Origin of the sequence: Micromonospora psammae (assembly GCF_036902725.1) — a bacterium.
Lineage (GTDB): Bacteria > Actinomycetota > Actinomycetes > Mycobacteriales > Micromonosporaceae > Micromonospora.
In genome coordinates, this window is record NZ_JBAKHM010000022.1 from 1 (window position 1) to 57,045 (window position 57,045).

The 57,045-nt window shown below is 74.1% G+C and carries 50 protein-coding genes, 1 tRNA gene and 1 pseudogene (1 of these 52 only partly in view); 24 read left to right on the top strand and 28 right to left on the bottom strand.

Features of this window, described 5'->3' with window-relative positions:
* Nucleotides 1-192: 192 nt before the first annotated feature.
* From V6U79_RS22955 to V6U79_RS22965, 3 genes are read right to left on the bottom strand one after another with little or no spacing between them, the layout of a single operon-like run.
* Nucleotides 193-1,626 carry a ferredoxin reductase family protein gene (locus tag V6U79_RS22955; RefSeq protein ID WP_334615783.1) on the bottom strand — a complete coding sequence of 478 codons (1,434 nt, stop codon included), beginning with the start codon at nt 1,624-1,626 and terminating at the stop codon, nt 193-195.
* Nucleotides 1,623-2,990 (bottom strand): DUF1501 domain-containing protein, encoded by a 1,368-nt coding sequence (locus V6U79_RS22960; protein WP_334615784.1) that lies wholly within the window; start codon nt 2,988-2,990, stop codon nt 1,623-1,625. Before V6U79_RS22960 ends, V6U79_RS22955 begins: the two co-directional genes overlap by 4 nt.
* Before the next feature lie 20 nt (nt 2,991-3,010).
* Nucleotides 3,011-5,095, bottom strand: coding sequence for a DUF1800 family protein (locus V6U79_RS22965; protein ID WP_334532996.1), 2,085 nt, complete (start codon nt 5,093-5,095; stop codon nt 3,011-3,013).
* A 450-nt stretch (nt 5,096-5,545) separates the two neighbouring features.
* On the opposite strand from V6U79_RS22965, the gene V6U79_RS22970 reads away from it, so the two are divergent.
* The gene (locus V6U79_RS22970) at nt 5,546-5,803 is read left to right on the top strand and encodes a DUF3040 domain-containing protein (RefSeq protein WP_334532999.1); all 258 of its coding nucleotides are present in this window, start codon (nt 5,546-5,548) and stop codon (nt 5,801-5,803) included.
* A 655-nt stretch (nt 5,804-6,458) separates the two neighbouring features.
* Here the strand turns inward: V6U79_RS22970 and V6U79_RS22975 are convergent.
* Both V6U79_RS22975 and V6U79_RS22980 read right to left on the bottom strand, forming a co-directional pair.
* A complete protein-coding gene (locus V6U79_RS22975; protein WP_334615836.1) occupies nt 6,459-7,319 on the bottom strand; it encodes an SWIM zinc finger family protein in 861 nt (286 codons plus the stop codon).
* Nucleotides 7,320-7,444: 125 nt separating this feature from the next.
* On the bottom strand, nt 7,445-10,663 hold the full coding sequence (locus V6U79_RS22980; RefSeq protein WP_334615785.1) for a DEAD/DEAH box helicase: 3,219 nt from the start codon (nt 10,661-10,663) through the stop codon (nt 7,445-7,447).
* A 60-nt stretch (nt 10,664-10,723) separates the two neighbouring features.
* On the opposite strand from V6U79_RS22980, the gene V6U79_RS22985 reads away from it, so the two are divergent.
* Entirely contained in the window at nt 10,724-11,590 is an 867-nt protein-coding gene (locus V6U79_RS22985; protein ID WP_334615786.1) for a carbohydrate kinase family protein, read from the top strand.
* 67 nt (nt 11,591-11,657) lie between these two features.
* Nucleotides 11,658-11,861: a DUF8847 domain-containing protein gene (locus tag V6U79_RS22990; protein WP_334533008.1), complete on the top strand. Its 204-nt coding sequence runs from the start codon at nt 11,658-11,660 to the stop codon at nt 11,859-11,861.
* 29 nt (nt 11,862-11,890) lie between these two features.
* Here V6U79_RS22990 and V6U79_RS22995 read toward each other — a convergent pair whose 3' ends face one another.
* Both V6U79_RS22995 and V6U79_RS23000 read right to left on the bottom strand, forming a co-directional pair.
* Nucleotides 11,891-13,039 carry a polysaccharide pyruvyl transferase family protein gene (locus tag V6U79_RS22995; protein ID WP_334533011.1) on the bottom strand — a complete coding sequence of 383 codons (1,149 nt, stop codon included), beginning with the start codon at nt 13,037-13,039 and terminating at the stop codon, nt 11,891-11,893.
* A gap of 58 nt (nt 13,040-13,097) precedes the next feature.
* Nucleotides 13,098-13,670: a TetR/AcrR family transcriptional regulator gene (locus V6U79_RS23000; protein ID WP_334615787.1), complete on the bottom strand. Its 573-nt coding sequence runs from the start codon at nt 13,668-13,670 to the stop codon at nt 13,098-13,100.
* A gap of 77 nt (nt 13,671-13,747) precedes the next feature.
* On the opposite strand from V6U79_RS23000, the gene V6U79_RS23005 reads away from it, so the two are divergent.
* The 3 genes from V6U79_RS23005 (at nt 13,748) to V6U79_RS23015 (ending at nt 17,423) form a co-directional block, all read left to right on the top strand.
* A complete protein-coding gene (locus tag V6U79_RS23005) occupies nt 13,748-14,317 on the top strand; it encodes a dihydrofolate reductase family protein (RefSeq protein WP_334615788.1) in 570 nt (189 codons plus the stop codon).
* 41 nt (nt 14,318-14,358) lie between these two features.
* Nucleotides 14,359-15,309: an aminoglycoside phosphotransferase family protein gene (locus V6U79_RS23010; protein WP_334615789.1), complete on the top strand. Its 951-nt coding sequence runs from the start codon at nt 14,359-14,361 to the stop codon at nt 15,307-15,309.
* Nucleotides 15,310-15,407: 98 nt separating this feature from the next.
* Entirely contained in the window at nt 15,408-17,423 is a 2,016-nt protein-coding gene (locus V6U79_RS23015; protein WP_334615790.1) for a DUF6541 family protein, read from the top strand.
* A gap of 133 nt (nt 17,424-17,556) precedes the next feature.
* Here V6U79_RS23015 and V6U79_RS23020 read toward each other — a convergent pair whose 3' ends face one another.
* Together V6U79_RS23020 and V6U79_RS23025 are read right to left on the bottom strand one after the other, a co-directional pair.
* Nucleotides 17,557-18,102, bottom strand: coding sequence for a PASTA domain-containing protein (locus V6U79_RS23020; protein WP_334533025.1), 546 nt, complete (start codon nt 18,100-18,102; stop codon nt 17,557-17,559).
* Between the two features lie 186 nt (nt 18,103-18,288).
* The gene (locus tag V6U79_RS23025; RefSeq protein ID WP_334533028.1) at nt 18,289-19,422 is read right to left on the bottom strand and encodes a DUF4236 domain-containing protein; all 1,134 of its coding nucleotides are present in this window, start codon (nt 19,420-19,422) and stop codon (nt 18,289-18,291) included.
* Between the two features lie 216 nt (nt 19,423-19,638).
* On the opposite strand from V6U79_RS23025, the gene V6U79_RS23030 reads away from it, so the two are divergent.
* Nucleotides 19,639-20,307: an excalibur calcium-binding domain-containing protein gene (locus tag V6U79_RS23030; protein ID WP_334533031.1), complete on the top strand. Its 669-nt coding sequence runs from the start codon at nt 19,639-19,641 to the stop codon at nt 20,305-20,307.
* 195 nt (nt 20,308-20,502) lie between these two features.
* Here V6U79_RS23030 and V6U79_RS23035 read toward each other — a convergent pair whose 3' ends face one another.
* The 9 genes and pseudogenes from V6U79_RS23035 to V6U79_RS23075 form a co-directional block, all read right to left on the bottom strand.
* On the bottom strand, nt 20,503-21,195 hold the full coding sequence (locus tag V6U79_RS23035) for a hypothetical protein (protein ID WP_334533076.1): 693 nt from the start codon (nt 21,193-21,195) through the stop codon (nt 20,503-20,505).
* A gap of 55 nt (nt 21,196-21,250) precedes the next feature.
* Nucleotides 21,251-21,406: pseudogene (locus V6U79_RS23040) on the bottom strand (SigE family RNA polymerase sigma factor); the annotation flags it as partial.
* 465 nt (nt 21,407-21,871) lie between these two features.
* A tRNA-Val gene (locus tag V6U79_RS23045) sits at nt 21,872-21,946 on the bottom strand.
* 83 nt (nt 21,947-22,029) lie between these two features.
* Nucleotides 22,030-22,497, bottom strand: a complete 468-nt coding sequence (locus V6U79_RS23050; RefSeq protein ID WP_334533034.1) for a peroxiredoxin — start codon at nt 22,495-22,497, stop codon at nt 22,030-22,032.
* Between the two features lie 77 nt (nt 22,498-22,574).
* A complete protein-coding gene (locus tag V6U79_RS23055; protein WP_334533037.1) occupies nt 22,575-23,012 on the bottom strand; it encodes a DUF3052 domain-containing protein in 438 nt (145 codons plus the stop codon).
* A 109-nt stretch (nt 23,013-23,121) separates the two neighbouring features.
* Nucleotides 23,122-25,998: a thiamine pyrophosphate-dependent enzyme gene (locus V6U79_RS23060; RefSeq protein ID WP_334533040.1), complete on the bottom strand. Its 2,877-nt coding sequence runs from the start codon at nt 25,996-25,998 to the stop codon at nt 23,122-23,124.
* 63 nt (nt 25,999-26,061) lie between these two features.
* Nucleotides 26,062-26,541, bottom strand: coding sequence for a MarR family winged helix-turn-helix transcriptional regulator (locus V6U79_RS23065; protein ID WP_334533042.1), 480 nt, complete (start codon nt 26,539-26,541; stop codon nt 26,062-26,064).
* Nucleotides 26,542-26,673: 132 nt separating this feature from the next.
* Entirely contained in the window at nt 26,674-27,078 is a 405-nt protein-coding gene (locus tag V6U79_RS23070) for a YjbQ family protein (RefSeq protein WP_334533044.1), read from the bottom strand.
* Between the two features lie 23 nt (nt 27,079-27,101).
* A complete protein-coding gene (locus V6U79_RS23075; protein WP_334533047.1) occupies nt 27,102-27,524 on the bottom strand; it encodes a hypothetical protein in 423 nt (140 codons plus the stop codon).
* A gap of 183 nt (nt 27,525-27,707) precedes the next feature.
* Here V6U79_RS23075 and aceE point away from each other — a divergent pair, with 183 nt between their 5' ends.
* Nucleotides 27,708-30,446 (top strand): pyruvate dehydrogenase (acetyl-transferring), homodimeric type, encoded by a 2,739-nt coding sequence (gene aceE / locus V6U79_RS23080; protein WP_334615791.1) that lies wholly within the window; start codon nt 27,708-27,710, stop codon nt 30,444-30,446.
* Nucleotides 30,447-30,637: 191 nt separating this feature from the next.
* On the opposite strand, the gene V6U79_RS23085 is transcribed toward aceE, so the two are convergent.
* Nucleotides 30,638-31,084 (bottom strand): SRPBCC family protein, encoded by a 447-nt coding sequence (locus tag V6U79_RS23085; RefSeq protein ID WP_334533053.1) that lies wholly within the window; start codon nt 31,082-31,084, stop codon nt 30,638-30,640.
* Nucleotides 31,085-31,268: 184 nt separating this feature from the next.
* On the opposite strand from V6U79_RS23085, the gene V6U79_RS23090 reads away from it, so the two are divergent.
* The 3 genes from V6U79_RS23090 to gltX are packed head-to-tail and all read left to right on the top strand — an operon-like array spanning nt 31,269 to nt 35,328.
* Nucleotides 31,269-32,594: a GH1 family beta-glucosidase gene (locus V6U79_RS23090; RefSeq protein ID WP_334615792.1), complete on the top strand. Its 1,326-nt coding sequence runs from the start codon at nt 31,269-31,271 to the stop codon at nt 32,592-32,594.
* The gene (locus tag V6U79_RS23095; RefSeq protein WP_334533059.1) at nt 32,591-33,868 is read left to right on the top strand and encodes an MFS transporter; all 1,278 of its coding nucleotides are present in this window, start codon (nt 32,591-32,593) and stop codon (nt 33,866-33,868) included. Before V6U79_RS23090 ends, V6U79_RS23095 begins: the two co-directional genes overlap by 4 nt.
* Nucleotides 33,869-33,918: 50 nt before the next feature.
* Nucleotides 33,919-35,328 (top strand): glutamate--tRNA ligase, encoded by a 1,410-nt coding sequence (gene gltX / locus V6U79_RS23100; RefSeq protein ID WP_334533061.1) that lies wholly within the window; start codon nt 33,919-33,921, stop codon nt 35,326-35,328.
* 137 nt (nt 35,329-35,465) lie between these two features.
* Here gltX and V6U79_RS23105 read toward each other — a convergent pair whose 3' ends face one another.
* Entirely contained in the window at nt 35,466-36,083 is a 618-nt protein-coding gene (locus V6U79_RS23105) for a copper resistance CopC family protein (RefSeq protein ID WP_334615794.1), read from the bottom strand.
* Nucleotides 36,084-36,357: 274 nt separating this feature from the next.
* Between V6U79_RS23105 and V6U79_RS23110 the strand changes: the two genes are divergently transcribed.
* Nucleotides 36,358-37,023 carry a hypothetical protein gene (locus V6U79_RS23110; RefSeq protein WP_334533067.1) on the top strand — a complete coding sequence of 222 codons (666 nt, stop codon included), beginning with the start codon at nt 36,358-36,360 and terminating at the stop codon, nt 37,021-37,023.
* Nucleotides 37,024-37,041: 18 nt separating this feature from the next.
* On the opposite strand, the gene V6U79_RS23115 is transcribed toward V6U79_RS23110, so the two are convergent.
* The 3 genes from V6U79_RS23115 to V6U79_RS23125 all read right to left on the bottom strand — a co-directional run bounded on the left by V6U79_RS23115 (nt 37,042) and on the right by V6U79_RS23125 (nt 39,017).
* The gene (locus V6U79_RS23115; protein ID WP_334533070.1) at nt 37,042-37,968 is read right to left on the bottom strand and encodes an NADP-dependent oxidoreductase; all 927 of its coding nucleotides are present in this window, start codon (nt 37,966-37,968) and stop codon (nt 37,042-37,044) included.
* 36 nt (nt 37,969-38,004) lie between these two features.
* Entirely contained in the window at nt 38,005-38,376 is a 372-nt protein-coding gene (locus tag V6U79_RS23120) for a hypothetical protein (protein ID WP_334615795.1), read from the bottom strand.
* 101 nt (nt 38,377-38,477) lie between these two features.
* Nucleotides 38,478-39,017: a hypothetical protein gene (locus V6U79_RS23125; protein ID WP_334615796.1), complete on the bottom strand. Its 540-nt coding sequence runs from the start codon at nt 39,015-39,017 to the stop codon at nt 38,478-38,480.
* Between the two features lie 199 nt (nt 39,018-39,216).
* Between V6U79_RS23125 and V6U79_RS23130 the strand changes: the two genes are divergently transcribed.
* The 11 genes from V6U79_RS23130 (at nt 39,217) to V6U79_RS23180 (ending at nt 50,048) form a co-directional block, all read left to right on the top strand.
* On the top strand, nt 39,217-40,392 hold the full coding sequence (locus tag V6U79_RS23130) for a sensor histidine kinase (RefSeq protein ID WP_334528638.1): 1,176 nt from the start codon (nt 39,217-39,219) through the stop codon (nt 40,390-40,392).
* Nucleotides 40,389-41,048, top strand: coding sequence for a response regulator (locus V6U79_RS23135; RefSeq protein WP_334615797.1), 660 nt, complete (start codon nt 40,389-40,391; stop codon nt 41,046-41,048). Before V6U79_RS23130 ends, V6U79_RS23135 begins: the two co-directional genes overlap by 4 nt.
* 91 nt (nt 41,049-41,139) lie before the next feature.
* Nucleotides 41,140-41,988, top strand: a complete 849-nt coding sequence (locus V6U79_RS23140) for a septum formation family protein (RefSeq protein WP_334615798.1) — start codon at nt 41,140-41,142, stop codon at nt 41,986-41,988.
* Nucleotides 41,985-43,298: a PucR family transcriptional regulator gene (locus V6U79_RS23145; RefSeq protein ID WP_334528824.1), complete on the top strand. Its 1,314-nt coding sequence runs from the start codon at nt 41,985-41,987 to the stop codon at nt 43,296-43,298. The genes V6U79_RS23140 and V6U79_RS23145 overlap by 4 nt, the downstream gene beginning before the upstream one ends.
* Nucleotides 43,299-43,376: 78 nt before the next feature.
* Nucleotides 43,377-44,546 carry an acyltransferase domain-containing protein gene (locus tag V6U79_RS23150; protein WP_334615799.1) on the top strand — a complete coding sequence of 390 codons (1,170 nt, stop codon included), beginning with the start codon at nt 43,377-43,379 and terminating at the stop codon, nt 44,544-44,546.
* The gene (locus V6U79_RS23155) at nt 44,543-45,490 is read left to right on the top strand and encodes a beta-ketoacyl-ACP synthase III (protein WP_334528650.1); all 948 of its coding nucleotides are present in this window, start codon (nt 44,543-44,545) and stop codon (nt 45,488-45,490) included. Before V6U79_RS23150 ends, V6U79_RS23155 begins: the two co-directional genes overlap by 4 nt.
* An 85-nt stretch (nt 45,491-45,575) precedes the next feature.
* Nucleotides 45,576-45,815 (top strand): acyl carrier protein, encoded by a 240-nt coding sequence (locus V6U79_RS23160; protein WP_007463517.1) that lies wholly within the window; start codon nt 45,576-45,578, stop codon nt 45,813-45,815.
* Between the two features lies 1 nt (nt 45,816).
* Nucleotides 45,817-47,043, top strand: coding sequence for a beta-ketoacyl-ACP synthase II (fabF, locus tag V6U79_RS23165; RefSeq protein WP_334615800.1), 1,227 nt, complete (start codon nt 45,817-45,819; stop codon nt 47,041-47,043).
* A gap of 22 nt (nt 47,044-47,065) precedes the next feature.
* Complete coding sequence (locus V6U79_RS23170; RefSeq protein ID WP_334528664.1) at nt 47,066-48,490, top strand: acyl-CoA carboxylase subunit beta; 1,425 nt, start codon at nt 47,066-47,068, stop codon at nt 48,488-48,490.
* Nucleotides 48,491-48,582: 92 nt separating this feature from the next.
* A complete protein-coding gene (locus V6U79_RS23175) occupies nt 48,583-49,293 on the top strand; it encodes a class I SAM-dependent methyltransferase (protein ID WP_334615801.1) in 711 nt (236 codons plus the stop codon).
* 134 nt (nt 49,294-49,427) lie between these two features.
* The gene (locus V6U79_RS23180) at nt 49,428-50,048 is read left to right on the top strand and encodes a lipoprotein (RefSeq protein WP_334615802.1); all 621 of its coding nucleotides are present in this window, start codon (nt 49,428-49,430) and stop codon (nt 50,046-50,048) included.
* Between the two features lie 12 nt (nt 50,049-50,060).
* Here the strand turns inward: V6U79_RS23180 and V6U79_RS23185 are convergent, their stop codons facing one another.
* The 4 genes from V6U79_RS23185 to V6U79_RS23200 all read right to left on the bottom strand — a co-directional run bounded on the left by V6U79_RS23185 (nt 50,061) and on the right by V6U79_RS23200 (nt 55,759).
* The gene (locus tag V6U79_RS23185) at nt 50,061-52,340 is read right to left on the bottom strand and encodes a hypothetical protein (protein ID WP_334615803.1); all 2,280 of its coding nucleotides are present in this window, start codon (nt 52,338-52,340) and stop codon (nt 50,061-50,063) included.
* Nucleotides 52,337-53,350 (bottom strand): glycosyltransferase family 2 protein, encoded by a 1,014-nt coding sequence (locus V6U79_RS23190; RefSeq protein ID WP_334528676.1) that lies wholly within the window; start codon nt 53,348-53,350, stop codon nt 52,337-52,339. The genes V6U79_RS23185 and V6U79_RS23190 overlap by 4 nt, the downstream gene beginning before the upstream one ends.
* A 92-nt stretch (nt 53,351-53,442) precedes the next feature.
* Nucleotides 53,443-55,182 (bottom strand): glycoside hydrolase family 3 protein, encoded by a 1,740-nt coding sequence (locus V6U79_RS23195; RefSeq protein WP_334615804.1) that lies wholly within the window; start codon nt 55,180-55,182, stop codon nt 53,443-53,445.
* A gap of 85 nt (nt 55,183-55,267) precedes the next feature.
* On the bottom strand, nt 55,268-55,759 hold the full coding sequence (locus V6U79_RS23200) for a DUF3145 domain-containing protein (RefSeq protein WP_334615805.1): 492 nt from the start codon (nt 55,757-55,759) through the stop codon (nt 55,268-55,270).
* A gap of 315 nt (nt 55,760-56,074) precedes the next feature.
* On the opposite strand from V6U79_RS23200, the gene V6U79_RS23205 reads away from it, so the two are divergent.
* On the top strand, nt 56,075-56,404 hold the full coding sequence (locus tag V6U79_RS23205; protein ID WP_334528684.1) for a hypothetical protein: 330 nt from the start codon (nt 56,075-56,077) through the stop codon (nt 56,402-56,404).
* A 192-nt stretch (nt 56,405-56,596) separates the two neighbouring features.
* On the opposite strand, the gene V6U79_RS23210 is transcribed toward V6U79_RS23205, so the two are convergent.
* On the bottom strand, nt 56,597-57,045 hold the 3' portion of the coding sequence (locus V6U79_RS23210; protein ID WP_334615806.1) for a carbonic anhydrase. It continues 178 nt past the right edge of the window; only the last 449 of its 627 coding nucleotides appear in the window; the start codon falls outside the window, past its right edge; it ends in the stop codon at nt 56,597-56,599.

Consider the following 57,045-nt stretch of genomic DNA (forward strand, 5'->3'; position numbering starts at 1 on the left):
TCCGACTTGCGGCGGTCGGGCTGGGCGCCGCGCCCCGGGCCGGCTCGCCCGGGGTGGCCGGCGCCTGGGCGGCGGGGACGTCCGGGGCGGCCTGGCCGGCGCCGGGGGCGCCCTTGAGCACCACCAGCACGGTGGTGCTGGCGGCGAGACCGGTGACCGCGAGGAGCGCGCGACGCATCAGGTGGTGCCTTCCTACAGCTCGAAGGGGGCGAGGTGGATCTGCCGGCGGGGCACGCCGGCGGCGCGCAGCGCCCGCACCGACTCCGCCACCAGCCCGGACGGGCCGCACAGGTAGACGTCGCGGCGAACCAGGTCGGGCACCAGTCCGCGCAGCCCCTCGGGGCTCATCACCTGGCGCGGGCCGGGATCGTCGCGGCGGCCGACGACGTACCAGACGGAGGTGTGCCGGGCCTGCGCCAGCCAGTCCAGTTCGTGGTGCAGCAGCACGTCGGCCGGCGTACGGGCGCGGTAGATCAGCGCGGCGCCGGGCGGCAGCTCCTCCAGCATCGCCCGGAGCGGGGCGATGCCGCTGCCCCCGGCGATCAGCAGGGCCCGCTCCCGGGTGCGGTGCGCGGCGGTGAAGGTGCCCGACGGGCCCTCCGCCCAGACCCGGGTGCCGGCGTCGAGGTCGCGCAGGTCGGCGGTGTGCCCGCCGACCACCTTGACGGTCAGCCGCAGCCAGCGGCCGTTGGCGGCGGCGGAGAGCGAGAACGGGTGCGACTGCCACCAGCAGCCCGGGGTGAGGAAGCGCCAGCGGAAGTACTGCCCGCCGAGCATGTCCAGCTGGTTGAGGCGCCGGCCGGTCAGGTAGATGGAGACGGTGTCGGGGCTCTCCGCCACCACGTCGGCGACCCGCAGCCGGTGCCGCAGGTTGAGCCGCAGCGGAGCGACCACCCGACCCCAGACCAGGGCGGCGACCACCAGCAGGTACGCGGTGATCCAGCCGGTGCGCACCGGTCCCGGGGAGTAGAGCTGGGCGCCGTTGCTGAACTGGTGGGCGTAGCCCAGCAGCAGGGCGAGGTAGCTGGTCAGGTGCAGGTGGTACCAGAGTTCGTAGGGCATCGCCCGACGGATCGCCCGGATGCCGGTGAAGCCGACCGCCACCATGATGCCGGCCGCGACGAACGCGGAGACCATGTCCTCGTAGTCGCGCAGCAGCGCGCCGACCTGGCCGGGGACCGAGTTGCCCTCCACCTTCGCGTAGCCGACGGTGAGCAGCGACAGGTGCGCCAGCACCGCGACCAGCAGGGTCGCGCCGACGTCCCGGTGCAGTTTGGAGATCCGCTCGCCGCCGAGCGTGCGTTCCAGCACGCCGAGGCGGCTCATCATCAGCACCTGGACCAGCAGCAGGTAGCCGGCGACCAGGCCGGTGATCCGGCCGCCCGCGGTGAGCACGTCGGCGGTGCCGGCCAGCGAGCCGGCCGGGGTGTCCAGCCACCAGGGCAGCACGGCGGCCACCAGGCCGAGCCAGAAGAGCGCCGCCAGGGCCCGCCGCCCGCCCGGCCCACGGCGTGGCAGCGCCGGGGGCAGAGGCGGGGGCGGGGGTACGGGGGCAGCCGAACGGCCGCCGTGCGGGAGCTGGCTCCCGCCACGACGGCCGGCGGCGTGGAGGTCCTGGTACGTCACGCGTAGAGCTTCATGGGGGTGTACTTCTGCCTCGGGAAGATCTTGTCCACCTCGGCGTTGGTCAGGCCGAACCGGCCCTGCGCCACGGCTCCGTAGACGTTGAACATGTTGTTGTACTCGGGTACGTCGCCGGAGTCCAGATCGTTCAATCCGTTCCAGTTGCCGAGCAGCGATCCGGCGAGCTTGCGGCCGGACAGGATGGTGACCACCCCGCCGTGGCCGTGGTCGGTGCCGCCGCCGTTGGAGGCGACCCGGCGCCCGAACTCGCTGGACACCATGATCGTCACGTCGGCGGACTCGTCGCCCAGGTCGGTGAAGAACGCGGCCATCGCGTTCGCCAGCTCGGTCAGCCGCTGGTGCAGCTGACCGCCCTCCCGGGTGCCCTGGTTCTCGTGGGTGTCGTAACCACCCATGCCCACCGTGGCGACCCGGACGTTCGCCCCGCCCTTGATCAGCTGGGCGAGCTGCTGGAACGCGCCACCGACGCCCTCGTACCGGACGCCCTCGGCCGGCTGGTACGGCTTGGCGGCGAGCCGCTGCGCGGTCGCCAGCGCGCCCATGCCGTCGAGCACCGCCTCCTCCACCGGGTGGTTGATCCCGGTGAAGAGGCCACGGATGGCCTTCTCGGTGGCCGCCCGGTACCTGTCGTCGCCGTTGAGCCGCAGCGAGCCGACGCTGTTGAGCGAGATCGCCCCGTTGTTGCCCACCAGCGACCGGGGCAGGGTGCTGCCGATGCCGACGCTGCGGAACGCGGTGCCCTTGCCGAGCGTGTCGACCAGGCCGTCCAGCCAGCCGCGGCCGCCGGTCTCGCTGGGCAGGCCGCCCAGGTTGCAGGCGTCGGCCGCCTGGAAGTGGCTGCGGGACAGCCGCTCGTCGGAGACCGCCGGGATGAAGCCGAGCTGACCGGCCTTGAGCCACTGCTCCAGCGGCTTGAACGCGCTGGTCAGCTTGAAGCCGCGGCCCACGGCCAGCGAGTCGTCACCGAGCAGCAGGTCGGGCCGGGCCTTGCCGAGCACCGGGTCGTCGGCCGGGGCGACCACGCTCAGACCGTCCAGCCCGCCGTAGAGGAAGACGTGGATGAGCGTGCCGGTCTTGGTGGCGGCGAACGACGCCGAGGTGGTGACGAACTGGGCGGTGGCCAGCGCGGTGGCGGTGGCGGCGGCGCCGGCGACGAAGGTCCGCCGGGTCACGCCGCGACCGTCCTGCTGGGCCTCCTCCAGGTCCTCCAACCGGCGGTAGCGGTCCCGCTCGGCGGCGTTCTCGGCGGCGACGACGTCCGCCTCGGCGCGCAGCAGCGCCTCGGCCGGGTTGTCGGCCAGCCGCCGCAGGTCGGGGCATTCGGGGTGCAGGGGGAACGTGTGCACAGTCTTCTCCATCGGGTGCCTCACCGGAGGTGGTGCTGGGGGGAAGCGAGGATCGCCCGCGCGACGGCGGTGATGGCCCCGTTGAACGTGGCGTCGACCTTCGCGGTCGCCGGCACACCGGCGACGCCGAGGATCAGGTTCTTCTCCTTGGCGCTGAGCTTCTGGTGCACCAACCGCTGGGCCAGCGCGTCCACGTACGCCCCGGCGGTCGCCGGCGGCTTCGCCACCAGCTTCTCCGGCTTGGTGAACGTGAACTGGGTGCGGTAGCCGGCGACCAGCTCACCGGCCTCGTTCCAGCCGTTGACCATCGTGCCGGCGGAGGTCCAGGCGACGTAGACGTCCGGGTAGCCGTCCGGGGTGGGCTGACCCAGCGGGTAGTGGCCCAGCTCGCGCAGCTTGTCCTGGATCTGCCGCAGCCCCTGGGCGAACGCGGTGCGCCCGCTGTCGCCCTGCTTGAACCCCGGCGCGGCCTCCGGCGAGACGCCGAGGGTCCGGTAGGTGGCGACCAGGTACTCCATCGGTCGGCGCACCTTCTGCCCCACCGACGCCCAGAACTCCGAGGAGCTGAAGAGCGTCATCAGCAGCGGCTTCACCATGCCCTTGTTGATCGTGTACGTCTTGGCCAGCCGGTCCACCAGGGACTTCGGCGGGGTGTCGGAGACGAACCGGGTGGCCAGGCTGCGCGCCACGTACTGGGCCGTCGACGGGTGCAGCGCGATGTAGGTGAGGTACGCGTCGATGACCTGGTCGGCGGTCTTCGGGTCGGCGGAGTTGTTCGGGTGGCTGAACCCGAGGATCTTCACCTTGCCCAGGTAGTGCCGGTCCGGGCGGAAGACGTACTCCCCGTCGTTGACGCTGCGGCCGGTCTGCAGCAGGGCCGCCTGCCGGACGTCCTTCTCGGTGTAGCCGCCGTCGACGCCGACCGAGTAGAGCTCCAGGTTCTCCCGGGCGAGGTTCTCGTTGACCGCCTTCGCGCTGGAGTCGACCTGGTTCAGGTAGAGCAGCAGCGCGGGGTGCTTGTTCGCGGCCACCAGCATGTCCGGGTAGCTGCCCAGGGCGTGCTTGCGGATGACGTCGCGGTCGAAGGAGTTGCGGTACACCTCGCCGCCGTCGAAGTCGCCGGCGACGTGCAGGAAGTCGTTCCAGAAGTCGACCATGACCTCGAAGAGCTGCCGCTCCGACCAGATCTGCCGGGCGAGGGTGGCGTCCACCATCTCCCGCTCCGGCTGCGCGCCCCGCTCGTTGAGCTGGTCGCGCTGGTCGCGCAGCTGGCGGGTGCTCAACTTGAGGGTGGGCAGGTCGGCCAGCTTCAGCTCGGCCCGGCTGGGGGCGATCTTCTCCGGGTCCAGCTGCGCGCGGAGCCAGCCGTCGATGCCCATCCGCTTGATGTCGGCGAGCACCTTGGGCGTGGCGCCGAAGGTGGCCCGGCTGGCGAGGTGCCGGATCGGGTCCTTCGCGAGGACCGTCTTCACCGTCACCGGGGTCTCCGCGGCGGCGGCGGCCGGGCCGGAGAAGGTGCGGCCACCGGCGGGGGCGTTCTTCTTCAGCGCCGCGCCGGCCCGGGAGCCCATGTAGCTCTCGTTCTGCTCGGTGTAGGTGCGCACCGTGCTCGGCTGCTGGCCGCTGGGACGCGCGGCGGTGCCGTCGGTGACGGTGGTGCCGGTGGCGTCGCCGGCGATCCGCACCTCGTCGCCGCCGAACAGGCCACGGACCTGGGGGCTCATCCCCAGCGCGACGCCGCCGGCGACCACGGCGGCGGTGCCGCCGATCGCGACGAGGGCCCGCCGCCGGCCCACCTGGTCACCACCACGGTCGCCGTTGTCGTCCAGGTTGGGCAGTCCGGTGCCGGCGGGCTGCTGGAACGACTGCCGGCCGAGCCCCTGCGGACCGACCCACTGCGGCCCGCGGGCGGGCTGCGGGGCGGGGTGTCCGGCGTGGACGTACTCGCCGTGCGGGGCGCTCTGGCCGCCGTACGGGTGGGCGGTCTGGTAGCCGTACGGCGTGGCGCCGGGCACATCGCGGTATCCGTCCGCGGTGGGGTGCTGTCGCCCGTCCCAGCCGCGGTCGTCCCGCGCTCGGCGTGGTGGCACATTCTGGTCGGCCATGTACCAATCCCGTTTTCTTCAAGGCGCCGACACGCTGCGACCGGGGCGGGGCGGAGGGTGCGGCGACTGTTGCCTGAGGAGTTGCTACGGGAAAGTAGCCAAGGGGTTCGACGCCTTCAAGGCGCTCGATCGCTCGCCGGGACCGCACTTAAGCCAGTACTCAGCACGTCGCGCCGCGGGTGGATTTGGGCCGGGCCGGGCACGGACGTCCGGAGCAGGCACGACACGTACGCCGACGGCCCGGACGTAACGTTTGGCCCTAACGCGGCGCTGATGGCGCCGTTCACGGGCACAGGGAAACTTAAGGAACGGATAAGCCTGCGCTGAGGTCGCCGCGAGGTCCGGGGCGGGTCGCGGCAGGCGGCGAAGTAGCAGCGACGCGAGGGCGTGAGCCGCCGCCGCAGCGGGTAAGCCGCCGTACCGCTGAAGCCGTGAGGGGAAGGCACCGCCATGCTCAGCAAAGAGGATCAGCGCAGATTCGACCAGATCACCCGCCAGCTCCGGGAGAGCGATCCGAAGTTCTTCGCGAGACTCGACCATCGGGCGCGAGCCCGACGTGGACGGCTGCTGATGCTGCTGACGATCGTGCTCTGGGCGTCGCTGCCGGCGATGACCGTGCTGGCCGGACGGATGGCCGGCGCGATCTGCGCCGTGGTGTTGGCGGTCAACGCCGGTCTCATGTGGCGCTTCCGCCGCCGCTGGCTGTGACACCGCCGGCTCTGCCACGCCGCAGGTCCTGGACAGCCGGCGCTCGTCTGGACCGCCAGCTGTCCAGGATCCGGCGGGCACGCAACCGCACCGGCTCGCCGCGCTCCACACCGGCCCCGGTGTGACCACCGCGGTCCTCGTGCCCGGTGCGCTCCTCGTGCCCGGTGCGCTCCTCGTGCCCGGTGCGCTCCTCGTGCCCGGCCGCGGCCATCGTCCGGTGCGGACCTCGTATCCGGGCCCTCCTGTCCGCTGCGACCCACGTCCGGCGCGGCCCGCGTGTGCGGCCCTGACGTCCGGTGCGACCGCATCCAGTGTGCCTTTGGACCTGATGACGCGAACGACTCACGCGGCCCTCGCGTCCGCTGCGCCCTTTGGACCTGATGACGCGAACGACTCACGCGGCGCGCGATTGGGTGAGTCGTTTACGTCATCAGCTCCAAAGCGTCCGGAACAGTGATGGCCGACGACCTGAATCCGGCCCCGCCGTCGCGCCACACGGCGGCGGGGCCACGCAGGCCGGGGCCCGCAGCCAGCTTCGCGCCGGCCAGGCTCGCGCAGGCCAGGCCAGCAGGCCGGGTTCGCGCAAACCAAGCCAGCAGGCCAGGCTCGCGCAAGCCGGGTCAGCAGGCCGCACCGCGCAGGCAGGCGGGCGCGGTCAGGATCCGTCGAAGGTCCGGTACGCCCGGCGCAACCGCTCCAGCAGGCCCGGACCACCGATCGCCGGGGCGGGTGCGCCGAGCTGCCGGAGCAGCAGTTCCGCCCCGGTGGCCAGGGTGGGCGGCCGGTCCGGCAGCGGCACGGGCGGCAGCCAGAAGCGGTCGACCGCCTCGTCCAGCGCCGCGGCGGGCAGGTCCGCGAGCACCCGCGCCGCCCCGGCGGCCGGTGGCGGTTGCGCTGGTGGCGCCGCCTTGTCCGCCGGTGCCCGGCCGGACGCCTCCGGTACCGCGTCCGCAGTAGAGGGCGGGGTCACGCCAGCGCCGGCGCGCAGCGCGCGGAGCCGGTCCAGCAGCTCGGCCCGGCTGCGGCCACGCCAGTGCAGCAGCTGGAACGGGTCCGCGTCGAACGCCTCGGCGAGCAGGTAGAAGGTCGCCGCCAGGTGCTTGCACGGCACCGCGAAGTCGGGACAGCTGCACCGCTGGGTCAGCTCTGCCACCCCGGCCGGGAAGAGCGGCGCGCCCGCCTCGGCGAAGACCTCCTCCAGCTCGGCCGGGAGGTCACCGGCGAGCAGCCGGGCGCTGAAGAACGCCTGCCCGGCCAGCTCCCGCTCGACCCGCTCCCACAGCGCCGGGGGGAACGGCGCCAACGCGATGTCGACCCGGTACGGCTCGGCCCGGGAACCCTGCACGGTGGCCTCGACCCGGCCGGGCTTGACGTCGAGCCGGAGCACCTGGCCGCGCCGCGCGTACGACCGGCCCCGGGTCAGCCGGGTGCCGAGGGCGAAGGACTCGAGCACCTCCAGGAAACGCCGCGACCACCAGGAGACGCCGATCGCTCCCCGGGTGCTCCGCGCCTTCAGGCCACCGTCGACCCGGCGTGGCCGGCCGAAGTCGGCGAACCGACCACCGGCCGCGCCGCCGTCGGGGCCCGGGGCGCCGTCGGGGCCCGACCCGTCGTCGTCGGGGCGGGGTACGGCGGGGCGGGTCACTCGACCACCGCCCCGGCCTCCAGCGCGAACAGCTCCCGCAGCTGGGCGGTGGAGAGTTCGGTGACCCACTGCTCGCCACTGCCCACCACGGACGCGGCCAGGCCCCGCTTCTCGGAGATCATCGCGGCCACCTTCTCCTCGACGGTCCCGGCGCAGACGAACTTGCGCACCTGCACCCGCCGGCGCTGACCGATCCGGAACGCCCGGTCGGTCGCCTGGTCCTCCACCGCCGGGTTCCACCACCGGTCGACGTGGACGACGTGGTTGGCCGCGGTCAGGGTGAGCCCGGTGCCGCCGGCCTTGAGCGAGAGGACGAAGAGCGCCGGGCCGTCCGGGGACTGGAAGCGGGTGACCATGGCGTCCCGGTCGGCCTTGCCCACACCGCCGTGCAGGAAGAGCACCTCGCGGCCGAACCGGGCCGACAGGTGACCGCGCAACATCCCGCCGAACTCGGCGTACTGGGTGAAGAGCAGGGCCTTCTCCCCGGCGGCGAGCACCTCGTCGACGATCTCCTCCAGCCGTTCCAGCTTGCCGGAGCGCCCGGGCAGCGCCGACCCGTCGCGCAGCAGCTGCGCGGGGTGGTTGCAGACCTGCTTGAGCCGGGTCATGGTGGCCAGCACCAGGCCGCGCCGCTCCATCCCGTCGCTGGACTCGATCTTCGCCAGCATGTCGTCGACGATCGCCCGGTAGAGCGAGGCCTGCTCGGCGGTCAGGTTGCAGAGCACCTCCATCTCCAGCTTCTCCGGCAGGTCGGAGATGATCGAGGAGTCGGTCTTGAGGCGACGCAGCACGAACGGGCCGGTCATCCGGCGCAGCCGGGCCGCGACCTCGGCGTCGCCGTGCCGCTCGATCGGCACCGCGTACGACTGCCGGAAGCTCGACGCCGGGCCGAGCAGCCCCGGGTTGGCGAACTGCATGATCGACCAGAGGTCGGCCAGCCGGTTCTCCACCGGCGTACCGGTGACCGCGACCCGGTGCCGCGCGGGCAGCGCGCGGACCGCCTCGGCCTGCCGGGTCGAGGCGTTCTTGATCGCTTGCGCCTCGTCCACCACCACCCGGTGCCAGCCCACGGAGGCCAGCTCGACGGCGTCCCGGGCGGCCACCGAGTAGGTGGTCAGCACCAGGTCGGCGGCGTGCACCGCCTCGGTGAACTCCGCCCCCCGGGCCCGCTCCGCGCCGTGGTGCACGTGGACGCGCAGCCCCGGCGTGAACTTCGCCGCCTCCCGCTGCCAGTTGCCGACCAGCGACATCGGGCAGACCAGCAGGGTCGGTCCGGCCTCCGGCGGGTCCCCGGCCAGCAGGGCGAGCAGCTGCACCGTCTTGCCCAGCCCCATGTCGTCGGCGAGCACCCCGCCGAGCCCGAGCGACTGGAGGAAGGCCAGCCAGGCCAACCCCCGCCGCTGGTACGGCCGCAGGGTGCCGGTGAAGCCCGGCGGCGGGTCCAGCGGGGTGAGTCGCCGCTCGGCCTGACCGGCGAGCAGATCACCCAGCGGGCCGTCGGCGGTCACCTCCAGCACCGGTAGCGCGTCGGGTTGCTCCGCCCCGGCCAGGCCCATCCGGAGCAGGTCGGCGACGGTCAGCTCGCCGGAGGAGCGGAGCAGCCGCAGACCGGCGGCGAGCCGCTGCGGGTCCAGCTCCACCCACCGGCCGCGCAGCCGTACCAGTGGGGTCTTCAGCTCGGCCAGCGCGGCCAGCTCGTCCTCACCGATGGTCTCGTCGCCGAGCGCCACCTCCCAGCGGTAGTCGACCAGCGCGTTCAGCCCCAGCCCGCCGGAGCTGGTGGTCACCGTGCCCGGCGCGGTGCGGCTACGGGCCTGCAACCGGGCGCCGAGCCGCGCCGACGGCCGCCGCCACCAGGACGGCAGCAGCACGCCGAAACCGGCGGCGTGCAGCACCGGTGCGCCGTCGCGGAGAAACCGGTGCGCGCCCTCGACGTCCAGCTCCAACCCTTCGGGGGCGGGGGTACGCAGCGCGTCGTCCAGCTCCGGCCAGAGCCGCCCGGCCCGGCCCAGCTCGGCCAGCAGGGTCTCCTGCGGGCTGTCCAGCCGGCCGACCAGCCCCGGCACGGTCTCCGGCGCCCGCCACACCTGTCCGGCGTCGACGTGCAGGCCCGGCTCGTCGGCGGCCTGGAGGCCGAACTCGATGCGCCAGCGGCCGGCCGGACGGACCACGGTCGCGGGGTCGGCCGGCACCACCACCAGCGGATCGACGACCTCGTCCTCCGCCGGCTCGACCAGCCGGAAACTGGCCCGCACCGCGCCGCCCGCGGCGTCCCGCTGCCAGGCGTCCAGCTCGGCGCGGAGGGTGGCCAGCGCGTCCGGCTCGGCGGTGAACGCGCGGTCGGTGCCGGTCAGCGCGGTCAGCCAGCCCGCCACCGCGCCGATCCGCCGGCCACCCCGGGCCAGGTCGGTGTCGGAGAGGACGACCCGGGCAGCGGCGTCGGTCAGGGCGTCCAGCGCGTCCGCCACCAGCGCGCCCGGCCCCGGGCCTCCGGGCCCGGCACCGACGCCGGCCCGGCCAGCCACGCCGGCCCGGCCAGCCACGCCGGCCCGGCCAGCCGCAACGCCCCGGTCGGCCACGAACCGGTCCGCGGCGCCGGCCGGATCAGCGCTGGTGGCGGCGCGGGCGGCCGGGGGCAGGGCCAGCGCCAGCGAGCGCGCCCAGCCGGCGTCGGCCCCGGTGAGCAGCGGTCGCCAGGCCGCCCAGGCCCTGACGTGGTCGCCGGCCACCCCGTCGGGCTGGCCCGTGGCCGGGTGCGGCTGGTCGGTGAGGACGGGCAGCAGCCGGCCCCGGGCGACCAGGTCGACCGCGAAGTCGGCCAGGCCGGCGAGGTGGCGCAGGGTGGCCCCGGGCACCGCGGCGCAGGTGCCGAGGGCGCGCAGCAGGGTCAACGCGTCGTCCGGGGCGTACCTCAGGACGGGGACGCGCCAGCCGGCCAGGGTGACCGGACCGCGGACCGGTTCGGCGACGCGGACCAGCTCCGGTGAGTCCAGCGGTGAGCCGGCGCGGGTGGGGAGGGTGAGCAGCGCGGACCCGGCCTCGGCCGGGACGTCGCCGAGCACGGCGGCCAGGGTGGCGTGGTCCGCCGCGTACGGGTGGGGACGTTCTCGTGGGGCGCGACCGGGACGGCGCGGGGCCCGGGCCGGCAGCGAGCTGTCCTCCGCCCAGACCGCCAGACCGGCGCCGACCAGCCACAACCCGTGGATGACCAGCACACGCTCCCCCTCGTCGACGCCCGGTGCCAGGATAGGCGGCGGCCGGCTACCGTCGGCGCCATGGTCGACCTCCTCGTGATCGGCGGGCTGGGGGTGGATCTACGGGTACGGGTGCCGGAGATCCCGCTGCCGGCCGCCGATTCGCTCACCGTTCTCCCGATCGACTTCCGGATCGGCAACACCGGCGCCGGGGTGGCCCTGGCCGCGGCCGCGCTCGGGCTGCGGGTGGCGGTGGTCGACGTGCTCGGCGCCGACCCGGCCGGGGAGGTGGTCCGCGCCGCGTTGGCCCGCAGCACGGTCCGGTCGGTGCTGGCCGACGACCCCGGGGGTACCCGCCGGTCGGTGAACCTGGTCGACCCGACCGGGCGGCGGATGTCGCTCTACGACCCCCGGCCCTGGAACGGCGGGGACCCATTCCCGCCGGACGAGCTGGCGGAGCTGGTCCGGGAGGCCGCGCACGTCCACGTGTCGATCATGGATTGGGCGCGGGACCGGCTGCCGGTGCTGCGCGACGCGCTGGCCGACCACGCCGCGCTCTCCACGGACCTGCACGACTGGGACGGCGGGAACCACCGGCCGTTCGCGGAGGCCGCCGACCTGGTCTTCGTCAGCGGCGTACGGCTGGGTGACCGGGCCGCCGCCCTCGCCGCCGGGCTGGCGCCCCGCACGGTCGTGGTGACCCGGGGCGCGGACGGCGCCGACCTGCACCCGGGTGACGGCACGTGGACCCCGGTTCCGGCCACCGTGCCGCCCGCGCCGGTGGTGGACACCAACGGCGCCGGGGACGCCTTCGCCGCCGGCCTGATCGCCGGCCGGCTGCGGGGCGCGTCCCTGCCGGAGGCGGCGCGGTACGCCGCGCGGGTGGCCGCCGCCGCCTGCACCCACGACGGCATGGAGTACCCGCCCGGCCTGCTGCCGCGCCCCTGACGCGGAACGGCGGCCCGCTGCCCCGGCAAACCCTGCGAGGCGGCGGCCGCCGGGGCAGGATGGGCGCATGGCATCAACGGTGAGGATCCCCCTGGCGGACGGCCCGGCCGACGGCGAGACGATCGACGTGGAACTGGACCCCAACGACCGGCCGCCGCTGACCCACCACCACCTCGGCCCGGAAGGGCTGGCCGACGCCCAGATCTACGAGCTGGAGTCGGCCGGGGGCGACCAGCAGTGGTGCTACCGCTGGCGCGGGCCGGCGGTCTGAGCCGACCTCCCGGCCGACCTGCGGCCCGGTCAGGCGGTCATCCTGGTCAGGGATCGGGTGCGCAGGCTCTCCAGCACCGCCCGGGTGACCTGGGAGGTGCCGCGGGCCTCGTCGCAGACCTCGGCGACCCGTTGGGCGGTGGCCGCCGCGCGGGCCTCGCGCTCGTCCCAGAGCTGGTCGACCTCGGCCAGCAGCGGCCCCTCGACCTCCCGTTCCACCCCGCGCAGCGCCGGCACCCCGAGCCGCTGGGCCAGGTCGAAGACCTTCCCGGCGTACGGCAGCGGCAGGAACGGCGTGCCCACCATCGCCGCGAAGATCAGGAAGTGCAGCCGCATGCCGACCGCCAGGTCGAAGTGCTTCATCAGGCCGAGCACCTGCCGCGGTGAGTAGTCGCCGTGCAGGACCCGCCCCCGGTCGGCGGCGACCATGTGGGACATCACGCCGTGCGAGTGCCGGATGTCGTCGCGCTCCATCGGCACGAAGAGCACGTACGCGTCGATCCGGTGCACCAGGAAGTCGCTGATCTGGGCGAGCAGCCGGTGGTACCCGTCGACGTCGAGCCGCTCGGCGGCCCGGCCGGGTTCCCGGACGCTCAGCCCGACCAGCCGCTTGCCGGCGGGCACGCCCTCCTCGCGGAGCAGCCGGGTGGGAAAGTCCTCCGGTTGGAGCAGGAACGCCGGGTCGGCGGTGACGGTGATCGGGTTGAGCAGCCCCGCCTCCTCCAGCACCATTCGGGACTCCTGGTCCCGTACGGTCACCTGGGTGGCGCCGGCCAGGGTCTCCCGCACCATGCCGGTGTCCACGGCGTCGGAGAGCGGCCCGACCCCCACCGCGTAGGTGAGCAGCGGCAGGCCGCGTTCCTGGGCGACCCGGACGACCCGCAGGTAACGGCGGGCCTCCCGGTCGTACAGGATGCCGCCGCCGCCCAGGATGAGCAGGTCCAGTTGGGCCAGCACCTCGGCGGAGTCGACCCGGCTGACCCCTTCCCAGGGCACCGCCTCCACGTCCGGGTGGGCCAGCGCGGTGTGCGCCGGGTTGCGGGAGAACACGATGATCCGGGCGTGGGGCTCCTGGGCACGCAGGTCGTCCAGCAGGCCGGTGAGGATGGCCTCGTCGCCGAGGTTGCGTCCGCCGTACGAGCCGAGCACACCGATGGTCAGTCCGGCGCCGTCTGTCATGCCTCACTCCTCCCCGGGGGTGTCCGGGGCGGGTTCCCGCTGGCCGCGGCGCCATACCTCAGGCGGGGGCGAGCAACCGGGACACCAGGGCGGAGACCACCTCGTCGGGGTGGAACCCGGCATCGATGCTCGTGCTGAGCAGGTCGAGCAGGAGGCCGTCCATCGCGTAGTGCAGGAGCGCGACCTCGAACGCCCCGCCGGGCAGGCCGGCGGCGACGTGGAAGGCGACGTCGTCGCGGTAGCCGCGGCGCAGGGTGTCGCCCAGGATCCGGGCCAGGCCGGGCCGCCGGACCGCCTCCAGGCGCAGTTCGATCAGCGCCCGGGTCAGCTCGGGCTGGGCGGTGGTGCGCTCGACGATGTAGCGCACGTAGTCGGTGACCAGTTCCAGGGACGGTTCGCGGGCGCCCAGCTCGGCCAGCCTCCCGTCGTCCGGGGCGAACCGTTCCATGATCCGCTCGCCGAGCGCGCCGAGCAGGGCGTCGCGGGAGCGGAAGTAGTTGGAGGCGGTGCCGAGCGGCACGCCGGCCTCGGCGTCGACCGCGCGGTGGGTGAGCCCCCGCGCCCCGGTCGCCGCGAGCACCCGCAACCCCGCGTCGGCCAGCAGGGCGCGCCGTTCCAGGTTCCTCGCCATGGGAAACACCCTAGCACCGACCACGACATCTGTCGTAGTCTCCCAACCACGACATCCGTAGTGATTGAGGAGTTCGTTTGCGCAAGCTCGTGTACTACGTCGCCAGCACCCTCGACGGCTTCATCGCCGCCCCCGACGGGTCGGCCGACTTCTTCCCGCTGGAGGAGGACGTGCGGGCGTACCTGGCGGCCACCTGGCCGCAGACCTTCCCCACCTTCACCCACGCGCGGTTCGGCATCGACCGCCCGCAGGGGCGCTTCGACGCGGTGGTGATGGGCCGGGCCACCTACGACCCGGCACTGAAGATCGGCGTCACCAGCCCGTACGCGCACCTGAGGCAGTACGTCTTCTCCCGCTCCCTGGCCCCGGCGGACCACCCGGACGTGGAGATCGTCGACGGCGACCCGGTCGCCTTCGTGCGGGAGTTGAAGCAGCGTGACGGCGAGGACATCTGGCTCTGTGGCGGCGGGCAGCTCGCCGGTCAGCTCCTGCCGGAGGTGGACGAGCTGGTACTCAAGGTCAACCCGTTCGTGGTGGGCAGCGGTGTCCCGCTCGCCGCTCGGGAGTTCGACCCGCGCCGCTTCCGCCTGCTGGAGACCCGCCCGTTCGACAGCGGCGTGGTCGTGCTGCGCTACCTGGCCGGGTAACCCGGTTGCCCACGGGCTCCGGCCTCGGCCACCGTGGATGGATGAGGGAGCTGGTGAGGACCCGGATCGGCTGGACCGACCTGCCCGGCCACGTCCGGTCCGCCGTGGAGGAGATCCTCGGCGACCGGGTGGTCGAGGCGGTGTCGCAGCCGGGCGGCTACTCCCCCGGCACCGCCGACCGGGTCCGCACCGCCGCGGGACGACGGGCCTTCGTCAAGGCGGTCAGCCCGGCGCAGAACGCGCGCAGCGTGGCCCTGCACCGGGCCGAGGCGGCCGTCACCGCCGTCCTGCCCGCGCACGCCCCGACGCCCCGGCTGCTCGGCTACCACGACGACGGCGAATGGGTGGCGCTGGTCCTCACCGACGTCGACGGGCGGCACCCGGCGACGCCGTGGCGGGCCGACGAACTCGACGCCGTGCTGGGCGCGTTGGAGACGATGGCCGCGGCGCTCACCCCCAGTCCGGTCGCGCACGTGCCGACCGCCGCCGAGCGGTTGACCCACGACTTCACCGGCTGGCACCGGATCGCCGCCGACCCGCCCGCCCGTCTCGACCCGTGGGCCCGCACCCACCTGGACCAGCTCCGCCACGCCGCCGAGCGGGGTCTCGTCGCGCTCGACGGCGACACGCTCTGCCACCTCGACGCACGAGCCGACAACCTGCTGATCGACGCGACCGGAACGGTCACGGTGGTCGACTGGCCGCACGCCTGCCGGGGCCCCGCCTGGCTGGACACCATGACGCTCCTGGTCAACGTGCGACTGCACGGCGGCCACGACACCGACGCGCTGCTGCGCCGGCTGCCGCTGACCGCCGGCGTCGATCCGGACGCCCTGACCGGCGTGTACGCGGGCCTGGCCGGCTACCTCCTCGACGCCGCCCGGCAGCCACCGCCGCCGGGCATCCCCACCGTCCGGGCCTTCCAGCAGGCCCAGGGCGACGCACTACTGCCCTGGGTACGACAGCGGCTGCGGGATCGGACCATCGGGTAGCCTGCGCCTGCGAAAGGGCCTCCTCGCAAGGTCACACCTGCCTCGACTGCCGAGTTCCGCGACGTCCTGGGACGGGTCGCGCGTCCGGAAGGATGCTCATGCTGACGTACGTGGTCGCTCTGGTGGTGGCCGTCGCCCCCGGGGCACTGCTCGGCTTCGTCCTGCCGCCGGGCCGGTACCGCTGGGCGGTGTGGGCCGCCGCTCCGGCACTGACGCTCGGGTTGACGAGCGCGGCGATGGGGTGGCTGCCGGAGTTCGGCCTGCCCCACAGCGCCCTGGCGGTGCTGATCGCGGAGGTGGTCCTGGCCGGCGCCGCGATCCTCGCCTCACGGCTCGTCGCCCGCGGCCTGGTCGAGCAGAAGGACGGCGACGAAGGACCGCGCCGGCCGCGCCTGCGTCTACCGTCCGTCCGTCCCCGGCGCGCGGACGTCATCGGCATCGCCGTGCCGACGATCATCAGCGTCGGCTACGGCTGGCTGATGCTCGGCCGGTTCATCGCGCCCCCCGGCTGGGACGCCATGCACCACGGTTACTTCAGCCGCCGCATGCTGGAAACGGGCAGCGCCACCATGGCCTCGGCCTGCAGTACGTCCATCGACTCGATCCCCACCTGCGGGTTCTATCCGGTTGCCGCCAACGTCTCGTGGGCCCAGGCGGCGCAGCTGTCGGGCGGACACATCAGCTCGGCCATGACCACCTGGTCGATCCTCGTCGGGCCGCTCGCCCTGGTCGCCGGCGTCTACGCCTGCGTCCGCGCGCTGGGCGGCCGGCCGGTCGTCGCCGCCTGCGCCGCGGTCGCCCCTGCGGTTGTCGGCCCACTCTGGTTCTCCGCGGTCCTCGGCCGGATCACCCAGCTGACCGGTCCGTGCATGGCGGTGGGCATCGCGCTGCTCGTCGCGCTGGCCCTGCGAGGCCGCCACCCCGTGCGGCTGGGTGTGCTCGCGGGCCTCGCGAGCGCCGGACTGATCATGAGCCACACCTACGACATCCTCCTGGCCGGCATGCTGGCGCTGGGCTTCCTCCTGGTGATGCGCGGCCCGCTGACCTTCAGCGGTAGCGCCGCGGGCACCGGCGCGGCCGCGGTCGGCGCCCTGGCGGCACTCGGCCCCTTCCTCGCCGCGCTGACCGGAGCGAACGGCGAACGGGCGTCGTACGCCGCCGCCCTCCCCGGGCAGTTCGGCAAGGCGTTCGAGTACTGGGTCACCGATCCACAGCGCTACGTGCTGTTCGGCTTCCCCTCACCGGGCGGAGGGGACTTCCAGCTCAGCGTGCCGACCATCCGGATCGCCCTGGCGATGACCGTCGTCTGTCTCGCCGCCTCGCCGCTGTGCCTGGTCTTCCGTCAGCTGCGGTGGGCCCGGCCCTGGCTGCTGGCCGGCGTTGTCTTCACCGGCGTCGGGATCTGGACGACGATGTCGGACTCGGCCTCCGCGGCGCTGGTGTCGAGCCTGTGGTACGGGAGCCGGGAACGCCTGCGTCTGCTGATCTTCCCGGTGTACGGCCTGCTCACGGTGGCCGGCGCGGTCGCGATCGGACTGGCGGTGCAGTGGCTGCTGGTGAAGCTCGTCGCCCGGGCAGGGGCGCTGCGGGGATCGACCGCACCGGCCGCGGTGGCCGCCTCGGTCCTGGTGCTCTCCCTGACGCTCCTTGCCGCCGTACCCGCCTCCTGGCGTCCGTTGCGTACCCACTTCACGAGCCTCGCCCCGGTCGACCGGTCCTACCCCGAGCTCTACCGGTGGCTCGCGGACAACACTCCGTCCGGCAAGTCCGTCGCCGCCGACCAGCGGCAGTACCTCACCTGGTCCTACATCGACTACGGCGTGCCGGGCCTGTTCGGCATCGAACCGGTGCCGGCCTTCGAGGCCGCCTACTATCCCGCACGCCTGCGGGCGTGGGACTGGCTGGTCAACAACCGCGGGGCCGAGCCGGGCGGGTGCGAGGTCCGCCGGTTCAACATCGCGTACGTCGTGGTGGACGAACGCCCGCTCGACAAGGGCAACTACGACCTGCGGCGCGTCGCCGCCTCCGATCGGCTGGCCCTGGTGAAGCAGGTGGGCACACTGAACGTCTATCGGGTGACCGAGGCCGGAAGGGCCTGTCCCGTCGCCGGATGAGCCGTGCCCGCCCACCGCAGGACGGTGGACGGGCGACGTCGGCCGGGGGGGTGGCCTGCCACCACCCCGGGCGGACGGCGACGGCCCCGGTACACGAACCCGGGACCGTCGTCGTCCGTTGATGTCAGGTGGGTCAGCCCGTCTTGGTGCAGGTGAGCACCACCAGCTCGTCCAGTTCGACCTTGGTGCCCCGCTTGTGGGACTGCTTCGTCACGGTCCAGTTCTCCGCCAGGATCACCAGGGTGTCGTACTTGTCCCCGCTGCCGAGCTTGATGTTGGTGATGCCGAGCCGCTTGAGCTTGTCCTGAGCGACCGCCGCGTTCATCCCGACGAGGTTCGGCATGGCCACAGTGGTCGGCGCCGGCGGCGGGGCGGGCTGCGTGGTCGCCGGGGCGGTGGTCGGCGGGGTCGTCGTCGGAGCGACGGTGGTCGGGGCGACGGTGGGCTCCGCCACGGCCTGCACGGACGCCTTCGGCTCGGCGGCGGCCTTCTCGTCGCTGTCGTTGCCGAACGACCCGACACCGACTCCACAGCAGAACAGGACGACGGCGCCGACGATGAGGCCGGCGATCATGCCGGTGCTCAGCTTGGGCTTCGCGGTAGCCGCCGCGGGCGGCGGGGGCGGGGCGGCGGCAGCCTGCTCGGGCTGCGACGGGTCGGGGGTAACGGCGTTGCTCACTCGTATGTCTCCTGGTCTCTGTGCAAGGTTCGCGCCGACCCAAGATCACGGTCGGCGCAGGGTGGAGAGTACGAGAGGGGCTTGACGATCTTGCGGATGACCATCAGGGGGCTGAACGTCCTGGGGCGCCTCCTGCGCACGGCGAGCGTCCGCCACCATTGGGCGACCTGTTCCACTCGCCCGTCGTCATGTCGATGCGGCGAGCTCGGCCAGGTCGACGGCGTTGACGAGTTCCGCCAGCGCCGGCTCGCTGTCGAGGTTCAGCGGAAGCAGCTCGAAGGTGCGCGGCCGCTGGTCGAGTAGCAGCTCGGAGTTGGCGTCGTTGACGATGTCCGTGGCGGAGGCCTCGTCCCACCGCACTCCGGCCAGTGCCGCCCGCTCGAACCTGGTCGCCATCAGGCAGGAGACCCGGGGTCGGCCGTAGCTGTCCAGGCCGTCCTGGCGGAGCACGGCCACGCGTGCGGAGGCGATGCCGGGTGCGACCGCGAATGCTTCCCGCACCGTGACGAGGACCTGTCCGCAGACGAACCGCTTGTAGTAGCCGGCGCGCTCGCGCTGCGGCAGCTTCTTCAGGGACAGGTTGCCCGCCTGGGTGGTGGTGGGCATGCGCTCGGGCACGACCTGGTCGACGGCGGGCACGAGGACGACGAGGGAGACCTCGGACCCGGTGACGCCGACGGCGGCGCTGGGCGCCTCGTTGTCCTCGAAGGCTTCCTCGAGAGTTTCGAGAACGACATCCGGCTCGTTGTCGCACAGCTGCTGCCAGCGGTCGTCGAAGTATCGCTGCCAGCCGGCCTGCTGTTCCTTGAGGTTGGCCCACTGTCGCTGGACCTCGGCCTCGGTCCACGCGGCCGCGCGCTGTTTCGCCTCCGCCCGCCTGCCGCGCTCGAAGAAGCCGATGCCGGCCAGGGCGTGCTGCTCGTAGTGGCGGTGGATGCCGACCCGGTCCGGTGCCGCGGGCTCAGGTGCGATGGGTCGGGATGCCGGCGGAAAGTCCACCCGGTGCAGGTCGAGGATGTGCAGGAACGTGTGCAACAGGCTCCGTGCTTCTTCGATCCGCTGCGCCTGCGCCGCCTGGCGCTGCTGCGCGGCGAGCTGGCGCTGGTAGCTCGCCGCCGTGGCGGCCCGAGCCCCGGATCGGCTGCCTCGCCGGCCACCGCCGAGCGAGGTGTAGAACCCGACCGGGCCGACGCCGCTGGAGAAGCCGGTGCTGCCGGCGCCGAAGTGAACCCGGGCGGCCCTCGGGCCGACACTTGTACGGATGCCGCGCGACGAGGCGCGGATACGCACCCCGGGCGCCAGCTTGATTGAGAACCCCACTCGCCGACCGTAGATCCGGGGGCCGGGTCTGCCGCTCAGCTTCTCACCCGATGCCAGGTCCCACGCCCGGTCACTCCTTACCCGCTGATGATCATCGAGGGCGTCCGGACGGCCGGTGGCCGCCGCCGGTGCTCCAGCATCGAGCTGCCCGGGGACGCGCGGTCCGGCCCGATCGGTTGGTGTCCGTGTCTCACGAATCCCGGCACGATACGGTCCGTGACCTACCCCCCAGCGCAGGACCCGTGGCAGGGTCACGAGCCTCCTCCTCCGCCGGCGCCGACCTACAATCCCCACTCGCCGACGCAGCCGTACGGGCCGCCGGCTGTTCCGCAGCTGACGCCCACCCGGAAGCTCGCGCCGGTCACGGGGAAGAAGGTCGGCCGAAAGGGCTGGCTCGGCATCATCGTCTCCGCCATCCTGGTGCTGTGCTGCTGCGGCAGCGTCGCGAGCTTCGGCGACGACGGCGACGACGAGCCAGCGGCGAAGCCGGACGACTCGGCCTCGATCTCGACGAGGGTGTCCCCGCGGCAGGTCGCCTCGCCGGCTCCGTCTCCCTCCCCCTCCCGCACCGCCTCGGCGAAGCCGAAGCCGTCGCCGAGCGTCTACTTCGCCGACTGTGACGCCGTCGCCGATGCCGGGTTGTACGAGATCAGGAAGGGCGAGCCCGGGTACCGCAAGGCACTGGACCGCAACGGCGACGGTGTCGCCTGTGACTTCGAGGACGACCCGGCCTCCGCCGACGACTCTTCGGGCGATGACGGCGGCGACGCGTACTACGCCAACTGCAGCGAGGCGCGCGCGGCGGGCGCGGCACCGATCCAGCGCGGCGAGCCCGGGTACCGCAAGGGCCTGGACCGCGACGGCGACGGCACGGCCTGCGACTGACCTGGGCCTTGTGACCAAGCCCCGGGCCTCCCCAAGGTCGGCGCAAAGCGCTGGCGGTCGTTCCCGGAAAGCGGGCCGCCGCCGATTGGTGACGCTGCCACCGGTGATCTTCGCCGGCCAGCCCGATGAGGCAGCGGCTCCGCGACAAGGGGTGGAGGCGCGGGGATCCCGCGCCCCCACCCGTCGAGTCGAGTCTCAATCGACGTGGAACCGGTCGCTGGCGGCGAGTGCCGCGAGCTGCTGAACGGTGAACGGCAGCTTCTTCAGCTCTGGCAGGACCCCGAAGCGGTGCGCGTAGCTGTCGGGGCTCGACAGCTGGGCGACTTTGACCACCACCCCATCGGGGTGCCGATAACCGGCCCACTGGGCGAACCGCGGGGGGTCCTCGTTCGTCCAGTGGACCTGGGCCACCCCTACCTTCGCCTGGCCGACGGTCACCAGCTGGCATTGTCCGCGGGGGAAGGGGTGAATCTTCAGCGTCAACTCGCAGCCGTCACCCTGCAACCGGGAGTGCCCGGTCTGCACCTCGACCAGTAACAGCCCGGTCTGCTTTCCTTGACGTATCGAGAACGACGCCAGGTACAGCCAGTCGCCCACGGCGGTCGGGCGGCCAACCGTCCCCATCGGAACCAACGCTTGCGGATTCAACGAGTCTTCGACCACGGTGTATCCGGCGGGTACGACGGCGACGAGCTCGTTGAGCATTGCCTGTGCCTGCTTCCTGGCGGTGGTCCACTCCTCCTGCGACGGGCGACTCCTCAGATCGACCGTGCTGCTGGATGACGGCTTCGTACCCGCCGGGCTGTAGCGACTCCCGCTGCCCAACACGCCGGTGAACCCGACGGCGGCGACCAGCACGACCGCTGTCGCCGACCCGGCACCGCTCATCGAGAAAGGTTCGCAACAGGATCTGCCGTACGTAGGCGTCGAGCACCTCGTGCCGAGATGCCCGGTTCCAGGCCAGGTACAGCTTGGTGAACGTGGACTGGACCAGGTCCTCCGCCCGATGCCAGTCGACGCACAACAGGTAGGCGGTCCCGCGCATCGCGTCTGATCGTGCCGCGAAGTACGCCGCGAACGCGGCGTCACGATCGCTCATCCGATGCCTCCGATTCTCGAGTCGGGATAGTCACGCGGGGTCCGGGGGTTGCATCAGATGCCAATCGGCGGGGCTGCAGTGGGAAGCCGCGCGGCAACGCGGCTGCCGACAGGAAGGCGCCGTGGAGTCAGAGCTCAGGTGATTCGGCCTGCGCTGGTCGGACATCGACCTAGCGTTCGAGATCGAGCGGGGCTGCCGGGCATCCGGTTCCACGATCTTCGGTGATCGCGCCTGACGCTCCTGCTCAGCCTTGGGACCCGCCCCACATCGCTCAGGCCATCGCGGGTCACTCAGACGTGGAGGTCACGATGATGATCTACGCATACAGCGGGATGGCCGAACAGACTGAGGCCCTGCGGCAGCTGGGCGAGGCGTTCGATTCGAGCAACTGACGTCAGGGTTGGATGTCAGGCACTCCGCCCGCCCCGGCAACTTGCTCGGCACGGGCGGATTTGCCTGTTCAGGTGGTGGGCGCGGCAGGTTTCGAACCTGCGACCCCCCGCTTGTAAGGCGGGTGCTCTCCCACTGAGCTACGCGCCCGGAACGCCCGTACGGCGGGCCGGAGGTGGGCAAGTTTACCTGCCGGCCTCCGGCCCGGTCGAACGGTGTGCCCGGTCAGGGCGTCAGGCCGCGACGGCCTCCGCGAGGGCCTTGCGCCAGCCCTCCTGGTCGCGGGGCTCGCCCGGCATGTTCATCTCGGCGAAACGGACCACGCCGGCCTTGTCGATCACGAACGTGCCGCGGTTGGCGATGCCGGCGGCGTCGTTGAAGACGCCGTACGCCTGGGCGACCGCGCCGTGCGGCCAGAAGTCGGCCAGCATCGGGAACTGGTAGCCCTCCCGGTCGGCCCAGATCTTGTGGCTGTAGACCGAGTCGACGCTGACGGTGAGCACCTGGACATCGTCGTTGACGTACTCGCCGAGGTTGTCCCGCACCTCGCAGAGCTCGCCCTGGCAGATGCCGGTGAACGCCAGCGGGTAGAAGACCAGCAGCACGGCCCGCCGGCCGCGGAAGTCCGAGAGCCGGACCTCCTGGTTGTTCTGGTCCTTCAGCACGAAGTCCGGCGCGTCTGCGCCAACCTCGATCGGCATGCAAGCTCCTAGGGTTGGGTCTCGGTGCGTCAGCCTGCCACACCCGGCGGCGGCCGCCGCCGGGTCACCGGCGCGGGCTACTTCTTGTTCTTGGAGCCGCGGCGCAGCACGAGGCGGGCGCCGCTCCAGTCCCGGCCGGCGTTGACGGTGGAGGTCTGCTGGAGACCGGCGGTCTGCGCCGACTCCGCGACCTCGCTCGGCTCGACGTGCCCCTCGCGGCCGGCCTTGGGGGTCAGCAGCCACACGACACCGGCGTCGGCCAGCGGGCCGAGGGCGTCGACGAGGATCTCGAAGAGGTCACCGTCGCCGTCCCGGTGCCAGACCAGCACCGCGTCGACCACCTCGTCGGTGTCCTCGTCGACCAGATCTCCACAGCGGTCGGTCAGGGCGTCCCGGAGATCCTGGTCGACGTCCTCGTCGTACCCCATCTCCATGACGACCATCCCCGGTTCGATTCCGAACCGGTCCGCCAGGCTGCGTACCCCGTCGGCGGCCTGACCAGCGGTCGCGCTCACTGTCGCGTGCCTCCTCATCTCATCCCTTCGCGGCGCCGGGCGACGCCGTCAGGCAAAGTCCACACAGTTGCGGCCCCCTGCGCAAGTGGCGCACCGGGTGGAACGGAATTTACCGTGCCAGCAGCGTACGGGCACCCTGGGTAATGGCTTCCTCCGAGACCAGAACCTGACGGGCAGCTGGACCTAATGGTACAAACGAGTCAACTGCGGCCACTCGCCGCGCCACTCCGACATATCCGGCGTCGACCAGCGCCGCGATGATCCCCTCACCGACCCCGCCGGACCGCCGCGTCTCGTCCACGACCAGCACTCGGCCGGTCGCGGAGGCCTCCCGGATGAGGTCCGCCACCGGCAGCGGCGCCAGCCACCGCAGGTCCACCACCCGGCTGCCGATCCCCTCGTCGGCGAGGGTGGCGGCGGCCCGCAGCGACATCCGCACCCCGTTACCGAAGGTGAGGATCGTGACATCCTCGGCCGAGCCGACCCCGTAGACCCGGGCCCGGCCCACCGGGACGTGCCGGGCCGCCCAGGCGGCGGGTTCCGCGTACTCCCCCGCCCACTCGCCGTCGCCGGGCTCGTACAGGTCGCGGGTGTGGTACAGCGCGATCGGCTCCAGGAAGACCGCGACCGTGCCGTCCACCGCCGCGCTGGCCAGGCAGGTCCGCAGCAGGGGCGCCGCGTCGTCCGGCCGCGCCGGCACGGCGATCACCAGGCCGGGCACGTCCCGGAGTACGGCCACCGAGTTGTCGTTGTGGAAGTGCCCCCCGAACCCCTCCTGGTACGCCAGCCCCGGCACCCGCACCACCATCGGGTTGCGGAACGCCCCCCGCGAGAAGAACTGCATGGTGGCTGCCTCGCCCCGCAGCTGGTCCTCCGCGTTGTGCAGGTACGCCAGGTACTGGATCTCGGGTACCGGCAGCAGCCCGGCCAGCCCCGCGCCCAGCGCCAGCCCGAGCACCGAGGTCTCGTCGAGCAGCGTGTCGAAGACCCGGGCCGGCCCGAACCGCTCGCGCAGCCCCTTGGTGACCCCGTACACCCCGCCCTTGGCGGCGACGTCCTCCCCGAAGACGGCCATGCCGGGGTGGTCGAGGATGCCGTCGGCCAGCGCGGCGTTGATGCTCTGCGCCAGGGTGAGCGGGCCGGCGAGCTCCGGCGGCTTGCCCCCGAACGCCTCGGCCCGCGCGCCCGCTCCCGGCCCGGCGGCCCGGGCCGCCGCCTCGGCCACCGCCGTGGCGACCCGGGACGGCCGGCGCGGCGCCAGCGGGGCCACCACGTCGACGGCGCTGCCGAGCTTCGGCTCGTCGAGCGACTCCTCGGCGATCCGCCGGACCTGCCAGCCCCGCTCGTCGTACCGGGCGAGCAGCTCCTCCCCGGTGGCCACCCCGGACTCGACCAGCAGCCGGGCGGTGGCCAGCACCGGGTCGCGGGCCTCGTCGGCGGCGATATCGGCGGTGCTGCGGTAGGCGGTCTCCGCGTCGGCCCCGGCGTGCCCGAGCAGCCGTACCGTGCGCAGGTGCAGCACCGCCGGGCGGCGGTACCGGCGCACCCAGGCGGCGGCCTGCGCCGCCGTCGCGTGGGCGGCGACCGGGTCGGCGCCGTCGGCGGCGAAGTAGCGGACCCCGGGCCGGGCCCGCAGCGTCCGCTCCACCCAGCCCTCCGGTGAGCGGACGCTGATCCCCAGCCCGTTGTCCTCGCAGACGAAGAGCACCGGGATGCGCAGTCCGGTGTGGTCGTACCAGCCGGCGGTGTTGAGGGCGGCGGTGGCGCTGGCGTGGTTGACCGAGGCGTCGCCGAAGGAGCAGACCACGATGGCGTCGCGGGGCCAGGGTGAGCAGGGTGCCTGCTCGGCGGTGCCGCGGCGGCCGGCCGTGTCGAGCCGGCGCAGGCGCTCCAGGGCCAGCCCCAGCCCCACCGCGCGGGGCAGGTGCGAGGCGATGGTGGAGGTGGTCGGCACCACGGCCAGGTCGGCCCGGCCGAAGACCTTGTGCCGGCCGCCGGCGAGCGGTTCCCGGGCGGAGGCGACCATGCCGCGCAGCACGTCCCGCGCCGCTTCCGCGTAGGCGTCCACGGTGACCGGTCCGATGGCGCCCGGGCCCCGGGCGGGCCCGTCGGCGGTCGCGGCTCCTCCGGCCGCGCTCGGCCCGCCGGGGGACGTGGGCGGGGCGACGGCCGGGGGCGGGACCGGCTCGGCGGTGCCGTCCGACCCGACCCGGTAGGCCGCCGCACGCTCGGCGACCCCGCCGAACCCGGCCCCGGCCGGGTCCACGCTCACCGCCGGGCTGACACCCACGGTCGGGCTCGCGCCGACCGCCGCGCTGACGTCGTGCGCCGGATGCAGGCCGGCCTCCGGGGGCGCGCTGCCGGCCGGGTGCGCGCTCGCGGCCCCCGGCGGCGCGGGCGGCTCGTCGGTCGCCGCGTGGGGGTCCGCGACGGCGTCGGTCACCGCCGGGTCGTCGCCGGTGGCCGGGGCGTCGAGGGGTACGTCGACCGAGGTCGCGTCGCCCGGGCCGGGAGCGCCGTCCGGGCCATCGGCAGCCGTCGGCGTGCCGTCGGGGCCATCGGCAGCCGTGGGCGTGCCGTCCGGGCCATCGTCAGCCGGGGGTGGGTCGTCGTCCGGCGTACCCTCGACGGCCGGCGCGGCGGGGAACTCGCCGGCGGCCTGGGCGGCGCGGACGCAGTAGAAGGCGCCGGAGCGGTAGTGCAGCAGGGCCGGGTCGGTCGGGCGCAGCGCGGCGGCGACCGCGGCGTTGCCCTCGTGGCCCGCGGAGCCGATCGTGTAGTACCCCTCGTCGAAGCTGCGCAGCCACCGTCCGGCCAGGTCGAGCTGGCGGCTGGTGGCCTGGGCGTCGAAGAGGGCGAGCAGTTGCCGCCCGGTCAGCGGCCCGTCCGGTCGGACCGGCTCGGCCGGGTCACGCCGGCGCTCGGGGGTGGGCAGCGCGCCCAGGGTCTCCCGGAACCGGTCGTCGAGATCCTGCGGGGTGGTCACGTCGATCAGCATTACCGACGGAGGCCAGGGTCGCCCACTCAGACACGATCCGCCCAGCCGGGCTCACTCCGGGTCGCACCGGGCCGGGCAGCCGCCGTCGGAGACCTTCCACACCAGCTCGCGCAGCATGGCCACCTCCTCGGTGGTCAGCGCGGCGAGCAGTCGGGAGTCGGACATCACCTGGTGCAGCCGCTCCCGCGTCCGGCGGCCGGCCCCGGTCACCAGCAGCGTCTTCTGGCGCCGGTCGGCGGGGTCGACCCGGCGCTCGACCAGTCCGGCCTGCTCCAGCTTGTCGACCAGGGCGGTCACGTTGGAGCGGTCACAGCGCAGCTGCTCGGCGAGGTCGCGAGCGGGCAGAGGCAGGTCGGGGTCGAGCTCGTACAGCGCGCGGGCCACCGCCGGGGTGAGCCCCAGCTCGGCGAACTCGACGTCCTGTTGGTGCCGGATGGCGGCGGCGAGGTGCACGATCCGGCGCACCGCGTCCCCGGCCAACTCGGCGCGGTCACCCGGGCCGGAGCCGGTGAAAGCGCTGCTCAGCGTCACGCCGCCGATTCTAGTGACGATTCAACAGTTGTTTATCTCCACCATTGGCAAGCTCACGCTTTCGGGCGCGGCCGTACCGCGTCCGGTGATCGACACCACTCGCGGCGCGGGTCTGCGCGGGCGGCGGGCGGGTCAGGCGGGGAGGAAGGAGAAGCGGACCTGGCGGGTGGGGTTGTCGCCGTTGGGGTCGACCAGGGTGAGGGACTGCCAGGTGCCGAGCGCCAGGCGGCCGTCGAGCACCGGCACCGTCGCGTACGGCGGGACGAACGCGGGCAGCACGTGGTCGCGACCGTGACCGGGCGAGCCGTGCCGGTGCCGCCACCGGTCGTCGGTGGGGAGCAGGTCGTCCAGGGCCCGGAGCAGGTCCTCGTCGGAACCGGCGCCGGTCTCGATGATCGCCAGGCCGGCGGTGGCATGCGGCACGAAGACGTGCAGCAGCCCGTCGCCCTGGCCGGCGACGAACCGCTCGGCCTCGGCGGTGATGTCCTGGACGGTCGGCCGCGATCCGGTCCGGACGGTGATCACCTCACTGCGCATACCGCGCATTCTGCCGCACCGGCTCAGTAGCTGCCGCCGCCACCGTCCGAGCCGCCGCCCCAGCTCGACCCACCGCTGTCCGATCCGCTGTGGGAACCCGACCCACCGTCGGAGCCGCCCCAGAAGCCGGAGCCGCCACCACTTCGGCCGAAGTCCGACGGCCCGGGCTCGGGGACGCCGCAGCCCCGGTCCGCCCCGGCGTCCGCGGCCGGCGCGGGCGAGTACCAGCCGACCGACGCGTCGGGGTGGGACCGGCGGCCGGACCGGCCGGCGGACCGGCGCATGTCCCGGGCCAGACCGGCGACGAGCAGCAGCGCCAACCCGCCCAGCGCCACGAGGCCCCCCATCTCCAGCCGTCCCGCCCACAGTCCGGCCAACCCCACGCCGATGCCGGCCACGCCGACGACGGCCGTCACGAGCCCCAGAAGCGCCAGTCGCCACCGCATGGCCGGAAGGGTAGGCAGCGCGGGCAACCCGGCCGGCGCTAGCGCATCCCCCGATCGCGCAAAGTTACTGGTGGGTACCTGTGTTGAGCGTCGCGTCTGGGGGAGCTAGACGTGACGGCGAGTGCCACCAGGGGGCAGGATGGCGCTAGAGACCTATCCCACACACAAACCGAGGGAACGCCTGTGGCTACGGAACGCAAGCGCCCGGTGATCACCGCTGGTCTGCCGAGCCAGCTTCCGGACACCGACCCTGAAGAGACCGGCGAATGGGTCGAGTCGCTCGACGGTGTCATCGACGAGCGCGGAACCAAACGCGCCCGCTACGTCATGCTGCGCCTGCTGGAGCGGGCCCGCGAGCGCCAGGTCGGGGTGCCGTCGCTGACCACCACCGACTACATCAACACCATCGCTCCGGAGCGCGAGCCGTGGTTCCCGGGTGACGAGCACGTCGAGCGGCGGATCCGGGCGTACGTCCGGTGGAACGCGGCGATGCTGGTGCACCGGGCGCAGCGCCCGGAGATCGGCGTCGGCGGGCACATCTCCACCTTCGCCAGCTCCGCCTCGCTCTACGAGGTGGGCTTCAACCACTTCTTCCGGGGCAAGAACCACCCGGGCGGCGGCGACCACATCTACTACCAGGGTCACGCCTCCCCCGGCATGTACGCGCGGGCGTTCCTGGAGGGGCGGCTGAGCGAGCACCAGCTCGACGGGTTCCGGCAGGAGTTGTCGCACCCGGGCGGCGGGCTGCCGTCGTACCCGCACCCGCGGCTGATGCCGGACTTCTGGGAGTTCCCCACCGTCTCCATGGGTCTCGGGGGCCTGAACGCGATCTACCAGGCCCGGTTCAACCGGTACCTGCACCACCGGGGCATCAAGGACACCTCCGACCAGCACGTCTGGGCGTTCCTCGGCGACGGCGAGATGGACGAGCCGGAGACGCTCGGCGCCATCGGGGTGGCCGCCCGCGAGGAGCTGGACAACCTCACCTTCGTGATCAACTGCAACCTGCAGCGGCTGGACGGGCCGGTGCGGGGCAACGGCAAGGTCATGCAGGAGCTGGAGGCCTTCTTCCGGGGCGCCGGCTGGAACGTCATCAAGGTGGTCTGGGGCCGGGAGTGGGACCCGCTGCTCGCCGCGGACACCGACGGCGCGCTGGTGAACCTGATGAACACCACGCCCGACGGCGACTACCAGACCTACAAGGCGGAGTCCGGGGCGTACGTCCGGGAGCACTTCTTCGGCCGCGACCCGCGGACCCGCAAGATGGTCGAGCACCTCTCCGACGACGAGATCTGGAACCTCAAGCGGGGTGGCCACGACTACCGCAAGCTCTACGCGGCCTACAAGGCGGCGACCGAGCACACCGGCCAGCCGACGGTCATCCTGGCCAAGACGATCAAGGGCTGGACGCTCGGCTCGCACTTCGAGGGCCGCAACGCCACCCACCAGATGAAGAAGCTGACGCTGGAGGACCTGAAGACCTTCCGCGACCGGCTCTACCTGGACATCCCGGACAAGGCGCTGGAGGACAACCCCTACCTGCCGCCGTACTTCACCCCCGGGGAGAAGTCCGACGAGATCGCGTACCTCAAGGAGCGACGCCAGCAGCTCGGCGGCTACCTGCCGTCCCGGCGGACCAGCACCAAGCGGCTGGCCATCCCCGGTCCGGAGCGCTTCGCCGACGTCAAGCGCGGCTCGGGCAAGCAGAAGGTGGCCACCACGATGGCCTTCGTCCGCCTGCTCAAGGACGTGATGAAGGACAAGGAGTTCGGCAAGCGCTGGGTGCCGATCATCCCGGACGAGGCCCGCACCTTCGGCCTGGACTCGATCTTCCCGACCGCCAAGATCTACTCGCCGCACGGCCAGCGGTACACCTCGGTCGACCGGGAGCTGTTCCTGTCCTACAAGGAGTCGACCACGGGGCAGATCCTGCACGAGGGGATCAACGAGGCCGGCTCGGTCGCCTCGTTCACCGCGGCCGGCACGTCGTACGCCACGCACGACGAGCCGATGATCCCGATGTACATCTTCTACTCGATGTTCGGGTTCCAGCGCACCGCCGACGGGCTCTGGGCGGCGGCCGACCAGATGGCGCGGGGCTTCCTGCTCGGCGCGACCGCCGGCCGGACCACGCTCAACGGTGAGGGCCTCCAGCACGAGGACGGCCACTCGCTGCTGCTCGCCGCCACCAACCCGGCGGTGATCGCGTACGACCCGGCGTTCTCCTTCGAGATCGCGCACATCATGGAGCAGGGCCTGCACCGGATGTACGGGGAGGCCCAGGAGAACGTCTTCTACTACCTGACGGTCTACAACGAGCCGATCCTCCAGCCGGCCGAGCCCGAGGGTGTGGACGTCGAGGGCCTGCTCAAGGGCATCTACCGCTACTCGCAGGCGCCGCAGGTCGACGGCCCGAAGGCCAACATCCTGGCCTCCGGCACCGGCATGCAGTGGGCGCTGCGGGCGCAGCAGCTGCTCGCCCAGGACTGGGGGGTGGGCGCCGACGTCTGGTCGGTGACCTCCTGGACCGAGCTGCGCCGCGACGCGGTGGAGTGCGAGGAGCACAACCTGCTCCACCCGGGCAGTGAGCCGAAGGTGCCGTACATCCAGCGGAAGCTGGCCGACGCCGACGGGCCGAAGGTCGCGGTCAGCGACTGGATGCGCGCGGTGCCGGACCTGATCTCCCGGTGGGTGCCCGGCGACTACACCTCGCTCGGCACCGACGGCTTCGGCATGTCGGACACCCGGCACGCGCTGCGCCGGCACTTCCACGTCGACGCCGAGTCGGTCGTGGTCGCGACGCTCCGCCAGCTCGCGATGCGCGGCACGGTCCCGGCCAACGTGCCGGCCGAGGCGGCCAAGAAGTACGCCATCGAGGACGTCACCGCCGCCCCGGTCGGCGAGACCGGCGGCGACAGCTGACCTCCCGCGTACGACGAAAGGCCCGGCGCAGCTCGCGCCGGGCCTTTCTCGTGGCTGTCTGACGTGCTGGTCGGCGTCGCGGCGCCGAGCGGTACGGCGGGCGCACACGGCGAACGGGCGGTGGTCCGGACGTCCCTGGCGGGGACGCCGGGCCACCGCCGTCGCGGGTGACGCCGTAGGACGTGGCCTCGTCAGCCGACGGCGGCCAGGTCGGTGAGCCGGGCCAGCGAGTCCTCCAGGTCGGCGCCGACCCGGCGCAGCCCGAGCCGGAGCAGGGCCGCCTTGACCGGACCGGCCGGCCAGCGGACGACGATGAGTCGCACGATCGTCCCGCCCTCCTCCTCGTCGGGAGTGAGCTGAACGTAGATCTCGGTACGCGCCTCGGCCCGGGCGCCGGCGCCCCGGGCCCGCTCCCGCCAGCCGATCAGGTTGGGCTCCTGGTAGGCGATCACCTCGGCCTCGTGCGCCGCGCCGCGCCCGGCCTGGACCAGCTGCCGGCGCCCGAAGCCTTCCCCGGAGAGCACCTCGGCCGCACGGACTCCCGCCAGCCAGGCCGGCAACTGCTCGGCCCGCTGCACGACGTCCCAGACCGCTTCCACCGGCGCCAACACGTGCGCACTGCGTTCGACGAGGATCATTTCTATCTTCCCCCACTGAGGACATCCGCGATATTCCGCACTGTATGCGGTAAATCGGACTTACCTGGACGGGTTCGGAAAAGACACGCCGAAAACCCTTGCGTACGGATCGTCGCGGGCCTATGGCGCAAGCCCCGTCCGCACCCTAGAGTCCCGAACACGATTCGCGTCTCAGGGAGGGTGGATGACGACCACGCCGATGCCCGCGTTCCCCACCGGCTTCCGCTGGGGGGTGTCCACCTCCGCGTACCAGATCGAGGGAGCCGCCACCGCCGACGGGCGCGGGCCGTCCATCTGGGACACCTTCGCCCACACCCCCGGGCGGATCGCCGACCACAGCACCGGCGACGTGACCTGCGACCACTACCACCGGCACCGCGAGGACGTGGCGCTGATGGCCGGGCTGGGCATCTCGGCGTACCGGTTCTCGATCGCCTGGCCGCGGGTGCAGCCCCGCGGCACCGGGGCGGCCAACCCCGCCGGCCTGGACTTCTACGACCGTCTCGTCGACGACCTGCTGGCCGCCGGCATCGACCCGGTCGCCACCCTGTTCCACTGGGACCTGCCGCAGCCGCTGGAGGAGACCGGCGGCTGGCTCAACCGGGACACCGCCGACCGGTTCGCCGAGTACGCCGACCTGACCGCCGCCCGTCTCGGCGACCGGGTGAAGCTCTGGATCACCCTCAACGAGCCGTTCGTCCACCTGAGCCTCGGCCACGCCACCGGCGTGCACGCCCCCGGCCGGTTCCTGCTCCTGGACGCCTTCCCGGTGGCCCACCACCAGCTGCTCGGGCACGGCCTGGCGGTCAGCGCGCTGCGCGCCCGCAGCACCAGCCCGGTCGCCATCGCCAACAACTACTCCCCCGTCGTCCGGTACGGCGACACCGACGCCGACCGGGCCGCCGCGCTGGCCTACGACGCGCTGCACAACCGGCTCTTCACCGATCCGCTCCTCGGTCAGGGCTACCCGCCCGGCTTCGACCCGGCGGTGGTGCGCGACGGCGACCTCGACGTGATCGCCGCGCCGATCGACGTGCTCGGGGTGAACTACTACAACCCGACCGGCGTCCGCGCCCCCGAGCAGGACTCGCCCCTGCCGTTCGAGGTGGTGCCGCTGGACGGGTACCCGCGCACCGCCTTCGACTGGCCGGTGGTCCCGGACGGCCTGCGCGATCTGCTGGTCGGGCTGCGGGACCGGTACGGCGACGCGCTGCCGGAGATCCAGATCACCGAGAGCGGGTGCGCCTACGACGACGCGCCGGACGCCGACGGGCGGGTGCACGACCCGGAGCGGATCGCGTACCTGGACGGGCACCTGCGCGCGGTGCGCGCGGCGATCGACGAGGGCGTCGACGTGACCGGGTACTTCGTCTGGTCGCTGCTGGACAACTGGGAGTGGGCCGAGGGCTTCACCAAGCGGTTCGGCCTGGTGCACGTCGACTTCGACAGCCAGGTCCGTACCCCGAAGTCCTCGTACGCCTGGTACCGGGACCAGATCGTCCGCCGGTGACCACGATCGACCCGACGCCGGCCTCGCTGCCGGCGGCGCTCGCCGAGCCGGTCGTACCGGTGCGCCGCGGCTGGATCGCGTTGATCTTCGCGGCGAACCTCGGCGTCTGGATGGCCTTCTTCACCCCGATCCAGGTGCTGCTGCCGCAGCAGATCGAGCGGATCGCGCCCGGGGACAAGGAGGCCATGCTCGCCGTGGTCACCGGGCTGGGCGCGCTCGCGGCGGTGCTCGCCAACCCGCTCGCGGGCGCCTGGTCGGACCGTACCTGCCTGCGGCTGGGCGGCCGGGAACTGGGCCGGCGGCACGTCTGGACCGCGGGCGGGGCGCTGCTCGGCGCGCTGGCCCTGATGCTGCTGGCCCGGCAGCAGACCGTCGCCGGGATCGCCCTGGGCTGGGTCGCCGCCCAGGTCTGCTTCAACGCGATGCTGGCCAGCCTCACCGCCGCCGTCCCGGACCGGGTGCCGGTCACCCAGCGCGGAGGCGTCTCCGGCTGGGTGGGCATCCCGCAGGCCCTCGGCCTGGTCGTGGGCGCGGTGCTGGTCACCGCCGTGGTGCGCGGCACCACCGCCGGGTACGCGGCGATCGCCGTGGCGGTGCTGGCGCTGTCGCTGCCCTTCGCGCTGTTCACCCCCGACGACCCGCTGCCCCGTACGCACCGGCCGGCGCTGCGGCTGCGGGCGCTGGCCGCCTCGATGTGGATCGACCCGCGCCGGCACCCCGACTTCGCCTGGGCCTGGATCACCCGGTTCCTGGTCCAGATCGGCAACGCCCTGGGCACCCTCTACCTGCTGTACTTCCTCACCGACGGGGTGCGCCACCCCGACCCCGAGGGTGGGCTGCTGGTGCTGATCCTGCTCTACACCGCCGGCCTGATGACCACCGCCGTGATCGCCGGACGGCTGTCGGACTCCTCGGGCCGGCGCAAGGTCTACGTGATCGCCGCCGGTGTGATCATGGCGGTGGCGGCGCTGCTGCTGGCCGTCGCGCCGGTCTGGTCGACGGCGGTGGTCGCCGCGCTGCTGCTCGGCGCCGGTTACGGCGTCTACCTGTCGGTGGACGCCGCGCTGATCACCGAGGTGCTGCCCCGGGCCACCGACCGGGCCAAGGACCTCGGCGTGATCAACATCGCGAACTCCGCGCCGCAGGTGCTCGGCCCGGCGATCTCCGCCCCGATCGTGGTGCACCTGGGCGGGTATCCGACGCTCTACGCCACCACGGCGGTGGTCACCCTGCTGGGCAGCGCACTGGTCCTCAAGATCCGCGCGGTCCGCTGAACGAGGGGCCCCTCCGTGATCGGCTCGCGAACGGCCGTAGGCTGGAGCACGTGACGGTACGTGTGCGCTTCGCCCCCTCCCCGACCGGTATGTTCCACGTCGGCGGCGCCCGCTCGGCGCTGCAGAACTGGATCTACGCCAAGCAGCAGGGCGGGGTCTTCGTGCTGCGCATCGAGGACACCGACGCGGCACGCAACAAGCCCGAATGGACCGAGGGCATCCTCTCGGCGCTGGACTGGATCGGCATCGCCCGGGGCAGCTACGAGGGCCCGTACTTCCAGTCCGGCAACGCCGGGGAGCACCGCGCCGCCGCCCAGCGGCTGCACGAGTCCGGCCGGGCGTACTACTGCGACTGCACCCGGGAGGCCGTGCAGGCCCGCACCGGCTCCCAGTACCAGGGCTACGACGGCTTCTGCCGGGACCGGGGCCTGACTGCGGGCGAGGGTCGCGCGCTGCGCTTCCGCACCCCCGACGAGGGCGAGACCGTGGTGGTCGACCTGATCCGCGGCGAGCCGACCTTCGAGAACAAGCTGATCGAGGACTTCGTCATCGCCCGGGGCGACGGCTCGCCGGTCTTCCTGCTGGCCAACGTGGTCGACGACATGACCATGGGGATCACCCACGTGATCCGGGCCGAGGAGCACCTGCCCAACACCCCGAAGCAGCAGCTGCTCTGGGACGCGCTCGGGGTCAAGCCGCCGGTCTGGGCGCACGTGCCGGTGGTGGTCAACGAGAAGCGGCAGAAGCTCTCCAAGCGCCGCGACAAGGTCGCCCTGGAGGCGTACCGGGACGAGGGCTACCTCGCCGACGCGATGCGCAACTACCTGATGCTGCTCGGCTGGGCGCCGTCGAACGACCGCGAGATCGTGCCCTGGTCCGTGATCGAGGAGGAGTTCCGGCTGGAGGAGGTCAACCCCTCCCCCGCCTTCTTCGACGAGAAGAAGCTGCGCGCCTTCAACGGCGAGTACATCCGGGCGCTGCCGGTCGACGACTTCGTCGCCGCCTGCCAGCCCTGGCTGACCGGCACCGACACCATCGCGCCGCCGCCGTGGCAGCCGGAGGAGTTCGACGCCGCCGCGTTCGCCGCCGTGGCGCCGCTGGCGCAGACCCGGATCGCGGTGCTCAGCGAGATCGTGCCGAACGTCGACTTCCTCTTCCTGGCCGACCCGCTGATCGACGAGGCCGCCTGGGCCAAGGCGATGAAGGCGGGCGCGGCCGACCTGCTCGACGCGGCGATCGCCGGCTACGCGGCGCTGGCGTCGTGGGACGCCGAGTCGCTGAAGTCCACCCTGGAGGCGGTCGGCGCCGAGCGCGGCCTGAAGCTGGGCAAGGCGCAGGCCCCGGTCCGGGTCGCGGTCACCGGCCGCACCGTCGGGTTGCCGCTCTTCGAGTCGCTGGAGGTGCTCGGCCGGGAGCGCACCCTGGCCCGGTTGCGCGCCGCCCGGGTCCGCCTGGTCTGACGTACGCGTGGAAGGGCCCGCCGGTCACCGGCGGGCCCTTCGTCGTACGGGCCCGGACCCGGCCGGTTCCGCCGAGGAGGCGGTGCCCGGGTCCGCGCGCCTCGCGACCCGGGTGGACCGGCCGACGCGCGGCGGCGTCAGCCGCCGGCAGGGCGGCGGCGGCGCAGCAGCAGGGCCGCGGCGAGCGCGGCGGCGGCCAGCACCGCGCCGAGCACCCACGGCCAGGCCCGCCCACCGTCGCCGGCCTGCCGGACGTCGGACGCCGGGACGGCCGACGTCGCCGCCGTGGCGACGGACGCCGACGGGGCCTTCGCGGTGGCGGACGCCGACGGGCCCGGCGCGCCGGGGGACGCCGACTCCGCCGGGGCTCCGGCGGTCGCCGACGGGCCTGGCGCGGCGGCGGACGCCGACTCCGCCGGGGTGCCGGTGGTGAGGGTGAAGCGGACCTCGCCCCGCACCGGGTGCCCGTCGCTGGACGCCACCTGGTAGCCCACGATGTAGAGACCGGCCTTCCCGGGCCGGAACGGCACGCTGACCCGGCTGCCGGTGAAGCTCGGCGCACCGCCCGCGGCCGGCACGTTGTCCGGCCCGACGAGTGTGATCTTCGTCGTACCGGGGTCGGGCTTCGCCAGGAAACGCAGCTCGATCCGGGCCGGCGCGGCGGCCACCCGGGCCCCGTCGGCCGGGTTGCTGCCGGTCAACGAGTTGTGCGCGAACGCCGGCGTGGCCGGCAGCAACGACACACCGAGCGCCACGCCGACAAGTGCTGGCCAGCTTCCCGCCACTCGTGCGACCCTGCCCCCCATGAACGCCTCCGCAAAGGTACGATCCGCCCGCTGATCAACGGCTGACCATTAGTCGGCCCAGGATCGCAGATAGTTCCAAATACTGTTCCAGCAGCTGCAACCGAGCGACGTTCTGCGGAGTCTGTGAAGTGGGATCCCTGCCTGCGGGTTGGCTCACCACCGTCGACCACCAACGCGTGACCCTGCAGCACAGCCATCCATCGAACGGGGCGAGGAGGCGGCCATGGTCGGAAGGGTGAGGCGACTGCTCGGCAGGCTCGTCTCGGTGGCGGCGGTCGCGGTGCTGACCGTCGGGCTGGCGTCGCCGGCGCGGGCCGCGGCGGAGCGGGCGGCGCCCAAGCCACCGCCCGCCGGAGTGGACATCACCGGCGTCGGGCTCACCGAGCCGCTGCGGCTGCGGGCCGGCAACCAGCCGGCCCAGGTGGTCGCCGTGATCGACCAGGTGAGCTGGTTCGGCCGTACCGGCGCGGCGAAGGGCCCGAAGGCGGCGGACCTCGGTCCGAAGTACACGATCGTGGTGCTCGCCGGCGACAAGCCCCGGCAGACCTTCGACCTCTACCCCCTCGCCAAGGGCGGGCCGCGGGCCTACCGGCCGGCGAAGCAGCCCGACTCCCGCAAGACCACCGCCGGCTGGTTCCTCGGCCGGCTCAACATGTCCGAGACGCTGCGCTCGGTCGGAGTGCCGCTGGAGCGTCAGATCGACACGGTCAGCGGCGGCGTCGGTGGCGGCGAGCGGGTGATCCCGGAGGACTCCCTCAACCCGGCGAAGGACATCGACGACGCCCTGGCCGAGCTCCAGCGTCTGCTGCTGCTCAACGTCGGCGTGATGCTGGTGATCACGTCCGGGCTGGCCGGGATCGCGCTGCTGATCCGCCGCCGTACGCGCTGAGCCCCGGCCGTCGGCCGCTCAGACCTCCAGCACCACCTTGCCGCGGACGTGCCCGGCCTCGACCAGTCGCTGGGCGTCGGCGGCCTCGGCCAGCGGGAAGATCCGCTCGACGTGCACGGCGAGCCGCCCCGCGTCCACCAGGCCGGCCAGCGCGGTGAGGTCCGGGGTGGACGGCTTGACGAAGAGGTAGCTGCCGCCGAGCCGGGTGACGTGCTCCGGGTCGGCGGTCGACACCAGCCGCGCCGGGCGGGAGAGCAGCTCGGCCGAGACGTCCAACGCCTCCCCGCCGAACAGGTCCAGCGCCACGTCCACCCCGTCGGGCGCGACCGCGCGGACCCGGTCGGCCAGGCCGGCGCCGTAGCTGACCGGCTCGGCGCCCAGCGCGCGGACGAAGTCGTGGTTGGCCGCACCCGCCGTGCCGATCACCCGATCGGCGCCGAGCGCCCGGGCCACCTGCACCGCCAGGTGCCCGACCCCGCCCGAGGCGCCGTGCACCAGCACGGTGTCCCCGGGGCCGGTGCGGGCCAACTGCAACGCCTGGTACGCGGTCAGCCCGGCCAGCGGCAACCCGCCCGCCTCCGCCCAGGACGCCTGCGCCGGCTTGTCCGCCAGGCACCGTTCGGGGGCGGGGACCAGTTCGGCGTACGTGCCGTGCTGGACGTGGTCGCGGCGGACGTACCCGATCACCTCGTCGCCCACGGCGAAGCCGGTCACCGCCGGTCCCACCGCGGCCACCACCCCGGCGGCGTCCCAGCCGGGCACCAGCGGGAAGTGGGTGGGCAGCACGGCGGCCAGGTGCCCCTCGCGGACCTTCCAGTCGACCGGGTTCACCCCGGCCGCGCGGACCCGCACCAGCACGGTGTCCGGCCCGACCGGTGGCTCCGGCAGCTCCCGGACGGCGAGCCGTTCGGCGGGGCCGTACGCGTCGATCGCGATCGCCTTCACCCCGCCCACGCTAGCCGCCGGGCGGCCCTCAGGTGGTCAGCACCACCGGTGCGGTGGTCGTTCCCGGCGGTCGGGCCGCCGGGCCGGGCGGACCGGGCCGTGCCGGTGGGCGCCGGCCCAGCCGGCCAGGTCGCTGCGGCAGCGGCGGGCCGCCGGCGGGATGGTCTCCTCGGCGGCAGCCGGGGGCTCGCCGGGGCGCTGGCGGGGCGCCGACGGGTCCGGCAGGGCGGGCTCGGCGGCGCGCTGGCGGGGCAGCGTCGGGTCCTCGTCGGCCCGGCCGGCCGGCTCGGCCGCGAAGGGCGCCGCCGCCACCCGGCGGTGGGGCCGGCCCGGCCCCGGCTGCTCGTGGTGGCCCGGCCGGCAGGGCTCACCCTGGGCGCAGCCGTGCTCGGCCTCCCCGTGCGCCATCCCGGTCTCCTCACGCTCGCGCTCGCGCGCCGGGAGGTCGCCCCGACGGCAGTGCCACCGTACTGGCCGGCACCGACGCTCCGCGCAGCGCGTACCCGGTGTCAGGGCTTCGGCCGGCGCGGGAAGATCGTCTCCCAGACCGGGAAGGCGACCAGCCAGATCACGATGGCGAGGGTGAGGTTGCGGATCCAGCCCCACAGCTCCTGGGTGCGCGCGGCGTCGCCGACGTAGAGGATCCCGGCGCCGAGGAGGGCGCAGGCGATCGCCCAGCCGAGCAGCCCCTTGCCCCATTCGCGCCACTCGTGCCGGACCCGGGCGCGGCCGTACCGGGGTGGCCGCACCGGCGGCGGGCCGCCGGCGAAGCGGTGGGCGAAGCGCTGGTCCGCCCAGCGGACCATCGAGTGGCCGAAGGCCACCGAGAAGCCGAGGTACGCCGCGGCCAGCCCGTGCGAGACGTTCGCGGTGGCGCCCCGGCGCAGGTCCAGCGCGGTCGCCACCAGCAGGACGAGGTCCACCAGCGGCACGCAGATCAGCAGCGCCGCCCCCAGCCGGGGCCGGCGCAGGACGTACCGGGCGACCAGCCCGGCACCGAGCACCACCCAGAACCCGATCTCGCACGCGGCGATCACCGCCAGCAGCATGTCGACCTCCCCCTCGTCGGTGTCCAGCCTGGCCCGGTCCGGGCGGGGCCGCCTCGGCGCGGGGAACGAGATCCGGGTCCGTCCTTCGACGGACCCCGGACGGGTGGCGCGGTTTCGTACCTCCTTCGGAGGAGAAGGCGCCGCCGGCCTCCTCCGGTGGGCGGAGGGTGGGCGGCGCGGCATGTGGTGGGATCGGAGCATGCGGACGCCGGCGTCGATCGGCCCCGGTACGCGCGGGCGCGACCTGGCGCTGGCCGGGGCGTCGCTCGCCGGCGGCCTGGTCGTCCACGGGGTGGGCTTCCAACCGCAGCTGCCCTGGCATCCGGACCTGCCGGAGGCGCTGTTCCTGGTGCCGCTGACCGCGGTCTGCGTCGCCGTCGGGCTGCGTCGGATGGCCACCGGGGCCAGCCTCGCGCTCGGCACCGCCGCCGTCGTCGCCGACGCCCTGCTGGGTGGCTCGCTCGGCACTCCCCTGGTCTACACCCAGGTGCTCTACGACGCCTGCGTCTACGGTCCGGCCCGGTGGTGGCGCCGGCTGCTGGTCGTCACCGTCGCGCTCAGCGTCGCCGCCGCGGCGGCCGGCGTGGCGCTGTGGGGCTGGCGCGGCGTCGCGGCCGGCGTGCCGATCACGTTCGCCGGTGTCCTGCCGGTGCTGACCGGGATCAGCGTGCGGCAGTACCGCGACCAGGCCACCGCGGAACGGACCCGGGCCGAGCAGACCGCCCGGCTGGTCGAGTGGGACCGCCGCCAGGCGGTGCTGGCCGAGCGGGCCCGGATGGCGCGCGAGCTGCACGACGTGGTCGCCAACCACCTCAGCGCGGTGGCCCTGCACGCCACCGCCGCGCTCTCCGCGCCGAAGCTGGACCGGAACCGGGTCGACGCGGCGCTGCGGGTGATCCGGGAGAGCAGCGTGCAGGGCATGGCCGAGATGCGGCAGCTGATCGGGCTGCTCCGGGAGCCGGCGGCCGGCGACCCGGCCGAGGAGGCGACCTGGGTACGCCTGGCCGAGCTGGACCAGCTCGTCGACCGGGCCACCGCCGCCGGGCTGCGGGTACGGGCCACGGTCACCGGCACGCCCCGGCCGCTGCCGGTGGGGGTGGACCTGGCGGCGTACCGGATCGTGCAGGAGTCGCTGACCAACGCGCTGAAGCACGGGGCGGGCACGGCGGAGCTGACCGTGGCGTACCGGCCGACGGAGGTGGTGGTGACGGTGGAGAACCCGGTGCGGGACTCCGGGGACGGGCTGCCCGGCGCGGGCGCCGGGCTGATCGGGATGCGGGAACGGGCCGCCCTGCTCAACGGCGGGCTCAGCGCCGGTCGCGACGGTGGGCGCTGGCGGGTCCGCGCCACCCTGCCCACCGGGGGCCCGCGGTGATCCGGGTCGTCCTCGCCGACGACCAGGAAGCGGTCCGGGCCGGCCTGGCCCTGATCCTCTCCGGCCCGGCGGACATCGAGGTGGTGGGCGAGGCGGGCGACGGTGAGACGGCGGTGCGGCTCTGCCGGGAGCTGCGTCCGGACGTGGCCGTGCTGGACGTGCGGATGCCCCGGCTGGACGGCGTCTCCGCCACCCGGGAGATCGTCGCCGCCGGCCTGGCCGACGTGCTGGTGCTGACCACCTTCGACCTGGACGAGTACGTCTTCGGCGCGCTGCGCGCCGGCGCGGCCGGGTTCCTGCTCAAGGACACCGACGCGGCGGGACTGGTGGCCGCGGTGCGGACGGTCGCCCGGGGCGAGGGCGTCATCGCCCCGGCCGTCACCCGGCGACTGATCACCGCCTTCGCGGCGACCGCCCCGGCCGCGCCGGCGGTGGCCCGGGCGGAGGTGGCCGCGCTGACCGCCCGGGAGCGGGACGTGCTGGCCTGCCTGGGCGGCGGGCTGTCCAACCAGCAGATCGCCGAGCGCTTGGCGATGGCGGAGAGCACGGTCAAGACCCACGTCAGCCGGATCCTGGCCAAGTTGGGGCTGCGCAGCCGGGTGCAGGCCGCCATCCTCGCCCAGGAGCTGGACCTGCCCGCACCCCCGGGGCCCTGACCCGCACGCTCGCGGGGCCACGGCGGATGGACCGCCGTCGTACGCTGCTCGGCACCGGCGGTCCGCCGGAGGGCCGTGGAGTGGGGGTCGCATGCGACGGTGGTGGGCAGCGACGGTTCTGGTGGCGTTGGCCGCCACGGCGGCGGGCTGCGACGGCGGGAGCCCACCGGAGCGGGCCGCCTCGACCTTCGCGCCCGAGGCCGGCGTCTGCCACGCGACGGCCTCCGATGACCGCAGCCCCGAGGCGTACGTCCCGATCGCCTGCTCGGCGAAGCACGAGGCGGAGACGATCATGGTCGGCCGGTTCGGCGGGGCGAACGCCGCCGCGTCGGCGCCCCCGGCCGCCGACACCGAGGGGCTCTGGCAGGCGTACGCCTCCTGTGACACGGCGGCCCACGACTTCCTGGCCGGCGAGTGGCGGGAGTCGCGGCTGGCGATGCGCGTGCTCACCCCCTCGGCGGCCCGCTGGACGGCGGGTGAGCGCTGGTACCGCTGCGACCTGGTGGAGATGGTCGCGCTGGACCGGTGGACGCCGAACCCCCGGGCGAACAGCCTGCGCGGCGCCCTGGCCGGCGAGTCGCCGCTGCGGCTGGGCTGCTACGTCCGGCCCGAGCTGACCGAGGAGCGGGTCAACATCCCGCCGGCCTCCTGCACCGGGCCGCACGACACCGAGTTCGTCGGCGCCTGGCGCGCCGAACCGGAGGCCGGCGACCTCACCGACGAGGACATCCGCGCGGGCTGCCTGACCGTGGTCGCCCGCTACGTCGGGGCACCGGAGCGGGAGCTGCGCGGCCGGTTGGAGGCGCTGCCCGTCTTTTCCTTGGAGCCGGAGTGGGAGGCGGGCCTGCCGGGCGCGTGGTGCTTCCTGCACACTCCCGGTGGGTCGCTCGACGCGTCGCTCAAGGGCGTCGGCCGCGGGGGCCTGCCCCCGGCGCGCTGACGCCCGCCGTCGAGGCCCTGCTCAGGACGTGTCAGGCTGAACCGGTGAGCGAGCCGGGCGGTATCGAGCTGTCGGCCACGCTGCGCCGCATCGAGCGCGCGGCGGGGGCGCTGGCGACGGCCAGCGTGGCCCGGATGGACGAGTCCCTGCCCTGGTTCCGCGAGCTCCCGGCCGACCAGCGCTCCTGGGTGATGCTGGTGGCGCAGGCCGGCGCCCGCTCCCTGGTGCAGTGGCTGCGCTCCGGTGGCGGCACCGCCGACAGCACCCAGGAGGTCTCCGACGAGGTCTTCGCCACCGCCCCGCAGGCCCTGGCGCGCTCGATCACCCTCCAGCAGACGGTGGCGTTGATCAAGGTGACCATCGAGGTGGTCGAGGAGCAGGTCGCCCACCTGGCCGCCCGGGGCGAGGAGCAGCAGTTGCGCGAGGCGGTGCTGCGCTTCTCCCGGGAGATCGCCTTCGCCGCCGCCCGGGTGTACGCCCGCGCCGCCGAGTCGCGCGGCTCCTGGGACGCCCGGTTGCAGGCGCTGCTGGTCGACGCGCTGCTGCGCGGGGACTCCCCGGACGTGCTGGCCAGCCGCGCGGCGGCGCTGGGCTGGGCCGACGCCCCACCGGTGGCGGTGGCGGTGGGGCGCTCCCCCGGCGGGGAGGTCTCCGCCGTGCTGCACACCGTCTACCGGCAGGCCCGGCGGATCGGGGTGGAGGTGATCGGCGGGGTGCACGGCGACCGGTTGGTGATCGTGCTCGGCGGGGCGGCCGACCCGATGGCCGCCACCGAGAAGCTGCTGACCGCGTTCGGCGACGGGCCGGTGGTGGTGGGGCCGGCCGTACCCAGTCTGGACGAGGCGACGGAGTCGGCGCGCGCCGCGCTCGCCGGCTTTCGCGCGGCGCCGGCCTGGCCGACGGCGCCCCGCCCGGTGCCGGCGGCGGGGCTGCTGCCGGAGCGGGCCCTGGCCGGCGATCCCGACGCCCGCCGGCGACTGCGCCACGACGTGTACGCGACGCTGTTCCGCGCCGGGGGTGAGCTGCTGGAGACGCTGGACGCCTTCTTCGCCGCCGGTGGCACGTTGGAGAGCGCCGCCCGGGCCCTGTTCGTGCACCCCAACACGGTGCGGTACCGGCTGCGCCGGATCGCCGAGGTGACCGGCTTCTCCCCGCTGACCCCCCGGGACGCGTTCGCTCTCCAGGTGGCGCTCACCGTGGGCCGGCTCGACCCGGTCGTCCCAGCCGTCGCAGCCGTCCCGACCCAGACAATGACCCCAGGAGTCATGAAAACCTCACAGACAGGTGACGACTCCCGCCGATCTTTGTAGGATTCCTCCAAAGGTTCTAGTGCGGTTTGGTCGGTGTCGGCACAGCGCTACCCACAGGTATCCGGGAGAGTCATAGACGTGCTCGCCGTACTCTCTCCCGGCCAGGGTTCCCAGAAACCCGGCTTCCTGACTCCCTGGCTCGACCTGCCCGGCACCGAGGCACGACTGCGGTGGTGGTCGGCGCTCGCCGGGGTCGACCTGCTGCACCTCGGCACGAACGCCGACGCCGACGAGATCCGGGACACCGCCCGCACCCAGCCGCTGCTGGTCGCCGCCGCCCTGCTCGCCGCCGAGCACCTGCCGATGTACGACGTCGGCGCCACCGCCGGCCACAGCGTCGGCGAGCTCGGCGCCGCGGCGCTCGCCGGGGTGCTCCCGGCCGAGGCGGCCATCACCCTCGCCGGGGTACGCGGCCGCGAGATGGCCGCCGCCTGCGCCCTGGAGCCGACCGGCATGGCGGCCGTCCTCGGCGGCGACCCGGACGAGGTCCTCGCCGCGCTCGCCGCGCACGGCCTGCACCCGGCCAACCGCAACGGCGCCGGCCAGATCGTCGCCGCCGGCGCGCTCGACGCGCTGGACAAGCTCGCCGCCGAGCCGCCGGCGAAGACCCGGATCATCCGGCTCCAGGTGGCCGGGGCGTTCCACACCCCGTACATGGCGCCGGCCGAGGCCGCGCTGGCCGGCGTGGCCGCCGGGATCAGCCCGGCCGAGCCGATCCGCATCCTGCTGTCCAACCTCGACGGCTCGGCCGTCAACCACGGCCGCGAGATGGTGCAGCGGCTCGTCCGGCAGGTCACCGCGCCGGTCCGCTGGGACCTGTGCATGCGCACGCTGGCCGACCTCGGCGTCACCGGGGTGATCGAGCTGCCGCCGGCCGGCACCCTGGCCGGCCTGGTCAAGCGGGAGCTCAAGGGCACCGGCGTCCCCGAGATCGTCACCCTGAACACCCCCGACGACCTGCCCGCCGCCCGCGACCTGATCGCCCGGCACAGCGGCCTGCGCGGCCACGAGCCGGTGATCCAGTTCCGGGTGGTGGTCTCGCCCGCCGCGGGCACCTTCACCCCCGCGGCGGAGCTCGCCGAGGGCGCCGACCTCCGGGCGGGCCAGGTGATCGGGCACGTCGTCACCCGGCAGGGTGAGGTCGACGTGACCGCGCACGACAGCGGCCTGCTCACCGAGTGGCTCGCCCACCACGACGACCCGGTCGCGCCGGGCCAACCGCTCGCCCGTATCGGAGGTCCCTCATGACCGGCAGTCGGATCCTCGCCCTGGGGCACTACCAGCCCTCCCGCGTGGTGACCAACGACGACCTGGCCAAGCTGGTGGACACCAACGACGAGTGGATCCGGGACCGGGTCGGCATCGCCTCCCGGCGGATCGCCGACGCCGGCGAGACGGTGGCCGACATGGCCGCCGCGGCGGCCGGCAAGGCGCTGGCCAACTCCGGCCTCACCGCCGCCGACATCGACCTGGTCGTCGTCGCCACCTGCACCTCGGTCGACCGCAGTCCCAACGTGGCCTGCCGGGTCGCCGGCAAGCTGGGCATCAGCGCCCCGGGCGCCTACGACATCAACACCGCCTGCTCGGGCTTCGCGTACGCGCTGGGCACCGTGGACCACGCCATCCGGGCCGGGGCGGCCCGCAACGCGATCGTGGTGGGGGCCGAGAAGCTCTCCGACTTCACCGACTGGACCGACCGCTCCACCTGCATCATCTTCGGCGACGGCGCCGGCGCGGCGGTGGTCACCGCCACCGCCGAGGGCGAACCCGCCGGGATCGGCCCGGTGGTCTGGGGGTCGGTGCCGGAGAAGAGCGACGCGGTCCGCATCGAGGGCTGGCGCCCGTACATCGCGCAGGAGGGGCAGGCTGTCTTCCGCTGGGCCACCACCGCGCTGGCGCCGCTGGCCCGGCAGGCCTGCGAGCGGGCCGGGATCGACCCGTCGGAGCTGGCCGCGTTCGTGCCGCACCAGGCCAACTCCCGGATCATCGACGGCATCGCCAAGCGGCTCGACATCCCCCAGGCGATCATCGCCAAGGACATCGTCGAGTCCGGCAACACCTCGGCGGCGAGCGTGCCGCTGGCCCTGTCCAAGCTGGTCGAGCGGCGCGAGGTGCCCTCCGGCGCCCCGGTGCTGCTGTTCGGCTTCGGTGGCGGCCTGACCTACGCCGGACAGGTCGTCCGGTGCCCCTGAGACCCCCTGCGGCGTCCACACGCCCAGGAGCGGCGGCCGGCGACGCCGACCGTCGAGTGACCCCCGATGAGAGGAACCAACCGCAATGACCCGTGACGAGATCACCACCGGCCTCGCCGAGATCCTCGAAGAGGTTGCCGGGGTGAACCCGGACGACGTGGCCGAGGGGAAGTCCTTCACCGACGACCTCGACGTCGACTCGCTCTCCATGGTGGAGGTCGTGGTGGCGGCCGAGGAGAAGTTCGGCGTCAAGATCCCGGACAACGAGGTGCAGAACCTCAAGACCGTCGGGGACGCCGTCAGCTTCATCGAGGCGCAGTCCTGATATGAGTCGCACCGACGTCGTCGTCACCGGGCTCGGCGCGACCACCCCGCTGGGCGGGGACGTCGCGTCGACCTGGGACGCCATGCTCGCCGGCCGCTCCGGGGTGAGTGCGCTCACCGCGGAGTGGGCCGGGCAGCTGCCGGTCCGGATCGCCGCCCAGCTGGCGGTGGATCCGGCCGGCACGCTGGACCGGGTCAAGCTGCGCCGGCTGGACCGTTCCGAGGCGATCGCGATCATCGCGGCGCAGCAGGCCTGGGCCGACGCCGGCCTGGCCGACTCCGGGCTGGACAAGGAGCGGCTGGGGGTCAGCGTCGGATCGGGCATCGGCGGCGCCCTGACCCTGCTCGCCCAGGACGACATCCTCGAGGCGTCCGGGCCGCGCCGGGTCTCCCCGCACACCATCCCGATGCTGATGCCGAACGGCCCCGCCGCCTGGGTGGGGCTGGAGCTCGGCGCCCAGGCGGGCGTCCACTCGGTGGCCAGCGCCTGCGCGACCGGCGCGGAGGCCATCGCGCTCGGCATGGACATGATCCGCGCCGGGCGGGCCGACGTGGTGGTGGCCGGCGGCACCGAGGCGGTCATCCACCAGCTGCCGATCGCCGGGTTCAGCTCGATGCGGGCCATGTCGACCCGCAACGACGAGCCGGAGCGGGCCTCCCGCCCATGGGACAAGGGCCGGGACGGCTTCGTGCTCGGCGAGGGCGCCGGCATCCTGGTGCTGGAGCGGGCCGAGCACGCCGCCGCCCGGGGCGCCCGGGTCTACGCGCGGCTGGCCGGATCCGGCATCACCTCCGACGGCTACGACATCGTCCAGCCCCACCCGGAGGGCGCCGGCGCGATCCGGGCCATCGCCAGGGCGATCGCCGACGCGGACGTGGCGAAGTCCGACATCGTGCACGTCAACGCCCACGCCACCTCGACCCCGGTCGGGGACATCGCCGAGATCAAGGCCCTGCACCAGGCGCTCGGCGACCACCCGGTGCTGACCGCCACCAAGTCGATGTCCGGGCACCTGCTCGGCGCGGCCGGCGCGCTGGAGTCGATCGCCACCATCCTGGCGATCCGCGACAGCGTGGTGCCGCCGACGATCAACCTGGACGACCCGGACGACGGTCTCGACCTGGAGGTGGCCGCCAACAAGGCGCGCCACATGGACATCCCCGCCGCGCTGAACAACTCGTTCGGCTTCGGCGGCCACAACGTGGCTCTCGTCTTCACGCGGGCCTGAGACCACAGCCTTGGAGGCTCACGTGACCACCACCGCCGTCAGCGCGGACACCACCACCGTGGACTACCGAGATCCGGAGCTGCGGCTCCGGGCCCTCTTCGACACCGGCTCGCTGCGCCTGCTGGCGCCGCGGGACACCTCCGGGGTGCTCTGGGCCCGCGGCGAGATCGACGGGACCCCGGCGATCGCGTACGCCACCGACGCCACGAAGATGGGCGGCGCGATGGGCACCGAGGGGTGCCGGCACATCGTCGACGCGATCGACACCGCCGTCCGGGAGCGGGTGCCGGTGCTCGGCCTCTGGCACTCCGGCGGGGCCCGGCTGGCCGAGGGCGTGGTCGCGCTCGACGCCGTCGGGCAGGTCTTCGCCGCCATGGTGCGGGCCTCCGGCCGGGTGCCGCAGATCTCCGTGGTGCTCGGCCCGGCGGCCGGCGGTGCCGCGTACGGGCCGGCGCTGACCGACATCGTGGTGATGAGCGGCGCCGGGCGGATCTTCGTGACCGGACCCGAGGTGGTCCGCAGCGTCACCGGTGAGCAGGTCGACATGGAGCGCCTCGGCGGCCCCGAGCCGCACGGCCGGCGCTCCGGCGTGGTCCACGTGACCTGCGCCGACGACGAGGCGGCGATGACCGAGTCGCGCAAGCTCGCCGCGCTCCTCGGCCGCCAGGGCCGGCTCTCCCCCGACGACGTGCCCGCCGGCGTCGACGACGGGCACGACCTGACCGCGAAGATGCCGGCCGAGACCAACCGGGCGTACGACGTGAAGCCGGTGGTCAAGGCGCTGCTCGACGCCCCCGGCGTGGAGTTGCACGCCAAGTGGGCGCCGAACGTCGTCACCACGCTCGGCCGGTTCGCCGGGCGGACGGTCGGCGTGATCGCCAACAACCCGCTGCGCCTGGGTGGCTGCCTCGACGCGTCCAGCGCCGAGAAGGCGGCCCGGTTCGTGCGGATGTGCGACTCCCTCGGGGTGCCGCTGATCGTGCTGGTCGACGTCCCCGGCTACCTGCCCGGTCTGGGCCAGGAGTGGGACGGCGTGGTCCGGCGCGGGGCGAAGCTGCTGCACGCCTTCGCCGAGGCGGTGGTGCCGCGGGTGACGCTGGTGACCCGCAAGGCGTACGGCGGGGCGTACATCGCGATGAACTCCCGCTCGCTCGGCGCGACCGCGGTCTTCGCCTGGCCGAACGCGGAGGTCGCGGTGATGGGCGCCAGCGCGGCGGTCAACATCCTGCACCGCAAGAAGCTGGCCGCCGCCCCGGCGGAGCAGCGCGAGACGTTGCGCGCCCAGCTGATCGAGGAGCAGACCCGGGTCGCCGGCGGCGTCAACCGGGCGCTGGAGATCGGCGTGGTGGACGACGTGATCAAGCCGGAGGAGACCCGGCGGCGGATCGCCCAGGCGCTCGCCGGCGCCCCGGCCGCCCGCGGCGCACACGGCAACATCCCGCTGTAGGGCAGATGCGGAAGGGCCTCCTGGCAACGCCTCGCGCGTGGCAGGGGGCCCTTCCTCTAGGGTGAGGGCGCCCAACCCGCGAGGAGTACGCCGTGGAAGCGACCGAGATCCGCAAGCTCGCCGCGCTCGAGGACACCCACTGGTGGTACCGGGAGCGGCGGACGCTGCTCGGCCGGGCGCTGCGCCGGCTGGCCGCCACCGGGGTGCGCCCGGAGCGGGCGCTGGACATCGGCGCGGCCGGCGGCGGGAACACCCGGGTGCTGCGGGCGCACGGCTGGCGGCCGCTGGCCCTGGAGTACAGCGCGGAGGGCGCCGGGGTGGCCCGCGAACGCGGGCTGGACGTGATCCGGGCCGACGCGCGGTACCTGCCCGTCCCCTCGGCCAGCCTGGGCCTGGTGGTGGCCTTCGACATCCTCGAACACGTCGACGAGGACCACCTGGCGGCCGCGGAGATCCGCCGGACGCTGCGCCCCGGCGGCACGGCGCTGATCGCGGTCCCCTGCGACATGGCGCTCTGGTCGGCGCACGACGTGGCGGTGGGGCACGTCCGCCGCTACGACCGGGGGTCGCTGCGGGCGGTGGTGGAGAAGGCCGGCCTGGTGGTGGACGAGCTGTGGAGCTGGAACGTGCTGCTCCGACCGGTGGCGGCCTGGCGGCGCCGGACGTCCACCGGCAGCGACCTGGACGAGCTGCACCCGGTGGTCAACCTCGGGCTGCGCACGATCGTCACCGCCGAGCGCTACCTGCCGGTGCGGTCCCTGCCCGGCGTCTCCCTGATGCTGCGCGCCCACCGTCCGGGCTGACTCCCGCCCCGCGCCACCGGGTCGGGCGGGCGACGAGCACCGGGCCGCGGGGGCACCACGACGCTTCCCCGCGTCGGCTAACATCTGCCGGCCGTCACCCCGACGGCCCGACCGACGACGGGGGACGTGGTCAGATGATCCGACGGGTGGCCCTACTGGCCGCGCTCACCCTCACCGTGACGGCCGGTTGCGCCGGGGACGGCAAGGAGCCCGCCGCCGCGCCGCCGCCGCCCGCCAGCCCGACCGCCGCGCCGACCGCCGCGGGGGCACCCTGGTACGACGACGTCGCCCCGGCCGAGGCCGGCACCACCGTCGGCGCCAGGAACAGCACCTGCCCGCTGCCGATCACCTTCTCGGTGCCGCCGAAGTGGAAGGTCGAGGCGGTGACGGTGCCGGACGCGCGGATCGGCAACGCCGTGATCCGCTGCGAGTTCGACGCGAAGCCCGCCGGCCACATCGGTTTCATGCGGGCCTGGCGGATCGAGGGGGCCGCCCCGACGCCACAGGCCACCATGGAGAGGTTCCTGGAGGCGTACGGCACCGTGCGGGAGCCGCGGTTCCGCCGGCTCAAGGCCGGTTCGTTGGACGCCTTCGAGGCGGCCTGGACCGGCGACGACGCGCCCGGTCGCGCCATCCTGGTCGACAGCCGCTCCGGCCCGGTCCTGCTGACCCTCGGCGCGATCGACGACGAGGAGTTCGAGGCGATGTTCCCGGCGTACCAGCTGGCGAAGGGGACCGCCGAGCTGTCCGAGTGAGGAGAGCGGTCCTCAGCGCAGCCGGTAGACCGCCGTCCGGGAGTTGGCGTACCGCAGGTCGGCCAGCTCGGCCAGGTCCGGGGACTCCGGGGCGACCTGCCGGTCCACGACCAGCCACCGCACCCCGTACCGGTCGCGCAGCTCGGCCAGGCCGGCGGCGGTGGGGGCGGTGAACGCGGCGTCGTTGGCCCGCAGCCGCTCGGCGTCCCAGAACGGGGCGTACGGGCCGCCGGGCAGGCCGACCATGCGGGGCGCGAACGCCCAGCCCTCGACCAGCACCGACCGTTGGCTGTACCCGCTGAGCCAGAACGAGCGGGCGTCACACCAGCCGCTCACCACCGCCCGGCAGTGCGCGTTGGTGGCGACCACGTCGTCCGGCGCGCTGTGCGCGTACACGTAGCGGGCCGCCGCCACCCGGGAGGCCGGCATCCGCTCCACCGGGTACGCGCCGCCGTTCGGGTACGTGCGGGCCTGCGCGGCGTCCAGCACCAGACCCGGCGCCCCGGCCGCCAGCACCCCGGTGAGCAGCACCGCACCGCCCCGGCCGGCCAGCCCGGGCCAGCGGTCGACCAGCCCCGGCCAGAGCAGCGCCACCAGCACGGCCAGCACCAGCAGGGCCGCCGCCCAGCAGAGCAGCGGCAGCACCGGGGCGTACGACCGGCCGGGCGGCACGGTCGCCGGGAAGCCCAGCTGGACGGCGGTGAGCAGCACCGCGAAGGCGGCCGTACCCGCCCCGAGCAGCGCGGCGGCGCGGCGGCTCAGCGCCGCCCGCGCCAGCAGCTCGACGTACCCCCAGGCCGACAGGAGCACGCCGAACGCGAAGCCGGCCCGGGTGAAGTACTGGTTGCTGCTGCCGGGGTGACCGACCAGCAGGTAGATCGCCGGGCCGGCGAGCGCCCCGCCGAGCAGGAAGACCTGCGCCGGTTCGAGCCGCCCCCGGCGCAGCCGCAGCAGCGCCACCACCCCGGCCAGCCGGAGCTGGAGGTTGAGCAGGAAGGCCACCAGGACCGCGGCCCAGAGCAGCCCGGTCACCGGGGCGGAGTTCTGTTCGCCCACGTACGGGCGCAGTCCGGAGAAGAGGTCGACGGTGACCCCGTGGCTCTCGAAGGCGAAGAGCACCGCGGTGGCGAAGACCTGCGCCGCGACGGTCAGGCCGACCGCGGCGAGCACCGCCCGGGGCAGCCGCCGCCGGACCACCAGCGTCACCGCGGCGGTGAGGGCGAGCGCGGCCAGCACGACCGGGACGGAGCTGGCCTTGGCGCCGGTGGAGGCGGCCAGGAAGAGCGCCGCAAGCACCCAGGCGCCCCGGCCGACCGGTGGCACCGTCGACCCCCGGGCCCGGCCGACGAGCTCGGCCAGCACGGCGATCAGCGGAAACAGCAGCACCCAGCTGTACGTCATCGACGGGCTGCCCCAGACGATGAAGGTGGCCTGGGTGCCGAAGAGCTGCCGGACGCCGTTCTCGAAGCCGAACTCGCCGACGGTGAACAGCAGCGCGGCGGCGGCCACCCCGGCGTACGGCCGGCCGGTGATCCGCCAGCCCACCACCGCGGTCAGCGTGGCGGCGAGCGCGCAGAGCGCCGGCACCCCCAGCCGGAAGAAGACGGTGGGCAGGTCCACCCCGCTGGCCAGGCTGGCCGCGGCGAGGTGGGCGAAGCCGAACCAGTGGTAGTGCAACGGCTCGCCGGCCACCTGCGGCACGTCCAGCGGCACCTGGTGGGTGGCCGCGCCGGCGAGCGAGAGCTGGAACGCCAGGTCGATGTACTGGGCCTGCCCCTCGTCGGCGGGGAGCACCGGGTTGACCTTGAGGAACGACTCGTACAGGTAGAGCGTGAAGCCGGCGACCACCCCGGCGAGCGACCAGGCCCAGCCGGCGGGCACCGGGGTCAGGTCGCCGGCCCGCCAGTGCCGGCGCAGCCGGGGCACCAGGGCGAACGGCAGCAGCACCGCGAGGGGCCAGAGCCACAGCCGGTCGGGCACCCCGGCGGCGGTGAAGACCGCCCAGCCGACCAGCTCCAGCACCAGGCCGACGGCGGCGCCCATGGCCAGCTCCTCGGCCAGGGTGTGCGGCCGGCGGCGCAGCGCCCGCCAGACCAGCGTGCCGGGCAGCACCACGGCCAGCGCCGCGTACCCGGTGTAGCGGAGCAGGTCGAGCGCGGGCGTGCCGGCGGCGAGCAGGGTGACCGCGACGAAGGCGTACCCGGCCAGGGCCGGGGCGTAGCGCCGCGCGGCCCGGCGGCGACGCGGCGCGGCGGTGGACGGGGCGGCGTCCCCGGTGGCGAGGGTGGTCACCGCAGGCTGTCGGCCAGCTCGACCACGTCCTCGGCGGCGCGGGGGGCCGGGCCCGCGGGGCCGGTGGCCGGGTCCACGGCGCTGTCGGTGGCGACGAAGTACGCCGGCCGCCCCTGCACCGCCGTGTAGATCCGGGCCACGTACTCGCCGAGCAGGCCGAGGCAGAGCAGCTGCACCGCGCCGAGGAAGAGGATCGCGACGTAGAGCGAGGGCCACCCGGTCACCGTGGCGCCGGCCAGCCAGGCGAGCACGGCCACCACCACGAGCACCCCGCAGACCACCACCCCGGCCAGCCCGAGCCAGGTGGCGAAGCGCAGCGGGGCGGCGGAGAAGCTGGTGACGCTCTCGGCGGCCAGCCCGGCCATCCGGGACAGCGGGTACTTGGTCCGCCCGGCGGCCCGCTCCTGCCGCCGGTACGCGACCTCGCCGCTGGGAAAGCCGAGCCAGGGCACCACCAGCCGCAGCACCGGGCTGCGCTCGGGCAGCTCCCGCAGCGCCTCCACCGCCGCCCGGCTGAGCAGCCGGAAGTCCCCGGCCTGGGCGGGCACCTGCTTGCCGACCAGCCGGCGCATCAGCCGGTAGTAGCCGGCCGCGGTCCACCGCTTGAACCGGGTGTCCCGGCTGCGGTCGGCCCGGACGCCGTACACGATGTCCAGGTCGTCGGCGCGGGCCCGGCGCAGCATCTCGACGATCGTCTCGGGTGGGTCCTGGAGGTCGGCGTCGATGCTGACCACGTACCGGCCGTGGGCGCGGAGCAGCCCGGCGATCAGGGCCGCCTGGTGGCCGCTGTTGCGGCGCAGCCGCAGCACCCGCAGCTGTGGCCAACCGGCGCGCAGGGCGGTCAGCCCGGCCGGGGTGCCGTCGGTGCTGCCGTCGTCGACCGCCACCACCTCGTACGCCTCGCCGAGACCGTCGAGGACGGCGCGCAGCCGCCGGGCGAGCAGCGGCAGCACGCTCTCCTCGTTGAACATCGGCACGACCACGGACAAGGTGGGCTCCGGTGTGGTCACGGTGCTCCTCCCTCCCGTCGTTCCGGCGGCGGACCACCGCACGCTATCAGCCGCGGCGGTCCCGGCCGGGCCCCCGCGACCGCGCCGGGCCGTCAGCGGCCGCAGCTGCTGGCGGGCAGGCCGGGCACCGGGACCGGGGAGCGTCCGACCGGCCGCGCCTTGCCGGCGAGCACCCGGGCGAGCGCGGTCATCGAGGCCCGGCCGGAGGAGTAGGTGGCGAGCAGGGTCGGCGACTTCGCCTTGCCCAGCACGTACGGGGTGTCCATGGCGACCGTCACCGCCGCGTCCCCGGCCAGGTCACCGGCGTCGTCGCCGTAGCCGACGAGGTGGACCTTCGTCCCACCGTCGGGCACCACCTTCACCCCCGTCGCGGTCAGCGCCGCGGTCAGCGAGGCGCGGGTGTGGTCGCGTCCGGCGGAGGTGGTGACGGTGACCGGGCCCTTCACCCGGGCGTCGCAGCCGCCGCGCAGGGCGGTCACCGCGGCGGCGGCCAGCTCGTCGACGGCCGCGCGGTGCGCGGGGCTGTTGAGCGTGGACAGCGCCGGGGCGGGGCGGTCGGCCAGTTGGAACTTCATGGTCAGCACCCGGGTGACCGCCTCGACCAGCCGGGTGCGGGGCAGCGAGCCGTCGCGCAGCGCGCCGAGCAGCCCGTCGTACGCCTGGCCGACGTGCGGCGGCATGAGGATCAGGTCGTTGCCGGCCAGCAGCGCCTTCACCGCGGCCTCCCCCGGCGGGAAGCGCTTCGCCGGCGGCATGTTCATCCCGTCGGTGATCACCACGCCCTTGAACCCGAGCTGGCCGCGGAGCACGTCGGTGAGGAGCTTGCGGGAGAAGGTGGCCGGGGTGCCCGGGTCGACCGCCGTGACGTCGAGGTGCGCGGACATCACCGCCATCGCGCCGGCGTCGATGCCGGCGGTGAACGGCGGCAGCGCGGTCCGGTCGAGCTCGGTGCGGGGCTGGGCGACCACCGGCACGTCCTCGTGGGAGTCGGTCTCGCTCATCCCGTGTCCGGGGAAGTGCTTGACGGTGGCCGCCACCCCGGCGCTCTGCAGGCCGCGGACCGCGCCGGCGACCTGGGCGGAGGCCCGCTTCGGGTCGGCGCCGAAGGAGCGGGAGCCGATCACGGTGCTGCGGGTGGCGAGCACGTCGGCCACCGGGGCCAGGTCCAGGTTGATCCCCATCGCGGCCAGTTCGGTGCCGGCGGCCCGCCAGGCGGCCTGGGTGAGGGCCGGGTCGCCGGCGGCGCCGGCGGCGAGCGCGCTGGGCAGCAGGGTCACCCCGTCGGTGATCCGGGTCACCACCCCGTACTCCTGGTCCGTGCTCACCAGGAACGGGGCCCGGCCGGCGGGGAGTTCGGCGGCGGCCGCGCGCAGCCCGGTGGTCAGCTCCCGGACCTGCCGGGGGTTGTCGACATTGGTGGTCTCCTGGTTGCCGGAGGTCGGGTCGTCGGCGCTGAAGCCGACCAGGATGAGCCCACCGAGGCGGTACTTCGCGATCATCTCGGCGGGGGTGTCGACCCCGGCGAGGGCCCGGTTGCCGGCGGCGGAGCCGGGCGGGACCGCGGTGGCGGCGCTGCCGTACGCGTAGGGCATCAGCACCTGGCCGACGAGGTCCTCGTCGGTGAGCGTGCCGACCAGCGCCGCCGCCCGGGCGGCCGGGTCACCCGCGGGCTCCGCCGCCGGGCTCGCGACGGCCGAGGCGGACGCGGAGGCGGAGGGGCTCGGCGCGGGACGCGGCCGGTCCGGCTCGCCGGCGCAGGCGGAGGTGAGCAGCGCGGTCAGGGCGGCGACGGCGACGCCGGCGCGTCGCGGGGAAATCGACACGCGGCCCATCAAACCCGTTGCCGACTTATCGGGGCAACCCGGCCCGCGGGTGGGCCCGGCCGGGAACGCCAATCCCACGGCGGCGGCGGGGCGCTCAGCCCACCCGGGTGAGCAGCGTCACGGGCGCGCCGTCCCCGGCGTACCGGTACGGCTCCAGCTCGGCGTCCCAGGCGGTGCCGAGCGCCTTGTCCAGCGCGTGCGCGAGCGCCTCGGGCGCGCGGGCGGACGCCATGATGCTGCGCAACCGGTCCTCGCCGAGCTGGATGTCGCCGGCCGCGCCGACGGTGGCCCGGAACAGCCCCCGCCCCGGCACGTACATGAAGCGCTCACCGTCGGCGCCCGGACTGGGCTCCTCGGTGACCTCGAAACGGATCATGGGCCACTGCCGGAGGGCAGCAGCCAGCTCGGCGCCCGTCCCCGGGCGACCGGTCCACCCGCACTCGGCCCGGCGGACGCCGGGATCGACGGGCTGGGCCGTCCAGTGCAGGTTGACCGGCGCGGCGAGGACGCGCGCGATCGCCCACTCGACGTGTGAGCACACGGCGAGCGGGGTCGAGTGGACGTATACGACGCCACGCGTTGGCACGGTGACCTCCCGGAGAGCGAGGTGCGTCTTCCCCTACGACCTCGACCAGCCGGGTGGCTTCTGCAACACATGATGACTCCTGTGACGGATGGTGCGCCAGGGAATCGGGAAATTCGCCGACCGGAATAGCCGTACCGGTGAACCTGGTTGTGCTCCCCGGACAGCACGATGACCAGCCAGGCATCGTGGTCGTGTACAGTTTCCTGGGCGGTTCTGCGCCGCCGTACATCTTCGCGGGCCGAGGCTCAACCGGGCGTCACCCGCACAAGCCCCCGGACGTTCCCGTCCTCCCGTACGTCTTCAAGGAGTACCTCCGTGGCGAGCAACACCTCTAAGACCGCGCGCGCGTCAGTCCGGGCCGGCCAGGCTGGCCAGGGTGGCGCCCTCAGCGTGCTGGGCGAGTTCAAGTACCTCATCCCGCTCAACGGCGGCAAGCACGCCTACGTGCGGAACCTGACCAACGGCAAGACCGCGCACCTGCGCACCGACTCCGAGGCCTTCGTCGAGGAGATCCGGGTGCTGGCCGCCGCCGGCCACGCCGCCAAGATCCGCGCCGAGATCAACAACCTCGCCGCGACCCACCCGGGCGACGGCTGGGACAAGACCGAGAAGCGTCTCGTCGAGGCCGGCGTCTTCGAGGGCTGAGCGCCCTTCCCCCAGCAACACCTCGGAACCGCCCGTCGGGTCATCCCGGCGGGCGGTTCCGCGTTTTCGAGCCCGGCCCGGCCGGGCCGGGCTCGATCGACACCTTTTTGCGGCGGGTCGGGGTGTCCTGGCGGTGGGACACCGCGACCCGCCGCATCTCGCGTGGATCTTCACCGGGCCGGGACCGCCCGGTCAGCGGTCGAGCAGGGCGACCTCGCCGGTGGCCAGGTCGTAGAGGGCGCCGACCACGTCCACCCGGCCCTCGGCGACCGGCCCGCTGAGCAGCTCGTCGGCGCGCAGGGCGGCCACCGTGCGCCGTACGTGCCGGCGGACCGCCATCGGGTGCGCCCGCGGGTCGTCGGCCCCGACCTCGGTCACCGCCGGCGCGATCTGGTCCACCAGGTACGCCAGCGCGCCGCCGGGCCGCTCTCCGCTGCGCAGGGTGTCGATGGCCGAGGCGACCGCACCGCAGCGCTCGTGCCCGAGCACCATCACCAGCGGGACGCCGAGCTGGCCCACCACGAACTCGATGGAGCCGTGGACGGCCCGGTCGAGCACGTGCGCCCCGGTGCGGATCACGCAGATCGACCCGAACGTCTGGTCGAAGATCGCCTCCAGCGGCACCCTCGAGTCGATGCAGC

What these genes read in the sequence shown, in the direction of transcription:
- V6U79_RS22965 (WP_334532996.1), bottom strand. Translation starts at nt 5,095, where the DNA reads ATGGCCGACCAGAATGTGCCACCACGCCGAGCGCGGGACGACCGCGGC.
- V6U79_RS22970 (WP_334532999.1), top strand. Translation starts at nt 5,546, where the DNA reads ATGCTCAGCAAAGAGGATCAGCGCAGATTCGACCAGATCACCCGCCAG.
- V6U79_RS22985 (WP_334615786.1), top strand. Translation starts at nt 10,724, where the DNA reads ATGGTCGACCTCCTCGTGATCGGCGGGCTGGGGGTGGATCTACGGGTA.
- V6U79_RS22990 (WP_334533008.1), top strand. Translation starts at nt 11,658, where the DNA reads ATGGCATCAACGGTGAGGATCCCCCTGGCGGACGGCCCGGCCGACGGC.
- V6U79_RS22995 (WP_334533011.1), bottom strand. Translation starts at nt 13,039, where the DNA reads ATGACAGACGGCGCCGGACTGACCATCGGTGTGCTCGGCTCGTACGGC.
- V6U79_RS23000 (WP_334615787.1), bottom strand. Translation starts at nt 13,670, where the DNA reads ATGGCGAGGAACCTGGAACGGCGCGCCCTGCTGGCCGACGCGGGGTTG.
- V6U79_RS23010 (WP_334615789.1), top strand. Translation starts at nt 14,359, where the DNA reads ATGAGGGAGCTGGTGAGGACCCGGATCGGCTGGACCGACCTGCCCGGC.
- V6U79_RS23015 (WP_334615790.1), top strand. Translation starts at nt 15,408, where the DNA reads ATGCTGACGTACGTGGTCGCTCTGGTGGTGGCCGTCGCCCCCGGGGCA.
- V6U79_RS23035 (WP_334533076.1), bottom strand. Translation starts at nt 21,195, where the DNA reads ATGAGCGGTGCCGGGTCGGCGACAGCGGTCGTGCTGGTCGCCGCCGTC.
- V6U79_RS23050 (WP_334533034.1), bottom strand. Translation starts at nt 22,497, where the DNA reads ATGCCGATCGAGGTTGGCGCAGACGCGCCGGACTTCGTGCTGAAGGAC.
- V6U79_RS23070 (WP_334533044.1), bottom strand. Translation starts at nt 27,078, where the DNA reads ATGCGCAGTGAGGTGATCACCGTCCGGACCGGATCGCGGCCGACCGTC.
- V6U79_RS23075 (WP_334533047.1), bottom strand. Translation starts at nt 27,524, where the DNA reads ATGCGGTGGCGACTGGCGCTTCTGGGGCTCGTGACGGCCGTCGTCGGC.
- V6U79_RS23085 (WP_334533053.1), bottom strand. Translation starts at nt 31,084, where the DNA reads ATGATCCTCGTCGAACGCAGTGCGCACGTGTTGGCGCCGGTGGAAGCG.
- V6U79_RS23090 (WP_334615792.1), top strand. Translation starts at nt 31,269, where the DNA reads ATGACGACCACGCCGATGCCCGCGTTCCCCACCGGCTTCCGCTGGGGG.
- V6U79_RS23110 (WP_334533067.1), top strand. Translation starts at nt 36,358, where the DNA reads ATGGTCGGAAGGGTGAGGCGACTGCTCGGCAGGCTCGTCTCGGTGGCG.
- V6U79_RS23120 (WP_334615795.1), bottom strand. Translation starts at nt 38,376, where the DNA reads ATGGCGCACGGGGAGGCCGAGCACGGCTGCGCCCAGGGTGAGCCCTGC.
- V6U79_RS23125 (WP_334615796.1), bottom strand. Translation starts at nt 39,017, where the DNA reads ATGCTGCTGGCGGTGATCGCCGCGTGCGAGATCGGGTTCTGGGTGGTG.
- V6U79_RS23130 (WP_334528638.1), top strand. Translation starts at nt 39,217, where the DNA reads ATGCGGACGCCGGCGTCGATCGGCCCCGGTACGCGCGGGCGCGACCTG.
- V6U79_RS23140 (WP_334615798.1), top strand. Translation starts at nt 41,140, where the DNA reads ATGCGACGGTGGTGGGCAGCGACGGTTCTGGTGGCGTTGGCCGCCACG.
- V6U79_RS23155 (WP_334528650.1), top strand. Translation starts at nt 44,543, where the DNA reads ATGACCGGCAGTCGGATCCTCGCCCTGGGGCACTACCAGCCCTCCCGC.
- V6U79_RS23160 (WP_007463517.1), top strand. Translation starts at nt 45,576, where the DNA reads ATGACCCGTGACGAGATCACCACCGGCCTCGCCGAGATCCTCGAAGAG.
- fabF (WP_334615800.1), top strand. Translation starts at nt 45,817, where the DNA reads ATGAGTCGCACCGACGTCGTCGTCACCGGGCTCGGCGCGACCACCCCG.
- V6U79_RS23180 (WP_334615802.1), top strand. Translation starts at nt 49,428, where the DNA reads ATGATCCGACGGGTGGCCCTACTGGCCGCGCTCACCCTCACCGTGACG.
- V6U79_RS23195 (WP_334615804.1), bottom strand. Translation starts at nt 55,182, where the DNA reads ATGGGCCGCGTGTCGATTTCCCCGCGACGCGCCGGCGTCGCCGTCGCC.